At 61.8% G+C, this 56,475-nt stretch carries 52 protein-coding genes (2 of these 52 cut by a window edge); 30 read left to right on the top strand and 22 right to left on the bottom strand.

Going from position 1 to position 56,475, the window contains the following annotated elements; genetic code table 11:
* A protein-coding gene (locus tag NXC14_RS29625; RefSeq protein ID WP_085781585.1) for a methionine ABC transporter permease crosses the window boundary here: on the top strand, positions 1 to 588 show its 3' portion. Its footprint begins 66 nt before the window's first position; the window shows 588 of its 654 coding nt (coding positions 67-654); its start codon lies beyond the left edge, outside the window; its stop codon occupies positions 586 to 588.
* A gap of 116 nt (positions 589 to 704) precedes the next feature.
* Positions 705 to 2,843: a methylmalonyl-CoA mutase gene (gene scpA, locus NXC14_RS29620; protein ID WP_085782048.1), complete on the top strand. Its 2,139-nt coding sequence runs from the start codon at positions 705 to 707 to the stop codon at positions 2,841 to 2,843.
* A gap of 45 nt (positions 2,844 to 2,888) precedes the next feature.
* On the opposite strand, the gene NXC14_RS29615 is transcribed toward scpA, so the two are convergent.
* Complete coding sequence (locus NXC14_RS29615) at positions 2,889 to 4,049, bottom strand: fumarylacetoacetate hydrolase family protein (protein WP_085781584.1); 1,161 nt, start codon at positions 4,047 to 4,049, stop codon at positions 2,889 to 2,891.
* A gap of 368 nt (positions 4,050 to 4,417) precedes the next feature.
* Between NXC14_RS29615 and NXC14_RS29610 the strand changes: the two genes are divergently transcribed.
* Together NXC14_RS29610 and NXC14_RS29605 are read left to right on the top strand one after the other, a co-directional pair.
* Positions 4,418 to 5,428, top strand: a complete 1,011-nt coding sequence (locus tag NXC14_RS29610) for a Gfo/Idh/MocA family oxidoreductase (RefSeq protein WP_085781583.1) — start codon at positions 4,418 to 4,420, stop codon at positions 5,426 to 5,428.
* A 10-nt stretch (positions 5,429 to 5,438) separates the two neighbouring features.
* Complete coding sequence (locus NXC14_RS29605; protein WP_085781582.1) at positions 5,439 to 6,533, top strand: Gfo/Idh/MocA family oxidoreductase; 1,095 nt, start codon at positions 5,439 to 5,441, stop codon at positions 6,531 to 6,533.
* A 4-nt stretch (positions 6,534 to 6,537) separates the two neighbouring features.
* Here the strand turns inward: NXC14_RS29605 and NXC14_RS29600 are convergent, their stop codons facing one another.
* Positions 6,538 to 7,047 carry a GNAT family N-acetyltransferase gene (locus NXC14_RS29600; RefSeq protein ID WP_085781581.1) on the bottom strand — a complete coding sequence of 170 codons (510 nt, stop codon included), beginning with the start codon at positions 7,045 to 7,047 and terminating at the stop codon, positions 6,538 to 6,540.
* A 141-nt stretch (positions 7,048 to 7,188) separates the two neighbouring features.
* On the opposite strand from NXC14_RS29600, the gene NXC14_RS29595 reads away from it, so the two are divergent.
* On the top strand, positions 7,189 to 7,581 hold the full coding sequence (locus NXC14_RS29595; protein ID WP_085781580.1) for a VOC family protein: 393 nt from the start codon (positions 7,189 to 7,191) through the stop codon (positions 7,579 to 7,581).
* Between the two features lie 47 nt (positions 7,582 to 7,628).
* Here the strand turns inward: NXC14_RS29595 and NXC14_RS29590 are convergent, their stop codons facing one another.
* Positions 7,629 to 8,549 carry a helix-turn-helix domain-containing protein gene (locus tag NXC14_RS29590; RefSeq protein ID WP_085781579.1) on the bottom strand — a complete coding sequence of 307 codons (921 nt, stop codon included), beginning with the start codon at positions 8,547 to 8,549 and terminating at the stop codon, positions 7,629 to 7,631.
* 86 nt (positions 8,550 to 8,635) lie between these two features.
* Between NXC14_RS29590 and NXC14_RS29585 the strand changes: the two genes are divergently transcribed.
* From NXC14_RS29585 to NXC14_RS29565, 5 genes are all read left to right on the top strand, one after another.
* Positions 8,636 to 9,910, top strand: coding sequence for an extracellular solute-binding protein (locus NXC14_RS29585; protein ID WP_085781578.1), 1,275 nt, complete (start codon positions 8,636 to 8,638; stop codon positions 9,908 to 9,910).
* An 86-nt stretch (positions 9,911 to 9,996) separates the two neighbouring features.
* Complete coding sequence (locus NXC14_RS29580; protein WP_085781577.1) at positions 9,997 to 10,857, top strand: sugar ABC transporter permease; 861 nt, start codon at positions 9,997 to 9,999, stop codon at positions 10,855 to 10,857.
* Positions 10,854 to 11,690: a carbohydrate ABC transporter permease gene (locus tag NXC14_RS29575; protein ID WP_085781576.1), complete on the top strand. Its 837-nt coding sequence runs from the start codon at positions 10,854 to 10,856 to the stop codon at positions 11,688 to 11,690. The genes NXC14_RS29580 and NXC14_RS29575 overlap by 4 nt, the downstream gene beginning before the upstream one ends.
* 25 nt (positions 11,691 to 11,715) lie before the next feature.
* The gene (ugpC, locus tag NXC14_RS29570; protein WP_085781575.1) at positions 11,716 to 12,798 is read left to right on the top strand and encodes a sn-glycerol-3-phosphate ABC transporter ATP-binding protein UgpC; all 1,083 of its coding nucleotides are present in this window, start codon (positions 11,716 to 11,718) and stop codon (positions 12,796 to 12,798) included.
* Between the two features lie 36 nt (positions 12,799 to 12,834).
* Positions 12,835 to 14,838, top strand: coding sequence for an aldo/keto reductase (locus tag NXC14_RS29565; RefSeq protein WP_085781574.1), 2,004 nt, complete (start codon positions 12,835 to 12,837; stop codon positions 14,836 to 14,838).
* A gap of 45 nt (positions 14,839 to 14,883) precedes the next feature.
* On the opposite strand, the gene cydX is transcribed toward NXC14_RS29565, so the two are convergent.
* From cydX to NXC14_RS29530, 7 genes are all read right to left on the bottom strand, one after another.
* Positions 14,884 to 15,006, bottom strand: coding sequence for a cytochrome bd-I oxidase subunit CydX (gene cydX, locus NXC14_RS29560; protein WP_085781573.1), 123 nt, complete (start codon positions 15,004 to 15,006; stop codon positions 14,884 to 14,886).
* A 13-nt stretch (positions 15,007 to 15,019) separates the two neighbouring features.
* Positions 15,020 to 16,174: a cytochrome d ubiquinol oxidase subunit II gene (cydB, locus tag NXC14_RS29555; RefSeq protein ID WP_085781572.1), complete on the bottom strand. Its 1,155-nt coding sequence runs from the start codon at positions 16,172 to 16,174 to the stop codon at positions 15,020 to 15,022.
* Positions 16,175 to 16,180: 6 nt separating this feature from the next.
* The gene (locus tag NXC14_RS29550; RefSeq protein WP_085781571.1) at positions 16,181 to 17,761 is read right to left on the bottom strand and encodes a cytochrome ubiquinol oxidase subunit I; all 1,581 of its coding nucleotides are present in this window, start codon (positions 17,759 to 17,761) and stop codon (positions 16,181 to 16,183) included.
* 77 nt (positions 17,762 to 17,838) lie between these two features.
* On the bottom strand, positions 17,839 to 19,530 hold the full coding sequence (locus tag NXC14_RS29545; protein ID WP_085781570.1) for an ATP-binding cassette domain-containing protein: 1,692 nt from the start codon (positions 19,528 to 19,530) through the stop codon (positions 17,839 to 17,841).
* On the bottom strand, positions 19,527 to 21,254 hold the full coding sequence (gene cydD, locus NXC14_RS29540; protein WP_085781569.1) for a thiol reductant ABC exporter subunit CydD: 1,728 nt from the start codon (positions 21,252 to 21,254) through the stop codon (positions 19,527 to 19,529). The genes NXC14_RS29545 and cydD overlap by 4 nt, the downstream gene beginning before the upstream one ends.
* A gap of 4 nt (positions 21,255 to 21,258) precedes the next feature.
* The gene (locus NXC14_RS29535; protein ID WP_085781568.1) at positions 21,259 to 21,837 is read right to left on the bottom strand and encodes a GbsR/MarR family transcriptional regulator; all 579 of its coding nucleotides are present in this window, start codon (positions 21,835 to 21,837) and stop codon (positions 21,259 to 21,261) included.
* A gap of 288 nt (positions 21,838 to 22,125) precedes the next feature.
* Entirely contained in the window at positions 22,126 to 22,725 is a 600-nt protein-coding gene (locus NXC14_RS29530; RefSeq protein ID WP_085781567.1) for a HupE/UreJ family protein, read from the bottom strand.
* Positions 22,726 to 22,994: 269 nt separating this feature from the next.
* On the opposite strand from NXC14_RS29530, the gene NXC14_RS29525 reads away from it, so the two are divergent.
* Positions 22,995 to 24,026, top strand: coding sequence for a hydroxyacid dehydrogenase (locus NXC14_RS29525; RefSeq protein WP_085781566.1), 1,032 nt, complete (start codon positions 22,995 to 22,997; stop codon positions 24,024 to 24,026).
* A 54-nt stretch (positions 24,027 to 24,080) separates the two neighbouring features.
* Here the strand turns inward: NXC14_RS29525 and NXC14_RS29520 are convergent, their stop codons facing one another.
* Positions 24,081 to 25,094, bottom strand: a complete 1,014-nt coding sequence (locus NXC14_RS29520; RefSeq protein WP_085781565.1) for a Tim44 domain-containing protein — start codon at positions 25,092 to 25,094, stop codon at positions 24,081 to 24,083.
* A gap of 84 nt (positions 25,095 to 25,178) precedes the next feature.
* Positions 25,179 to 25,637, bottom strand: a complete 459-nt coding sequence (locus NXC14_RS29515; protein WP_085781564.1) for a YbaK/EbsC family protein — start codon at positions 25,635 to 25,637, stop codon at positions 25,179 to 25,181.
* 249 nt (positions 25,638 to 25,886) lie between these two features.
* On the opposite strand from NXC14_RS29515, the gene NXC14_RS29510 reads away from it, so the two are divergent.
* From NXC14_RS29510 to NXC14_RS29480, 7 genes are all read left to right on the top strand, one after another.
* A complete protein-coding gene (locus tag NXC14_RS29510) occupies positions 25,887 to 27,233 on the top strand; it encodes an extracellular solute-binding protein (protein ID WP_085781563.1) in 1,347 nt (448 codons plus the stop codon).
* Positions 27,234 to 27,297: 64 nt separating this feature from the next.
* Positions 27,298 to 28,599 (top strand): sugar ABC transporter permease, encoded by a 1,302-nt coding sequence (locus tag NXC14_RS29505; protein ID WP_085781562.1) that lies wholly within the window; start codon positions 27,298 to 27,300, stop codon positions 28,597 to 28,599.
* Positions 28,600 to 28,601: 2 nt separating this feature from the next.
* A complete protein-coding gene (locus NXC14_RS29500; protein ID WP_085781561.1) occupies positions 28,602 to 29,444 on the top strand; it encodes a carbohydrate ABC transporter permease in 843 nt (280 codons plus the stop codon).
* Positions 29,444 to 30,499, top strand: a complete 1,056-nt coding sequence (locus NXC14_RS29495) for an ABC transporter ATP-binding protein (protein WP_085781560.1) — start codon at positions 29,444 to 29,446, stop codon at positions 30,497 to 30,499. Before NXC14_RS29500 ends, NXC14_RS29495 begins: the two co-directional genes overlap by 1 nt.
* A complete protein-coding gene (locus NXC14_RS29490) occupies positions 30,499 to 31,269 on the top strand; it encodes a glycerophosphodiester phosphodiesterase (protein WP_085781559.1) in 771 nt (256 codons plus the stop codon). The genes NXC14_RS29495 and NXC14_RS29490 overlap by 1 nt, the downstream gene beginning before the upstream one ends.
* The gene (locus tag NXC14_RS29485) at positions 31,262 to 32,266 is read left to right on the top strand and encodes a LacI family DNA-binding transcriptional regulator (protein WP_085781558.1); all 1,005 of its coding nucleotides are present in this window, start codon (positions 31,262 to 31,264) and stop codon (positions 32,264 to 32,266) included. Before NXC14_RS29490 ends, NXC14_RS29485 begins: the two co-directional genes overlap by 8 nt.
* On the top strand, positions 32,266 to 33,087 hold the full coding sequence (locus tag NXC14_RS29480; RefSeq protein ID WP_085781557.1) for an inositol monophosphatase family protein: 822 nt from the start codon (positions 32,266 to 32,268) through the stop codon (positions 33,085 to 33,087). Before NXC14_RS29485 ends, NXC14_RS29480 begins: the two co-directional genes overlap by 1 nt.
* Here NXC14_RS29480 and NXC14_RS29475 read toward each other — a convergent pair.
* The 4 genes from NXC14_RS29475 to NXC14_RS29460 form a co-directional block, all read right to left on the bottom strand.
* Positions 33,084 to 33,953: a glycerophosphodiester phosphodiesterase family protein gene (locus NXC14_RS29475; protein WP_085781556.1), complete on the bottom strand. Its 870-nt coding sequence runs from the start codon at positions 33,951 to 33,953 to the stop codon at positions 33,084 to 33,086. The genes NXC14_RS29480 and NXC14_RS29475 overlap by 4 nt on opposite strands.
* A 226-nt stretch (positions 33,954 to 34,179) precedes the next feature.
* Entirely contained in the window at positions 34,180 to 35,577 is a 1,398-nt protein-coding gene (locus NXC14_RS29470; protein ID WP_085781555.1) for an LLM class flavin-dependent oxidoreductase, read from the bottom strand.
* An 18-nt stretch (positions 35,578 to 35,595) separates the two neighbouring features.
* Positions 35,596 to 36,645, bottom strand: coding sequence for an ABC transporter permease (locus NXC14_RS29465; RefSeq protein WP_085781554.1), 1,050 nt, complete (start codon positions 36,643 to 36,645; stop codon positions 35,596 to 35,598).
* Positions 36,642 to 38,126 carry a sugar ABC transporter ATP-binding protein gene (locus tag NXC14_RS29460; protein ID WP_085782047.1) on the bottom strand — a complete coding sequence of 495 codons (1,485 nt, stop codon included), beginning with the start codon at positions 38,124 to 38,126 and terminating at the stop codon, positions 36,642 to 36,644. The genes NXC14_RS29465 and NXC14_RS29460 overlap by 4 nt, the downstream gene beginning before the upstream one ends.
* A gap of 232 nt (positions 38,127 to 38,358) precedes the next feature.
* On the opposite strand from NXC14_RS29460, the gene NXC14_RS29455 reads away from it, so the two are divergent.
* Together NXC14_RS29455 and NXC14_RS29450 are read left to right on the top strand one after the other, a co-directional pair.
* The gene (locus NXC14_RS29455; protein WP_085781553.1) at positions 38,359 to 39,405 is read left to right on the top strand and encodes a substrate-binding domain-containing protein; all 1,047 of its coding nucleotides are present in this window, start codon (positions 38,359 to 38,361) and stop codon (positions 39,403 to 39,405) included.
* 78 nt (positions 39,406 to 39,483) lie between these two features.
* Positions 39,484 to 40,692 (top strand): acyl-CoA dehydrogenase family protein, encoded by a 1,209-nt coding sequence (locus NXC14_RS29450; protein ID WP_085781552.1) that lies wholly within the window; start codon positions 39,484 to 39,486, stop codon positions 40,690 to 40,692.
* Positions 40,693 to 40,763: 71 nt separating this feature from the next.
* Here the strand turns inward: NXC14_RS29450 and NXC14_RS29445 are convergent, their stop codons facing one another.
* Positions 40,764 to 41,981: an SfnB family sulfur acquisition oxidoreductase gene (locus NXC14_RS29445; protein WP_085781551.1), complete on the bottom strand. Its 1,218-nt coding sequence runs from the start codon at positions 41,979 to 41,981 to the stop codon at positions 40,764 to 40,766.
* 282 nt (positions 41,982 to 42,263) lie between these two features.
* On the opposite strand from NXC14_RS29445, the gene NXC14_RS29440 reads away from it, so the two are divergent.
* Positions 42,264 to 43,598 carry an LLM class flavin-dependent oxidoreductase gene (locus tag NXC14_RS29440; protein ID WP_085781550.1) on the top strand — a complete coding sequence of 445 codons (1,335 nt, stop codon included), beginning with the start codon at positions 42,264 to 42,266 and terminating at the stop codon, positions 43,596 to 43,598.
* A gap of 18 nt (positions 43,599 to 43,616) precedes the next feature.
* On the opposite strand, the gene NXC14_RS29435 is transcribed toward NXC14_RS29440, so the two are convergent.
* The 3 genes from NXC14_RS29435 to NXC14_RS29425 are packed head-to-tail and all read right to left on the bottom strand — an operon-like array spanning position 43,617 to position 45,430.
* Positions 43,617 to 44,048 carry a type II toxin-antitoxin system VapC family toxin gene (locus tag NXC14_RS29435; protein WP_085781549.1) on the bottom strand — a complete coding sequence of 144 codons (432 nt, stop codon included), beginning with the start codon at positions 44,046 to 44,048 and terminating at the stop codon, positions 43,617 to 43,619.
* A complete protein-coding gene (locus NXC14_RS29430; protein WP_198175596.1) occupies positions 44,048 to 44,299 on the bottom strand; it encodes a type II toxin-antitoxin system Phd/YefM family antitoxin in 252 nt (83 codons plus the stop codon). Before NXC14_RS29430 ends, NXC14_RS29435 begins: the two co-directional genes overlap by 1 nt.
* 45 nt (positions 44,300 to 44,344) lie before the next feature.
* Positions 44,345 to 45,430, bottom strand: coding sequence for a substrate-binding domain-containing protein (locus NXC14_RS29425; RefSeq protein WP_085781547.1), 1,086 nt, complete (start codon positions 45,428 to 45,430; stop codon positions 44,345 to 44,347).
* 109 nt (positions 45,431 to 45,539) lie between these two features.
* Here NXC14_RS29425 and NXC14_RS29420 point away from each other — a divergent pair, with 109 nt between their 5' ends.
* The 9 genes from NXC14_RS29420 (at position 45,540) to NXC14_RS29380 (ending at position 54,259) form a co-directional block, all read left to right on the top strand.
* Positions 45,540 to 46,574, top strand: a complete 1,035-nt coding sequence (locus tag NXC14_RS29420; RefSeq protein ID WP_085781546.1) for a Gfo/Idh/MocA family oxidoreductase — start codon at positions 45,540 to 45,542, stop codon at positions 46,572 to 46,574.
* A gap of 11 nt (positions 46,575 to 46,585) precedes the next feature.
* Positions 46,586 to 47,485 (top strand): sugar phosphate isomerase/epimerase, encoded by a 900-nt coding sequence (locus tag NXC14_RS29415; protein WP_085781545.1) that lies wholly within the window; start codon positions 46,586 to 46,588, stop codon positions 47,483 to 47,485.
* A gap of 104 nt (positions 47,486 to 47,589) precedes the next feature.
* Positions 47,590 to 48,852, top strand: a complete 1,263-nt coding sequence (locus NXC14_RS29410; RefSeq protein WP_085781544.1) for an extracellular solute-binding protein — start codon at positions 47,590 to 47,592, stop codon at positions 48,850 to 48,852.
* A 66-nt stretch (positions 48,853 to 48,918) separates the two neighbouring features.
* Positions 48,919 to 49,827 carry a sugar ABC transporter permease gene (locus NXC14_RS29405; RefSeq protein WP_085781543.1) on the top strand — a complete coding sequence of 303 codons (909 nt, stop codon included), beginning with the start codon at positions 48,919 to 48,921 and terminating at the stop codon, positions 49,825 to 49,827.
* A gap of 3 nt (positions 49,828 to 49,830) precedes the next feature.
* Positions 49,831 to 50,718 (top strand): carbohydrate ABC transporter permease, encoded by an 888-nt coding sequence (locus NXC14_RS29400; protein WP_085781542.1) that lies wholly within the window; start codon positions 49,831 to 49,833, stop codon positions 50,716 to 50,718.
* Positions 50,719 to 50,779: 61 nt separating this feature from the next.
* Positions 50,780 to 51,856 carry an ABC transporter ATP-binding protein gene (locus NXC14_RS29395; RefSeq protein ID WP_085781541.1) on the top strand — a complete coding sequence of 359 codons (1,077 nt, stop codon included), beginning with the start codon at positions 50,780 to 50,782 and terminating at the stop codon, positions 51,854 to 51,856.
* Positions 51,857 to 51,962: 106 nt separating this feature from the next.
* Positions 51,963 to 52,796 (top strand): inositol monophosphatase family protein, encoded by an 834-nt coding sequence (locus NXC14_RS29390; protein WP_085781540.1) that lies wholly within the window; start codon positions 51,963 to 51,965, stop codon positions 52,794 to 52,796.
* 80 nt (positions 52,797 to 52,876) lie between these two features.
* Positions 52,877 to 53,386, top strand: a complete 510-nt coding sequence (msrA, locus tag NXC14_RS29385; protein WP_085781539.1) for a peptide-methionine (S)-S-oxide reductase MsrA — start codon at positions 52,877 to 52,879, stop codon at positions 53,384 to 53,386.
* Positions 53,387 to 53,467: 81 nt separating this feature from the next.
* Positions 53,468 to 54,259 carry a class I SAM-dependent methyltransferase gene (locus NXC14_RS29380; RefSeq protein ID WP_085781538.1) on the top strand — a complete coding sequence of 264 codons (792 nt, stop codon included), beginning with the start codon at positions 53,468 to 53,470 and terminating at the stop codon, positions 54,257 to 54,259.
* On the opposite strand, the gene NXC14_RS29375 is transcribed toward NXC14_RS29380, so the two are convergent.
* Both NXC14_RS29375 and NXC14_RS29370 read right to left on the bottom strand, forming a co-directional pair.
* On the bottom strand, positions 54,253 to 55,542 hold the full coding sequence (locus NXC14_RS29375) for an amidohydrolase family protein (protein ID WP_085781537.1): 1,290 nt from the start codon (positions 55,540 to 55,542) through the stop codon (positions 54,253 to 54,255). The two genes, NXC14_RS29380 and NXC14_RS29375, sit on opposite strands and share 7 nt — an antisense overlap.
* 25 nt (positions 55,543 to 55,567) lie before the next feature.
* Positions 55,568 to 56,475, bottom strand: the 3' portion of a protein-coding gene (locus NXC14_RS29370; protein ID WP_085781536.1) for an ABC transporter permease. It continues 37 nt past the right edge of the window; the window shows 908 of its 945 coding nt (coding positions 38-945); the start codon falls outside the window, past its right edge — the gene reads right to left on this strand; its stop codon occupies positions 55,568 to 55,570.

Here is a 56,475-nt window from a genome sequence, read left to right as displayed (position 1 = left end):
TCGGGGGTGATTTCGCTCGTCGCAGGTCTGCCGCTCGGCCTTGCCCTCGTCGTCACGGCGCGCGGCGGCATCGCCGAAAATCTCTGGATCAACCGCGTGCTCGGTGCCGCCATCAACGGCTTCCGCTCGGTGCCATTCATCATCCTGCTGGTGGCGCTGATCCCGCTGACGCGGCTGATCGTCGGCACCGCGCTCGGCACCGGGGCGGCCATCGTGCCGCTCGCCATCGCCGCGACACCCTACTATGCGCGCATCGCAGAGGTGTCGTTGCGAGAGGTCGACCGCGGGCTGATCGATGCCGTGCGCGCCATGGGCGGCAATCGCTGGACCATCATTCGCGAGGTGCTGGTTCCTGAAGCGCTGCCGGGCATCGTCGCCGGCTTCACCGTCACCCTGGTGACGCTGATCGGCGCCTCGGCCATGGCGGGCGCGATCGGCGCCGGCGGCCTCGGCGACCTTGCCATTCGCTATGGCTATCAGCGCTTCGAAACCAATGTCATGATCGCAGTGGTCGCCGTCCTCGTCATACTCGTCTGCGGCATCCAGTGGCTCGGCGACCGACTAATCGCCAAGCTCGACCACAGATAGGTCATAGTCGGAGGCTTGCGGCGGGTGAATGGCGTGCTGTGTTAATTGTCCTAAGGCTGTATCGCGTGATCCACCTGTGAAGTGATAAGGTGGCGACGAAGCAGCCGGAGGAACGCATGACGAAGAAGACGCTGTCGGATTGGGCGGAGCTTGCGCAGAAGGAGCTGCGCGCCTCACCCGAAACCCTGACCTGGCGCACGCCGGAAGGCATCGCTGTCAAGCCGCTCTATACCGCTGAGGACCTCGAAGGCGCCGCGCATCTCGGCTCGCTGCCCGGTTTTGCGCCCTTTACCCGCGGACCGCGCGCGACGATGTATGCCGGCCGGCCATGGACCATTCGCCAATATGCCGGCTTCTCCACAGCAGAGGAATCGAACGCCTTTTATCGCCGCAATCTCGCTGCCGGCCAGAAGGGCCTGTCGGTCGCCTTCGATCTTGCCACCCATCGCGGTTATGACAGCGACCACCCTCGCGTCGAGGGCGATGTCGGCAAGGCGGGCGTCGCGATCGACAGCGTAGAGGACATGAAAATCCTGTTCGACGGCATTCCGCTTGGTGACATGTCGGTCTCAATGACCATGAACGGCGCCGTCATTCCGATCCTCGCTTCCTTCATCGTCGCCGGCGAAGAGCAGGGCGTGCCGAGGGCCGAGCTGTCGGGAACCATTCAGAACGACATCCTCAAGGAGTTCATGGTCCGCAACACCTATATCTATCCGCCAGAACCTTCGATGCGGATCGTTGCCGACATAATCGACTATACGGCAAGGGAGATGCCGAAATTCAACTCGATCTCGATCTCCGGCTATCACATGCAGGAGGCCGGCGCGACGCTGGTCCAGGAGCTTGCCTTCACGCTGGCCGACGGCCGCGAATATGTCAGGGCGGCAATTGCCAAGGGTCTCAACGTCGATGATTTCGCCGGAAGACTCTCCTTCTTCTTTGCGATCGGCATGAACTTCTTCATGGAGGCGGCGAAGCTGCGCGCCGCCCGGCTGCTCTGGACCCGCATCATGGAGGAGTTCCGGCCGAAGAAGGCATCCTCGCTGATGCTTCGCACCCATTGCCAGACCTCCGGCGTTTCATTGCAGGAGCAGGATCCCTACAACAACATCATCCGCACTGCCTTCGAGGCGATGTCGGCCGTGCTCGGCGGCACGCAGTCGCTGCACACCAACTCCTTCGACGAGGCGATTGCGCTGCCGACGGAATTCTCCGCCCGCATCGCCCGCAACACCCAGCTAATCCTCCAGCATGAAACCGGAGTGACCAAGGTGGTCGATCCGCTGGCGGGCTCCTATTATGTCGAGAGCCTGACGAAGGAACTCGCCGACAAGGCCTGGGCTCTAATCGAGGAGGTGGAAGCGCTTGGCGGCATGACGAAGGCTGTCAACGACGGTTTGCCGAAGCGGCTGATCGAGGAAGCGGCGGCGCGCCGCCAGGCCGCCGTCGACAAGGGCGAGGAGGTCATCGTCGGGGTTAACCGCTACAGGCTCGACAACGAACAGCCGATCGACATTTTGGAGATCGACAACAGCAAAGTGCGCAACGCGCAGATCCGCCGCATCGAGGAGACGAAGCGGCGGCGCGATAGCAGTGCCGTGCGCGAAACGCTGGCCGCTCTGGCAGAAACCGCACGCAGCGGCAAGGGCAATCTGCTGGCGGCCGCCATCGAGGCGGCGCGGGCCCGCGCCACTGTCGGCGAGATATCGGATGCGATGCGCGCTGCCTTTGGTGATCATGCCGCGACACCTGATGTCATCAGGGGAGTCTATGGCGAAGCCTATGACAATGAGCCGGAACTTGCCGTCCTGAGGGAGCGTATGGCAGGGGTGACGGAAGCGATGGGGTACCGGCCGAAAATCATGGTCGCCAAGCTTGGTCAGGACGGGCACGACCGGGGCGCTAAAGTGATCGCCTCGGCCTTCGGCGACATCGGCTTCGACGTGCTCGCCGGTCCGCTGTTTCAGACGCCTGACGAGGCTGTCGAGTTGGCGCTTGATCGAAAGGTCAATGTCGTCGGCGTCTCGTCGCTCGCCGCAGGCCACAGGACGCTGCTGCCGCAGTTGGTCGAGAGGCTCAGGGAAAAGGGTGGCGACGATGTCATCGTCGTCTGCGGCGGCGTCATCCCACGACAGGACTATGAATTCCTTCATGAACACGGCGTTGCGGCCGTGTTCGGCCCGGGCACGAACGTTCTGGAAGCGGCAAACTCCGTTCTCGACCTGCTAGAGGGCAAACGGCGAAACCAGTAGTTCATAAAATCTGCGCAGCCGGAGGCAAACCGCTGCGCACTTTGCTTAGAGCAACCCGCGCGTCGCAAGGTTGCGCATCAGTGCCGATATGCCGAAGGTCCACGGCGGGCATTCGGTGGAGAGGCGCACGGTATTGACGAGCGTGCCGAGCCCGGCCGAGGAAATCTCGACGACATCGCCGATCTTGTGCGTAAAGCCTTGCTTCGGCGCATCACGGTCCTGCGTTGGCGCAAACAGCGTTCCGAGAAAGAGCATGAAACCATCGGGGTATTGATGATGAGGGCCAAGCGTCTGTTTGACGAGATCGGTCGGGTCGCGGCTGATCTGTGACATCGAGCTTTTCCCATGCATCACGAAGCCGTCCTGACCCGTTACCTTCAGATCGAGTTCGGCCTTGCGCACGTCATCCAGTCCATACCCGTCATCAAACAGACGGACGAAAGGTCCGATCGAGCAGGAGGCGTTGTTGTCCTTGGCCTTGCCGAGCAGGAGCGCCGAGCGCCCTTCGACATCGCGAAGGTTGACGTCATTGCCGAGCGTCGCACCCTTGATTTCACCGCGGCTGTTGACCGCGAGCACGATTTCCGGCTCCGGATTGTTCCATGTCGAGATCGGATGCAGGCCGACATCGGCACCCCAGCCGACCGAAGAGAGCACCGGCGCCTTGGTGAAGACCTCGGCATCGGGGCCGATGCCGACCTCAAGATATTGCGACCACATGCCCTCGTCGATCAGCGCTTGCTTGACCTTGGCGGCCTCGGGCGAGCCGGCCTTGAGGTTGGTGAGACTGCCGCCGATCAGCGCGCTAACGCGCTCACGGATCGAGGCGGCACGATCGGGATTGCCGGCCGCCTTCTCCTCGATGACGCGTTCGATCATCGACTGGGCAAATGTGACGCCGCAGGCCTTGACCGCCTGCAGGTCGGCGGGCGCTAAGAGGTAGGGTCGTCCGGCATCCGGCTTTCCGGTGCTGTTGGCGGCAATCTCCTCCAGAGGACCGATCTCCTTGCCACTTGCGGCTCGGACGAAGCCCGCGGCATTCTGGCTCTCGACCAGGGCGCTCAGCGTCGGCGCCTCGTGCGAGGTGATGTCGATGAGCATTCCGTCACGAAGCGTCACGATGCTCGGGCCGGCAACTTCGGGATTCCAGACGCGCCCGACAAAAATTCCGCCGGAAGCGGCAGCATCGAGAAGGGGATGAGACATGGTGATCCTCCGTTACAGGCAGCGGCGAGCGCTCTTGAAACAATTCCGAGATTGTTGCCGCCCTCCAGCCCGGCGGCCGGCGAAATCGATCACATTCGGCCGAGCGGAGCAAGATAGGCGGGGGAAAAAGACTTTTGCCGGATCGGATTGAAAAGCGGATCTGCTGCCTGCATCAAGTCGAATGAAGGTCACAAATAACTATTTAGATACATAATAAGCTTTATTTTTCAGATGGTTGAATACGAACACTGGCGATTTCACCCCCCAGCTTGCCTTGACAGGAGCCTGCTTTCGTTATCTGTTTTGGCCGATATGGAGGATGCCGGCACCAGCCGGCCGCACGAAAATCCCGGGAGGATATTGCAGCGATGTTGAGATTTGCCGTCGTCGGAATCGACCATGGGCATACGTTCGATCACGTGAAGGGACTGCTCGCCGCAGGCGGCGAGTTCGTTGGCTATTGCCCGCAGACCTCCGTGCCGGCATTGCGGGAAGCCTTCGAGAAGACCTATCCCGATGCGCCGCAGATCGACCGGGAGAAACTGTTCGACGATCCCTCGATTGATGTCATCTGCATTTCCGCCATTCCGCGTGACCGGGCCGGACTCGCCATCCGCGCGATGAAAGCGGGCAAGGACGTGATGACCGACAAGCCGGGTGTGACGACCTTTGCCCAGCTCGAGGAGGTTAAGCGCACCGTTGCCGAGACCGGCAAGATCTTCTCCATCTGCTTTTCCGAGCGCCATTGTGTGCGCTCCGCCGTCAAGGCCGGCAAGCTGGTTAAGGAAGGTGCGATCGGCAAGGTCATTCAGACGCTCGGCGTCGGTCCGCACCGGCTGCAGCTGCCGACCCGACCCGATTGGTTCTTCGATCCGGAATATTTCGGCGGCATCATCGTCGACATCGCCTCGCACCAGGTCGATCAGTTCCTGTTCTATACCGGCTCGACCTCGGGCGAAGTCATCGCCAGCTCGATCGGTAATTTCGGCATGCCCGATAAACCCGCCTTCCAGGATTTCGGGGAGGTGCTGCTGCGCTCCGACAAGGCGGCCGGCTATGTCCGCGTCGACTGGTTCACCCCGGAGGCGCTCCCGACCTGGGGCGACGGCCGCCTCACCATCCTCGGTACGGAGGGTTATATCGAGCTGCGCAAATATATCGATATTGCCGGTAGGCCGGGCAAGGATCACCTCTTCCTCGTCAATGGCAAGGAAATGACCCATATCGATTGCAGCAGTGAGAAGCTCGATTATTTCGACGCGTTCACCGCCGATGTCGCAAACCGCACGCAAACGGCGATGACGCAGGATCACGTTTTCGAAGTCTGCCGGCTTTCGCTCGAAGCCCAGACGAAAGCCGCGCGCATCGGCGCTCGCTGAGGAGGATATCATGGCCAGAAAATTACGCGTCGGCGTTATCGGCGCGGGTATTGCCGCGCGGCACCTGACGGGCTTCGGCTGGAACAAAGATCTTTTCGAGGTTCCCGTCCTTTGCTCGCTGGACGAGGATCGCGGCCGGGCGCTGTGCGACGAATTCGCCATTGCGGAATATACGCAGGATGCGGATTCGCTGTTTGCCCGGAACGATCTCGACATCATCGACATTTCGACGCCACCGAGCTCGCATTTCGAACTCTGCCGCAAGGGAATCGAATCCGGCAAGCATGTGATTTGCGAGAAGCCGCTCTTCGGCTCGATTGCCGAAGTCGATGAGATGGGCCGCATCCTCGCCCGCTTCCCGGGCAGGAAGCTGATGCCGATCTTTCAGTATCGCTACGGCTCCGGCCTGCAGAAGCTGAAACTGCTGATCGAGCAGGGCCTTGCCGGCAAGCCGTTCCTGACGACGATCGAGACCCATTGGTGGCGCGGGCCGGATTATTACGCCGTGCCGTGGCGCGGCAAATGGGCGAGCGAACTCGGCGGCGGCCTTCTCGGCCACGCGATCCATGCCCATGACATGCTGAATTATGTGCACGGTCCCTGCGCCGAAGTATTTTCCTATGGGGCGACGCTGGTCAATCCGATCGAGGTCGAGGATACGGCCGCCCTCTCGGTGAGAATGCAGAATGGCTCGCTGGCGACGCTGTCGATGACGCTCGGCTCGCGCAAGGAAATCTCACGGCTGCGTTTCTGCTTCAGCGATCTCGTCGCCGAGAGCATCCTCGAACCCTATACGATGGGCCGCGATCCCTGGGTCTTTACCGCCGGAACCGAAGAGCACCAGGCGCGGGTCGATGCGGCGCTCGCCGCCTATGTGCCGGGCGAGGATGGTTATACCCGCCAGTTCGAGCTTTTCCACAGGGCGATCGTCGAGGACACGGAACCGCCGGTGACGTTGCAGGATGCCCGCAATTCGCTGGAGCTGGTGACGGCCGCTTATTTCTCCCAGCGCACCGGCCGGCCGACGCCGATGCCGATTGCCGCCGATCATCCGCTCTATCGCTCCTGGCTCCCGGAAGAACAGCGTAGGTCCGACGGCCTCTGAACGATTACGCGGTGGATGCCGGGCGGCGCTTGGCATCCACCCTGAAACGCTTCTTGATCCGATCGACCGGCGTTCCGTCCAAAAGCGGGACCTGAATGAGCCGGTCATAAGGCTCAAAGCCCATCTTTGTGTAATAGGCAAGACCTCCGACATTGTCGGCACGAATGGTCGCATTGATGAATTCAAGCCCGAGTTCCTCGGCTGCTGCCAGCGTCGCCGGAAAAAGGGCGCTGCCGACGCCGGAAATTTTGGGGTTCATGCGGGCAAATGTCGCGATATCGGCATAACCTCTCGGTGGATCGCCATAGAGACTCAACGACTGGAAGCCGGCAAGCGACCGATCATGCTCCGCGACATGACAGATAAGGGGGAACTCGCCGTCGATGAACCAATCCGCGAATTCCGCAGCCGTCAACGGCGTCTCGAGTGCGGTTGTTCCGCCGGCCAGAATGAGTTTGTTCAGGAGACTGCACAGTTCCTCCGAGTCGGCGGATACCGCCCTTCGAATATGCATATGGTTCTGACCCGTTTTTACTCCCACCGTACAGGTGACGTCCACAGAGCACAACCGACTGCCTCGTCGACTGCCGTCAACGCCCTTCGATCCTCCTTGAAAGCCTTGGACCTTTTGCAATCCTAACCGAGAGAAGCACCCATGCTGAAATCCTTCGAACATGTCGGCATGACGGTCAGTGACATGGACCGCTCCGTCGATTTTTACTGCAGTCTGCTCGGCCTGCGCCTGCATCTGCGCAAGAGGATGGCCGATGGCGCCGAGATCGCCTTTCTCGATGCCGGCGGCGGCATGCTGGAAATTTTCGCGCCGGCAGAAGGCGCGGCGAGGGCGGTCGACGTGCCGGACGGTGCGGCCGGCCTGCGCCACCTGACCTTCCTGTTCGAAAATGTCGAGGGGACCTTCGCTCGTCTGGAAAAGGCCGGCGTCGCGATCAAGGAGCGGCCGCGTCTGGCAATCAACACCGAGGTTCTGCACAAAGTCGCCTTCGTTCGTGATCCCGATGGCATCCAGATAGAGCTCGCCGAGAGGTAGCTCAGCGTTTGGAGCCGCCGATTACGGTCACCGAGGCGAAACATGCGTTAGTTGCGGAAGGCGCCGGCGGGCATCGTCGTCACCAGGCGGATGTCGCGACGGAAATCGGACGGCGACATGCCTGCGATGTGGCGGAAGGATTTGTTGAAGGCGCTGATCGAGCCGAAACCGCTGTCCATCGCCACCTGCAGAACATTGGCGCCTTCGCTCATCAGCATTGCCTGGGCGCGAGAGAGCCTGAGCAGCGTCACATATTTGCTGAGCGTCATGCCTGTCGATCGCTTGAAAAGATTCATGGCATATTTCGGATGCAGATCCGCGGCGCGAGCGATATCGACCGAATCGATGTCCTGGAGGAAATTGGCGGCGATGAAATCGCACATGCGCGCGACGCTTCGCGAGGAGTTGGGATGCAGCTGATCGCCTTCCAGGCTGGCGGTCGTCTTCGATGTCGTCATCGAATAGGGTTCGAATGCGATACGCTCGATGCGCAGCAGCAATTCGTCGACAGCGTGCTGGGCCTTGGCGGAATCACCGGAATTGGCATAGCGAAACCAGCGAGCGAAGTTTTCGTTATCAGCAGCGTCCGTTGCCGAGGTCAGCAACGTCTCACCTTTCATAAGACGACTGGAAATGCTGATCGGCAGGCGCAGCCGGAAGAAATAGACAAGCGGCAGGTGAGCACCGGCATAGAGCGAATCATCTGACGATTCGTCCATCTGATGCGGCTGCCCACCCCAAAACAGGCACATATCACCGGCGTTCAGCCGAAACGCGTGATCGTTCATGCGGTAATGCACACTTCCGCGCATGACATAGTTGATCTCGACCTGCGCGTGCCAGTGCGGCATGGCCATGACAGGCGGGTGCGCGTGAAACATCTGCAGTGCCGTCGGCGAACCCTCGATGCTGCTGGCGCCGGGCTGATAGATTGCGCGCGTGCCGACCTTACTTTCCGCCAAATCCATATTCCCTTTTTAGGAGACAGCCGCTCCCTTGCGGATAGTCTAACCGCGTTCGTGAAAGATCGGCAATTGAAAAGGGAGGATTTTCAATGCGCTTCAAACTTCTCGCTGCGACCGCAGCTGTCGCACTGCTTGCTTCCGGCTCGGCCTTCGCTGAGTCGGCCAATCTCACAATCTGGAGCTGGAATGTCGCCGCATCGGCGTTGAAATCCACGCTTCCCGGCTTCAACAAACAATTTCCCGATATCAAGGTCACCGTCGAAGATCTTGGCAACAGCCAGGTTTTCGACAAGACGCTCGCAGCCTGCGCTGCCGGCGGCGACGGCTTGCCCGACATTGTCAGCATCGAAAATTTCGAGGCTGAAATCTTCTGGAGCCGTTTTCCGGATTGCTTCGCCAATCTGAAGGAGCTCGGCTACACGGCCGATATCCAGGCGAAGTTCCCCGACTTCAAGCGCACCGAACTTGAGGTCGGCGATGTCGCCTATGCCATGCCGTGGGATTCCGGTCCCGTCGCCGTCTTCTACCGCCGCGACATGTACGAAAAGGCCGGCGTCGATCCGAGCACGATCAGCACCTGGGACGATTTCATCGCCGCCGGCAAGAAGATTTCTGCCGCCAATCCCGGCGTCGTCATGGCACAGGCCGATTTCAACGGCGACAGCGAATGGTTCCGCATGATCGCCAATGAACAGGGCTGCGGTTATTTCTCGACCGACGGCCAGAACATCACCATCAACCAGCCGGCCTGCGTCGCCGCGCTGCAGAAGGTGAAGGAGATGAAGGATGCAGGCACGCTGACCGCAGCCAACTGGGACGAGAAGATTCAGGCCAACACTGCCGGCAAGGCCGCAAGCCAGCTCTATGGCGGCTGGTATGAAGGCACGGTGCGCTCGACCTCACCCGATCTCAAGGGCAAGTGGGGCGTCTACAGAATGCCGAGCCTAACGGCCGACGGCCCGCATGCCGCCAATCTCGGCGGCTCGTCGCTCGCCATTTCAGCGACCTCCGCCAACAAGGAAGCCGCCTGGACGTTCGTCAACTACGCCCTCGGGACGAATGAAGGCCAGGTCACCATGCTGAAGGAATTCGGTCTGGTCCCGTCGCTGCTGTCTGCCGAGAAGGATCCTTTCGTCAACGAGCCGCAGCCCTATTGGGGCGGCCAGAAGGTCTGGGCCGACATTCTCGCGACCCTGCCGAAGATCGTGCCGAGCCGCGGCACCGCCTTCCAAAGTGATGCCGAAGGCATCTTCAAGGCAACGCAGGCGAAATTCTTCGCCGGCGGCTATCCCGATGCGAAGGCGGCTCTCGACGATGCCGCCAAGCAGATCGCTTCCGCAACCGGACTTCCGATCGCGCAATGAATGACGATGCCGGGCGCTTCCGCGCCCGGCATTTCACCCGCCTGCAGCGCGGCCCGTCATTCATTCGTTCGTGAGGAGGAGGCTCGATGCCGTTCAGAACCCGGAGCGCCTATGCGTTCCTCGCCCCCTATCTGCTTGTTTTCGCCACCTTCTGGGTCTGGCCGATCATCGACTCGTTCCTGATTTCCTTTCAGAACACGCGCATCAATCCGTGGAAATACAGTTTCCAGGCCAATTGGGGCCGGCTCTTCTACGACCCTGCCTTCTATAACGCTCTCTACAACACGCTGATCATCCTGGTGATCCAGGTGCCTGTGATGATCGCGCTGGCGACCGTCATGGCCGTGCTGCTCAATTCGCCGCTTCTGAAAGCGCGCCCGCTTTTCCGTTTCGCCTTCTTTGCCCCCGTTGTCGTCGGCGAGGTCGCCTACGCAGCCGTGTTCCGGCTGATGTTCAGCCTTGATTTCGGCATCATCAACAAGATGATTTCGGCGGTCGGCTTCAGCCCGATCTCCTGGTTCGACAACGCCAATGCCGCGATGGCGGTGATCATCCTCGCCGTCACTTGGCGCTGGGCCGGCTATAACGCCATCATCATCCTGGCCGGCCTGCAGGCCATCCCCGACGATGTCTATGAGGCCGCGACGCTCGACCGGGTGAGCAAGACACAGCAATTCTTCCACATCACCCTGCCGCTCTTGAAGCCGATCATCCTCTTCTGCGTCGTGCTCTCGGTGATCGGCACGATGCAGCTCTTTACCGAACCCTTCCTCATCACCAATCGCGGTGGTCCGGGCGGCGGCACCGAGACACTCGGCCTCTTCCTCTACCGCCAGGGTTTCACCTCGCTGAACTTCGGTTATGCCTCGGCGATCGCCTATACGATGGCAGCTCTCGCCGTGGTGATCTCCTTTTTCAATCTCTGGATCGGGAGGGACCCGAAATGAGATCCAAGTCGCAATCCCTTCTCGTCCGTCAGATCGCGCTGCACGCTGCGCTGGCGCCGCTGGCGCTGATCTGGCTGTTTCCGCTGTGGATGATGTTCGTCTTCTCGACAATGCCCGACAACGGCATCTTCAATCCCGAGATCGTGCTGTGGCCTTCGACCAATTTCGTCGAGAATTTCAAAAATCTGCAGGCAGATACCGATTTCATCGGCGCAATGGTAATCTCTATCGGCGTGGCGCTTATCTATACCGTGCTTTCGGTGATGCTGACCTCGATGGCCGGCTGGGCGCTCGCGCGTTATCGTTTTGTCGGCCGGTCCGTTGTCATCGCCATCATCCTCGGCACGATCACGCTGCCCTTCTCCGTGGTGGTCATACCGCAATTCATCATGGTGGCGCGCGAGTTCAAGCTGGCAAACACCTGGGTGGCACTGATCGTGCCGCCGCTTTTCAATTCGCTCGGCGTCTTATTCATGCGACAGTCCTTCTCGATGATGCCGGGCGAGCTCTTCGATGCGGCCCGCGTCGAGGGCGTCAAGGAATGGCAGATCTTCCTGCGCATCGCCCTTCCGCTGGCGCGCCCGACCATGGCGGCATTGGCGATCATTCTCTTCCTGCATTCGTGGAACAATTACCTCTGGCCGCTGCTCATCAATTCCAGACCGGGGATGATGACGGCGCCGGTGGCATTGGGAACGCTGATCGGCCTCACCAAAGTGTCCTGGGGTGGCATCATGGCCGGCGCGGTGCTGCTGACTGCGCCGATCCTCGTCGTCTTCGTGGCGCTCCAGCGCCATTTCATCGCCGGCATCGCGGCCGGCGCAATCAAGTAATCGGGCAAGTAATCGGGGAAGCCGAATGGCAGAGCTTTCACTTACCAACATCGTCAAACGCTTCGGCGGCTTTGAGATCATCCATGGCGCCAATCTGGAGGTGAAGGACGGCGAATTCGTCGTCTTCGTCGGCCCTTCCGGCTGCGGCAAGTCCACGCTGCTGCGGATGATCGCCGGCCTTGAGGATATTACATCGGGCGAGCTTCGGATCGGTGGCAAGCTCGTCAATGACGTCGAGCCGGCAGATCGCGGCATCGCCATGGTCTTCCAGTCCTATGCGCTCTATCCGCATCTGACGGTCGAGGAGAACTTGAGTTTTGGTTTGCGCATGAACGGCAACCCGAAGGCCGATACCGAGCGGCGCGTGAGCCATGTCGCCGATATCCTGCAGATCACCGAACTGATGAAACGGCGGCCGAAGCAGCTTTCCGGCGGCCAACGCCAGCGCGTTGCCATCGGCCGTGCCATCGTTCGAGAGCCCGAAGTCTTCCTGTTCGACGAACCGCTATCGAACCTCGATGCCGAACTGCGCGTGCAGATGCGCGTCGAGATATCAAGGCTGCACAAACAGCTCGGCACGACGATGATCTATGTCACCCACGACCAGACCGAGGCGATGACGCTTGCCGACCGCATCGTCGTGCTGCGCGGCGGCAATATCGAGCAGATCGGCGCACCGCTCGACCTCTATGACGACCCGGCCAACCAGTTCGTCGCTGGCTTCGTCGGCTCGCCGAAGATGAATTTCCTGAAAGCCGCGGTCGTCGAGGCGCAGCCGGGCCGGGCGGTTATCGCGCTGGAGAGCAATCCGGAGACGCGCCTGCCGCTGTGCATCGCCGATCCCATCGAAACCGGCTCGAAAGTGACCCTCGGCATCCGGCCCGAACATTTCGTCGATGGGGGTGCTGGCGATACCGATCTTACCGTTGCCATCGATGTCGCCGAACACCTCGGCAATACCAGCTACATCTATGCCGCCGTCGGCGACGAACAACTGATCATTGAGCGGCCTGAATCGCGCACCTCAGGTAATCGAGAGACGCTGACCGTCGGCCTTCCCGCCAACCGCACATTCCTTTTCGACGGCGCCGGCAAACGGCTCCGCTGAACCAATCCCAAGGCAGAAAGACGAAAGAGGATTTCCATGACTTCCGATCAACCGATCCGCTGGGGCATCATCGGCCCCGGCACCATCGCTCGCACCTTTGCCGATGGCGTTGCCCATTCGCGCACCGGCAAACTGGTCGCAATTGCCACCCGCAATCCTTCCAAGCCAGGACTTGCCGAAAACTTCCCAGGCGCCCGCATCGTCGATGGTTACGAGGCGCTGCTTTCCGACCCCGAGGTCGATGCCGTCTATATTTCCGTGCCCCATACCGGCCATGCCGAATGGGCGATCAAGGCGGCGCGCGCCGGCAAGCACATCCTTGTGGAAAAGCCGATCGCGCTTTCGGCCTATGATGCCGAAGCCGTTTACTACGAAGCCAAGAAAGCCGGGGTCTTTGCGGGCGAAGCTTTCATGTACCGGGTGCATCCGCAGACGGAAAAGCTGGTTCAGCTCATCAAGAGCGGCGTCATCGGCACAATCCGCATCATCCGCTCGAGCTTCGGCTTCAACATGGGCAGCTATAAGCCGGAGCATCGGCTTTTCGCCAATGATACTGCCGGCGGCGGCATTCTCGACGTCGGCGGCTATCCTGTTTCCATGGCACGATTGATCGCCGGCGCCGCGGAGGGCAAGGCCTTCCTCGAACCGGAAAAGGTGTCGGGCGTCGCCCATCTTGGAGAGAGCGGCGTCGACGAATGGGCGTCGGCCGTGCTCAAGTTCCCGAACGAGATCATCGCCGAAGTCTCCTGCTCGATCATGGCGCAGCAGGACAATGTGCTGCGCATCATCGGCTCCGAGGGCCGGATCGAGGTCGCTGACTTCTGGTTCGCCTCCGGCCACAAGGGCGGCGTCGGCAAGATTGAAGTCTTCAAGGGCGGCAGCCGAGAAACGATCGAAGTCCGGGAAGAGCGCTGGCTCTATTCCTTCGAGGCGGATGCCGCGGGCGATGCGATCCGGGCCGGCAGGACCGAGTTCAGCACTCCCGGCATGAGCTGGACCGATTCGATCGCAAACCTGCGCGTGCTCGACCAGTGGCGCGCCTCGGTCGGTCTTGAATACGGCGTCGAGAAGGCTGCAAACCGAACAGCCAACATTGCAGGCGGCACTGTCAAGCGGGGCAACAGCATCCCGCAGCGCCAGATTCCGGGCATCTCGAAGCCCGCTTCGGTCGTGACTCTCGGCTTCGAGTTCTTCCCGAACTTCGCCGCCGCCTCGCTGACGCTCGATGCTTTCTACGAGGCGGGCGGCAACGCCTTCGACACGGCCTTTGTCTATGGCGCCGGCAAAACGGAGGCAATCTTCGGCGACTGGCACACCAGCCGCAAGGTGCCGCGCGAGGAGATCGTGCTGATCGGCAAGGGCGCGCACTCGCCGCTCTGCTACCCGGACATGATCGCAAAGCAGCTCGACCAGTCGCTCGCCCGGCTGAAGACCGACTATGTCGACATCTATTTCATGCATCGCGACAACACCGATATACCCGTCGGCGAGTTCGTGGATGCCATGGATGCCGAGGTCAAACGCGGCCGTATCCGCGGCATCTTCGGCGGTTCGAACTGGACGCGGGCGCGTTTCGACGAGGCGATCGCCTACGCCGACAAGACCGGCAAGGCGGCGCCGGCAGCGCTTTCCAACAATTTCTCGCTCGCCGAGATGCTCGATCCGATCTGGGCCGGCTGCGTCGCCGCCTCCGACGACGATTGGAAGACGTGGCTGAACGAGAAGCAGATTCCGAATTTCGCCTGGTCCAGCCAGGGCCGCGGCTTCTTTACCGACCGCGCCGGCCGCGACAAGAAGGATGATGAGGAGATCGTTCGCGTCTGGTATTCGGAGCGCAATTTCGGACGCCGCGACCGCGCCATCGAGCTCGCCAACAAGCTCGGCCGCAGCCCGATCCATATCGCGCTCGCCTATGTCATCGCCCAGCCTTTCCCGGTCATTCCATTGATCGGGCCGCGCACGATTGCCGAATTGGAGGACAGCCTCTCGGCGCTCGACATCAAGCTGACGCCCGATCAGGTGAAGTGGCTGGAAGGCTGATGAACGAGGGGAGGGGCGCGGCTTCGGACCGCGCCCCTTTCATGTCTACTTCTGCGCCTCTGACGCCTTCTTTCTGGCGGCATCGTCCATCAGCTCGTACCACATGGCGTTGAGGACGGCGAAGGCGGCTGCCAGCGGCAGGCCAAGGATCCATGCGAAATACCACATCGTTTCGTCTCCCTCAGTAAGCGTGACTGTTCTTGTCGGTGACGGACTTCTCGTCGACCTTGCCCCACAAAACCTTGTAGACCCAGGCGGTGTAGGCAAAGATGATCGGCAGGAAAATTACCGACACGACGAGCATGATGAACAGCGTCATATGGCTGGAGGATGCATCCCAGACCGTCAGGCTCGATCGCGGATCGAGCGAGGAGGGCAGGATGAACGGGAACATCGAGAGACCGACCGTCGAAATGATGCCAAAGATCGCGACTTTGCTGAAGAGCAGCGTCATCACCTCGCGCCTTGCCCGCATGGCGATGAAGGCCAATGCCGCACCGGCAAAGCCGAGGACGGGTGCCAGGATCATCCAGGAATGGGCGGTGTAATTGGCAAGCCAGGCGCTCTTTTCGATCACCACCGTTTTCAGCAGCGGATTGGAAGGTCCGATCGGGCTGATATCGCTGGTGATACGGTAGCCGCCGACACCGAACCACAGGAAGAGGCCCCCGAGGGCAAACAGCAAGATCGCGGCAAGGGCGGCGATGCTGCCATAACTCCTCGCCCGTTCCGCAACCGGCCCGCGCGCCTTCAGCACCAGCCAGGCCGCGCCATGCATGGTCAGCATGGCGACGGAGAGCAGGCCGCAGAGCAACGCATAGGGGTTGAGCAAGGCAAAGAACGAGCCTTCGTAGAAAATCCGCATATCGTCGGCGAAGCGGAAGGGCACGCCCTGCAGCACATTGCCGACGGCGACGCCGAAGATCAGCGCCGGCACGAAGCCGCCGATGAAGAGCGCCCAGTCCCAGCCGTTGCGCCAGCGCGAACTGTCCCGCTTTGACCGATATTTGAAACCCACCGGACGAAGAATGAGCGCTAGGAGGATCGCAAACATCGCGAGATAAAAGCCCGAGAAGGAGACTGCATAAAGCGGCGGCCATGCGGCGAAGATGGCGCCGCCACCGAGGATCAGCCAGACCTGGTTGCCTTCCCAGGTGGCGCCGATCGTGTTGATCGCCACGCGCCGTTCCGTATCGGTCCTGGCGACGAAAGGCAGCAGCGTGCCGACGCCAAGGTCGAAGCCACCTGTCGTCGCAAAGGCGATCAGCAGCACGCCGAGCAGCAGCCACCAGATGACGCGCAGGGTTTCATAATCGATGAGTTCGTGAAGGATCATAGCAGGTCACTCCGCGGCCGGGACGAGGGTTTCGGAAATCAGGACGGCTTCCGGCTCGTCGTCCGGCTCCGGTCCCTGGCGGATCGCCTTGATCATCAGCCTCATCTCGATGACGATCAGCACCGTGTAAAGCGCGGCAAAACCGATGATCGTCAAAAGCACGGTGCCTGCGCCGAGGCTGGAGACGGCCGCCGCCGTCGGCAGCACGCCTTCGATCACCCAGGGCTGGCGGCCAAATTCGGCAACCACCCAGCCAAGCTCGATGGCGACCCAGGGGAGGGGAATCGCTAGAACGGCAATCCTCAGAAGCAGCGGATACTTGTCGAGATGGCGCCGCGCCGACAGCCAGAAAAAGGTTGATGTCAGCAGGATGAAGAAGATGCCGAGGCCGACCATGATGCGGAAGGACCAGAAGAGCGTCGGCACGTGCGGGATGGTATCGCGCGCCGCCTGAGCGATTTGCGCGTCGGTCGCCTGACGCGGATCGTCGACATAGCGCTTCAGAAGAAGGGCGTAACCGAGATCGTGGCCGAGATCCTCGAAGGAAGTGCGGACTTCCTGCGCCACCTGATCCTGTGCGGGTGCGGCGCGGATCTGCATCAGCGCGTCGTAAGCCTTGATGCCGTCGCGGATGCGGGTTTCGGCCTGCTGTTCGAGCTTGTCGATACCGGGAATCTCTGTTGTCAGCGACCGCGTGCCGATCAGACCCATGACCCAGGGGATATGCGCGGCGAAATGTGTTTCACGTGCTTCCTGATCCGGGAAACCGAAGGCGGTGAAGGCGGCCGGAGCCGGCTCGGTCTTCCACATGCCTTCGATGGCGGCAAGCTTCATCTTCTGGTTCTCGGTCGCGAGATAACCGCTCTCGTCGCCAAGCACGACCACCGACAGCGCCGAGGCAAGGCCGAAGGATGCCGCCACCGTCATCGAGCGCTTGGCCAGTTCGATGTGCCGGCCCTTGATCACATACCAGGCCGAGACGCCGAGCACGAAGATCGAAGCGCAGACGTAACCCGCCGACACCGTATGGACGAATTTCGCCTGGGCGACCGGGTTGAAGACGACGTCGAAGAAGCTTGTTATCTCCATACGCATCGTCTGCGGATTGAGCGCCGATCCCACCGGGTTCTGCATCCAGCCGTTGGCGATGAGGATCCAAAGTGCGGAAAAGTTAGAGCCGAGCGCCACCGCCCACGTAGCGACGAGGTGGCCGACCTTCGACAGCTTGTCCCAGCCGAAGAAGAACAGTCCGACGAAGGTCGCCTCGAGGAAGAAGGCCATCAGGCCCTCGATCGCCAGCGGCGCGCCGAAGATGTCGCCGACATAGTAACTGTAATAGCTCCAGTTCATGCCGAACTGGAATTCCATGACGATACCGGTGGCCACGCCGAGCACGAAATTGATGCCGAACAGCGTCCCCCAGAATTTCGTCATCTGCCGCCAGATCTGGCGGCCAGTCATGACATAGACGGTTTCCATGATCGCCAGCAGCACGGAAAGGCCGAGCGTCAGCGGCACGAACAGGAAGTGGTAAAGCGCCGTCAGCGCGAATTGGAAGCGCGATAGCGCGACGATATCTAATTCCATTGTCTTTCTCCCACGGTCCCACGGGGTACGGAGCGTTCCTCAGCGCCGGCTGGCGCCTGAGGGCATGCGGGTCTGGCTCAATCCGGCCGAAGCCGGTCGAGCGCCTTTTCGAACGCCGCCTCTCCGCGGCGCGAAATCTCTGAAATGCGGCCGCCTTCGATGACGGCGATGCAGTCTGCAATCGCGGCCTCGCGGCGGATATGGGTCGCGATGACAAGCGAGCGGCCCGCTGCCATCGCCGACAGGCGCTGGAGCACATCGCGGGCGGTGGCGCCGTCGAGGCCTTCGGTCGGCTCGTCTAGCAGCCAGAGCGGCGTATCGCGCAGGAAAAGCCGGGCAAGCGCCAGCCGGCGCGATTGGCCGCCGGAAAGGCCGAGGCCGCCTTCGCCGAGCCGCGTCTCAAGCCCTTGCGGCATGGCATCGACATCGGCCAGCAGGCCGGCGGCGGCGAGCGCATCGTGCAGATGGGCCCTGCTCGCATCCGGATCGGCAAGAAGCAGATTGCCGCGCAGACTATCCTCGAAGAGTTCCGTCCGTTGCGTCAGCAGGGTCGCCGTCACTGCGGCGACGGTTCCCGACCTCGCCTGCAATTCGCCGGAAAGCAGAGCCAGCAGGCTTGATTTGCCCGCGCCGCTCGCGCCGATGACTGCCAGCCGTTCGCCCTGCCGTAGCGCAAGCTTGATGCTCTCAAGAGCAGGCACCGCGGAATTTTCATGGAAGGCGGACGCGCCAGCAAGTGCAAAGGCATATCCGGGCATCGGTAGCGCCAATGGCTCCGTTGCCGCCGCGGCGGCAAGCCTTGGCGAGATGCGTCTCGCTGCCAGCAGCGTCCGGCCGAGTTCCAGGGCGCCGCGACGCAGCGCCGCGAAGGGTTCGACGGCCGCCAAGGCGACGAGCAGGCCGAGGGCCGCGACAGGCGCGGTGATCGCCTTCGTCTCTCCAAGCGCCGCCACGGCAAGCAACGAAGCCGTCAGCAGCAAGGCCGAGACGAGGCCGAAGCCGAAGGCCAGACCGGTTTCGACGCGATTCAGCCCGTCATCGGCATGAGCGGCATAGCTGTCGGCAGCAGCAATCGCGCTCCTCTGGGCCTCAAGCCGGCCGGCCATCAGCAGGTCGGTCTGGCCGGCGACGAGATCGATCGTCCGAGAGCGCAGGGCCTCGATGCCATGGGCGCGCCGGCGGGCATGCTTGCGCGCCGCGCGGCCGCCGATCCATGGCAGGCCGAGGCCGGCGCCGGCGAGAAAGAGGCCGAAGGATAGGCCGAACAAGGGATGCATCAGCCCCAGCACCACGCTCGCAGCCAGTGCTGCGCCGATTGCGACGGCGGCCGGCACGAGAATGCGGAGATAGAGGGAATCGAGCGCATCGATATCGGCCGTCAGCCGGAAGAGCAACCGCGCGGGGCAGCGCAAGAGAGCCCGGGCGGCACCCGGTTCGGCAAAGCCGCGAAACAGCCTCTCGCGGAGCGCGGCGAGCACACCGAGCGTCGCCTCATGGGTGGCAAGTCTTTCACCGTAGCGAGCCGCTGTCCTGATGATGGCGAGCAGGCGGATGGCGGCAGCCGGCGCAAAGACGTCGAAGGTCATGGCAGCCACGGCCGAAAGGCCGGCAAGCGAGGTGGCTGTGATGAACCAACCGGACAGGCCCAGCAGTGCAATGCCCGCCGTCACCGTCGCTGCCGAAAGCGCAGCACCGAGCAGCAGCGCGCGCCGGCGCTCGGCAAAGAACAGAATGAGGATCGGTCTGATGTCTGCAACAAGGAAACTCATTCGGCGGCCTCCCTCATGACGAAATCGGTGTCGATGCGGACAGTTCGATGCATGCGAGCAGCAAGCTGCGGATCGTGTGTCGCAACGACGAGGGTACGGCCCCGTGCGAGCGCAAGCAGGCTCTCTGCCACATCAGCCGCGGTGGCGGCGTCGAGATGGGCGGTCGGCTCGTCGGCCAGAATGATCTCCAGATGCGGATTGCAGGCCGCGCGCGCGATCGCAAGCCGCAGCGCCTCGCCGCCGGAAAGCCCGATCCCGCCTTCTCCGAGCGGCCGGCTGCCATAGGCGTCGGCCACCTTTCCGAGGCTGACGGCATCGAGCGCGTCCGCCACATTGCCGCGTGAGATGCCGGGCCTTCCGAGCGCAATATTGGCCGCGACGGTGCCGGCAAAGATATGCGGCTTCTGGCCGATCCATGCCATCGCACCCCTCAGGATGGCGGCAGTTTCATCCCGAAGTTCGATGCCGCCGACGACGATGCGGCCGCCACATGGCGCCAGCCCTGATATCAGCGAAAGAAGCGTCGACTTGCCGCAACCGCTGGCGCCGAGCAGCGCCAGATGTTCACCGGCAGCGATTTTTAGGTTGAAGCCGTCGAGGACAAGCGGCTCGTCGGCGCCGTAACGGAAGGCAAGATTTTCGAGGTAGATGTCAGGAGCCTTGCCGCCAGCGGTTAACACTGCCTCAGCCGCCCCGGCGATCGGCAAAGCATCGGCGGCAAGCCCATCCAGGGCCTTCAGCGCCGATTCACCGGCCGCCCGGTCATGCCAAACGGCCGAGAGTTCACGCAGCGGCTCGAAGAAGGCGGGCGCGAGCAGCAGGATGAACAAGCCGTCCTCCAGATCGAGCCGGCCTGACCAGGTTCCGAAGCGGATTTCGCCGAGCAGGCTGAAGCCGACATAGACGGCTATCATCGCCACGCCGAGGGCGGCGAAAAGCTCGAGCACCGCCGAGGACAGAAAGGCGACCTTCAGCACGGACATGGTGCGCGCGCGCAGCAATTCCGCCTCGTGACGCAGCCGCCCGGCCGTTGCATCGACTGCGTCGAGCGCGCGGATCGTCGTCAGTCCGCGCAGCCGATCGAGCAGGAAGCAGTTGAGACCGCCGGTTGCGACAAGCTGTCTTTCGCTTGCCGCCTGGGCGCGCCAACCGATCAGCGCCATGAAGATGGGGATCAGCGGCGCGGCAAGCAGCAGGACCAGAGCGGCGACCCAGGAGACCGGCATGATAAAGACAAGGATGACGAACGGCACAAGGCTCGCCTTGATGCGTGCCGGCTGGAAGCGCGCGAGATAGAGCACGATGAGTTCGGCCTGTTCGCCGATGACGCTTGCGGCTTTGCCTGATGCCGGCCGGCCGCGGTCGGTCGGCGACGATTGGGAAAGGGCAGCGACAGCGAGTTGGCGCTTGCGAGTGAGTTCCGTGCGTGCGGCCCGGAAGGCCAGACGGCCGCCAGCCGCCTCCAGACAGCTTTTTATCAATCCAAGGGCGAGGATGCCGAAGGCCAGCCAAAGCACGTTGTGCAGCCCGCCGCCATCGGCAATACGATCGACCGACACGGCCAGCAATCCCGCCTGCGGGATCCAGAAGGCGGCGGCCAGCGCCTGCAGCATCGCCGCATTGCGCAACTGGCCTTTTCCCGCGTCGGAGTGCGACGATAGCGGCTCGCAATTGCGCGGCCGGATTTCCACTTCGTTTGTCGCGTCGAAGAAAGCAGTGCCCATGGCGCTAACTCTTGTTCGCAGGATTCGGCCGGCGGGCTCGGCCGAGCGAGACGACCCGGTCCTTGGCCTCCAGAAGCTTTGTCACTTTCGCGCCAAGCGAGAGTAACGTTGCGAGCCTTTCCGTTTCAAGTTGTTTCACATCTTCATACCAATGGGTCAGTTGTTCGATCAGCGTGTGCATCTCGCCCATGCGCTCCTGGGCATAGCGCTCGGCTTCGCTGGCAGGGCGCTGCATCAGGATCTCGCGCAGAACCGACAGCGTCGGATCGACTTCCCGCTTCTTTCGCTCCTCGGCGAGCGTCCGCAATATCTGCCAGACATCATCCGGCGTGGTGAAGAAATCGCGGCGGTCATCCGGCTTGTGCTTGAGCAGGACGAGGTTCCAGGCCTGCAATTCACGCAGGCTCATCGACACGTTGGACCGCGAGATGCCGAGAGAATCGGCGATCTCTTCCGCGCAAAGCGGTGCAGGGGAGACGAAGAGCAGGGCGTAGATCTGGCCGACTGTGCGGTTGATCCCCCAGCGCGAGCCCATTTCGCCGAAATGGAGAACAAAGGACTGGACAAGAGGCGGAAGATTCATGGTCGTTTCCGTGTCGTCTGTGATTTCAGAAATTTCTGAAACTACTATACAGACTTTCGGACCCGGCCGACAATCTGCAAGACGGCCCTGCGTCAATTTGGATGCCCGTCGGTTCGTTGATCATGCACCATATATAGCCTGCCCCGGCGCCGATGGATTTGACTTAAATCAAGTCTGTAGCAATTTGCGAGGCGACGAAAAAACGCCCGGCAAGGTGTTGCCGGGCGTTTGGTGACTGCGATATCAGGTGCGGCCGCCCCTGCGGGGCCGGCTGGGATGGCGTCAGGCTCAGATCAAGCCGGACAGGAGGCCGACGCCGGCGAGGGCAGCAATGCTGCCGGCCGTGCGCGTCACCAACACGCCTTGACGTTTGCCGGCGTGCCCGACGGCGTAGCCAAGCGCGAGGCCAGCGGCGTGCAACAGTGCCGTGGCGACCATGAAACCGGCGGCATAGGCGCCGCCCGCAGCATTTTCCGGCATTTCAGCGCCGTGCGCATGACCATGGAAAATGGCGAAAAGGCCGATGATACCGGCCGCTGCGGCGAGCGGCGCCTTGACATTGAACGCCACAACGGCGCCAAGCACGACGACTGAAAGCGCGATACCGGTTTCAACAAAGGGAACATTGATACCGGAGACGCCAAGGAGACCGCCGAGTGCCATCACCAGAACGAAGGTCGTCGGCACAAGCCATACGGCGCGGCCGCCGAGCTGAAAGGCGAAAATGCCGACCATCACCATGGCGAGGATATGATCGAGGCCGGATATCGGATGGGCAAAGCCATGGCTGAAACCCGCCGCTTCGCCGATCGCGGGATGGGCGGAGGCGACGGCAGGAAGCGCGATGCCGGCCAAAGCCAGCAAGCTGCTCTTGAATGCTGATTTCATTGCTCGATCCCCTCTTAAGTTTTCCGGTATGTGGCGGCGGCCAGCAAAGACGTGCGCGCAGGCTAGTTCAAGGAATTTATGTCGTCAACGAAAACTCTAAGGAATAGCAAGGCAATTCAATTGCTTATCTGATAGGCAAATGCCGCTTTCGACAGCGTCGCCGCTTCCACCCGATGTAGCGAAGCATCACGAACTGGAAAGCGTTTCGCACAGAAGCTATCAATCGAAGAGCCGAGGCGGCGCCTACCGCCGCGATGGAGGAGATGTCCATGACGAATGCCGAACGACCGCTGGCGATCAGCGCGCCCGAGCCGCGCACGCTCGACCTGATCTTCAGCGACAAGGCGCGCACCGAACTGCATGCGAAATACGAGATCGTCGAAGCCGATCCGGAGAATATCGCCGGTCTCGGCGACGAAATCCTCGGCCGGGCCCGCTACATCATCGGTCAGCCGCCGCTTTCGGCCGAAACGCTCGCCAGAATGCCGGCTCTGCGCTCGATCCTCAACGTCGAAAGCAATCTTCTGAACAACATGCCCTATGACCTGCTCTTCGAGCGCGGTATCCATGTCGTGACGACAGGCCAGGTCTTTGCCGAGCCGGTCGCCGAAATCGGGCTCGGCTTTGCGCTGGCACTGGCGCGCGGGATCATCGATGCTGACGTCGCCTTTCGCGAAGGCAGCGAGCTTTGGGGCGGGGAGGGCAATGCAGGTGCGCGGCTGATCGCCGGTTCCGAGATCGGCATCGTCGGCTTCGGCGATCTCGGCAAGGCGCTGCGCCGGGTCCTTTCCGGCTTCAGAGCGCGCATCAGGGTGTTCGATCCCTGGCTGCCGCGCTCGATCCTCGAGGAAAACGGCGTCGAACCTGCGAGCCTTGAAGATGTGCTGACGAAGAGCGATTTCGTCTTCGTCGTCGCGGCCGTCACCAGTGAAAACAAGGGTTTTCTTGGCGCTGACGCCTTTGCCAGCATGCGCAGGAGCGCCGCCTTGATCCTGCTCAGCCGCGCCGACGTCGTCGATTTTGATGCGCTGATGGCGGCCGTGGCGTCCGGCCATATCCTTGCGGCGAGCGACGTCTACCCCGAGGAGCCACTGCCGTCTGATCATCCGGTACGCAGCCTGAAAGGCTTCATCCGCTCGGCGCACCGGGCCGGAGCGCTCGACAGCGCCTTCAAGAAGATGGGCGACATGGTACTGGAAGACATGAACCTGATGGATCGCGGTCTGCCGCCGATGCGCTGCAAGCGGGCCGAACGCGAGACCGTCTCCCGCATGCGCTCCAAGCCGGTGGCAGTGAATTAGAAATGCCGCCCAAGCTGGTTGTCAGCTTGGTGGCATCCATAGCGGCTGGTTTTTTTAGGCGGCGCGCTGGCCGGTGCCCTGAATCGCAGCGAGCTTCCAATCCGCGCCCGGCTTGCGCACGAAGGTCCAGATTTCGATGCTTTCACTCGGACGGCGGTCGTCGCCGGAAACGACACGACCGCTGTCGCGTTCGACCATGGCATCGATGGAGGAATAACGCATGGCAAGCGTCGCATATTCCTGGCCGTTCTCGCGCCAGGCCTCGGCAATATCGCCCTGCAGCAGCCTGACGTCGGAGACACGATTGCGCACGCCGTTGGTGGCGTTTTCTCCCAGTTCCTCGGCCAGGTAGGACATGGCCTCGGGCGTCGTCAGCCGGCGCAACGTGCTGTAGTCTTCGGCGCCGTAAGCGGTCTGCACCTTAGTCAGCAACTCCTCGAACTGGTCGAGATCCGACTGGGTCAGCCCGATCTCGTCGCTCGGGTGATCGCGGCGCGACTGCCCGCCGTAACCGGCGCCCGAGCCGATCGCCGGAATCTGGAACGACGAATTGTTCGTGGGCGCCATGTTGAAGGACTGGCCGGCGGACCGGCTCTGGCCGCCGATGCCGTAAGAGGGCTGGCGGCGGTTGGCGAAATAGCGCATGGCGAACATGATGGCGCCGCCGATCAAGGCAATCTGCAGCAGCATGCCGAGGAAGCCGAAACCGCCGCCGAAACCATGGCCGAGCAGCATGCCGAGAAGGCCGCCGGCGATCAGGCCGCCGATCATCGAACGGCCGAAGCCATTGAAGAAACCCGGGCGCTGCTGGGCGTAGCCGGGCTGCTGCGTGCCATAGGGGGCGGTCGTTTGCGGGCGCGGCGTCATCGAGCGTTCAATGGGGGCAGCCGGGGCAGGCGCCGTGCGGGTAACCGGAGGCGCGCTGAAAGTACGGGTGCCACGGCTTCCGAACCCGCCGAAGCCGCCGGCGCGGCGCGCATCGGCATCGCTGATCGTGGCAAAAACGGTAGCGCTCGTCAGTACGGCAATGGCCGCCATCTTGGCAAAACGCGAAACGGTACTCGGCATTCCTGGTCTCCTGTCATGCACAATCACGGCATGTCGGGATAGAATATAGGTCGTCTTTCTTCTGTTTGAAGTTTTTCGGCCGCTTTATTGGCAGACGTCGACCCAGCTGGCGCCGGTCAGCTCGGCCAGCCTTCCTGTGGCGATGCGCACGGCCGAATTGGTCGAGCCGGCCGCCGGCACCACTTCATCGAAGCGTTTCAGCGAAATATCGCAATAAATAGGCAGCGGTGAGGGCAGGCCGAACGGGCAGACACCGCCGACGGGATGGCTGGTGACCGCCATGACCTCTTCGGCATCGAGCATGCGCCCCTTGGCCCCGAAAGTGTCCTTGAACTTGCGATTATCGAGCCGTGCCGTACCGCCGGCAACGACCAGCATCATCTGCTCGCCGACGCGCAGGCATATCGTCTTGGCGATTTGGGCGGGCTCAACGCCATGGGCTTCGGCGGCAAGCGCCACCGTCGAGGAGCTCTCGGCGGTTTCGATGATTTCGATGTCGGGTGCGTGGGTGCCGAAGAAGGCGCGGACGGATTCAAGGCTCATGGGTGGGATGCTAGACCAGGAAAGGCGCAATTTGAAGCATAAAAGATGCTCGCCGAACACCGCCGCTTGCAAGTGCCGCGGACATCGTCATAATAATTTTGCACACGTGCTCAATTTTGTCATTCGGCCGTTACAACAAGCCCATAGAGCGGGACTCGTCACGTTTTCGCGGGCTTTCGAAACGGTCGTCAACACCAGTGATGACCCGTCAAAGAGGCCTCACACTGCTCTTCTGGGGAGATGAAGAAGATGACCATTTTGCCGACGTTGAAATCCCTTACTATCGCGGCTGCCATCCTGGCCTCGACCTCCGTATTCGCACTTGCCAAGGACGTCACCATCAGCGTCTGGGCCGGCGGCACCGGCCCGAACGACGTCTATCGTCTCGATGCCATCGAGATCGCGGCTCAGCAGTTGCAGCGCGAAGCCGCGCTCAAGGGCGAAGATCTGAAAATCACCGTCGAGAAGAAGCCCTATAGCGCCTGGGAAGACTTCAAACAGGCCTTGACCCTTGCCGCAGAAGCAAAGACCGCCCCGAACATCGTCGTCAGCGGCCATGAGGACATCGCGCCTTGGTCGCAATCCGGCCTGATCGTTCCGATCGAGGATTATGTCGACCTCGATTCCTGGCCGCTCAACGGCATCTACGAAAATCTTCTGAAGATCGCCTCCTACAACGGCACCGTCTACGGCATCCCGCAGGATGCCGAATCCCGACCGATGTTCTTCTGGAAGCCTTACATGAAGGCGATCGGCTACAGCGACGCCGATCTCGACGCCCTGCCTCAGAACGTGCAGGACGGCAAGTATACGATGAAGAACCTGCTCGAAGACGCCAAGAAGATGCAGGACAAAGGCCTCGTCCAGCCCGGCTACGGCTTTTATCCGCGCACCAGCAACGGTCCGGATTACTGGCAGTTCTACACCAGCTTCGGCGGCACGATGGAAGAAGGTGGCAAGCTCGTTTTCGACAAGGCCGCGATGACACGCACTTATCAGTTCTTTGCCGACGCCGTTAAAGCAGGCGTCACCAAGAAGAACCACATCGGCATGCCGGGCGACCAGTGGTGGAAGGAAGTCGCCACCGGCAAGGCCGGCATCTGGGACGGCGGCACCTGGCACTATGCCCGTCTCGTCAACCAGGAAGGCCTCAAGGATTTCTTCGGAAACGTGATCTTCACGCTGATACCGGCTGGCGAAGGTGGCAAGGCCAATACGCTGACGCATCCGCTCGTCTATCTCCTGACCGCAGGTCACAGCCAGGATGATACGGAGATCGCTGCCCAGCTGGTCAAGATCGCCTCTGAGCCCCGCACCAATGCGTTGCATGCGGTCAAATCGGCCCATCTCGGCATTTCCGAGGCGGAGTCCCAGGTCGATTTCTATTCCGCCGACCGCTGGACCCGCGAAGCCACCGAACGCCTGCTGCCGCATGCCAACGCGATGCCGAACAATTCCGATTTCGGCACCTATTGGAACATCATGTGGAAGAACCTCGAAGCTTCCTGGACCGGCGCCAAGGCAGTCGACGCCGCAGTCGGCGACGCCGAAAGCGAGCTGAAAAGCACGCTCGGCGACAAGATCGTCATCCGCTAAGATCGAAGCGTCCCTCCGGGCGGCGGCGACCCGCCGCCCGATCGATCCCTTCGAGGAGGCTTCCATGAAATCGTCCAGAACGCTCGGCCTGGTGATGATCGCGCCTGCGGCGATTATGATCGTGCTTTTCTTCCTGATGCCGGTCGTTCTGACGGCAGTCTTTTCTATGACGAACATGACCACGGCGACCGGCATTTCAGGAGGTGTCTATCAGATCGCACCCAATTCGTTGATCACGCTGAAATCGGTAATGCCGGAGATCGCGGCCGAGTTGGCCGAGCCGCGCTACACGATCGACGAAGCCGGCCTCAAGGCCGTGGAGAGCCTCGGCCTTGCGCCTGCGATCGCGGCTGAGTTGCGCGCCAAGCACGCCGGCGAGGTCTTTGCGACGCGGCGCGAGGCCGAACGTATGATCAAGGATCTTGCCGAACGACCTTCGACGCGCGAGGTCAAACAGATCTCCGAACAGTTCAACCGCTCCGTCCTCAATACGCGCTTCGACAGCAAGGAACAGCTGTTTTCGTCGCTGGACGGACTGGGGTTCAAGCTGACGCCGGAGCAGAAGGAAACCGTCGCCAAGACCACCTATACCGGCTGGACCTGGACGACCGACAATTTCTCACGCATGACCAGATCGCCCGACATGGCGCGTGTGCTTTTCAATACCGTGCTCTATGTCGCGCTAGTATTGATGCTCTTCAACGTCGGTTATGCTCTGCTGCTTGCCATCTGGACGCATTACATGCCTGCGACGCCGGCCTCGATCTTTCGCGGCATCTGGCTCCTGCCGCGCATCACGCCCGTCGTCATCTACGTCATGTTGTGGAAGTGGCTCGCCTGGGACAGCGGCTTCATCTCCATCCTGATGGGCAAGTTCGGCTACCCCCCGAAGAACTATCTGCTCGATACCGCCTATAATGCCTGGTTTTTCGTCGTGCTGATCAACGGCTTCATCGGCGCCTCGATGGGCATGCTGGTGTTCTCGTCGGCGATGCAGGCCATCCCGAAGAGCCAGTTCTATGCGAGCGAGGTCGACGGCGCCTCACGCTGGCAGCAGATCCGCTACATCATCCTGCCCCAGATGCGCTGGCCGATCCTCTTCGTCACCTGCTATCAGACGCTGTCGCTGCTCGCCTCCTTCAATGAAATCCTGCTCGCCACCAATGGCGGGCCGGGCAACGCGACCGAGGTCTGGGCGCTCTCCGCCTATCACACCGCGCTCAGGAATTATGCCGGCAATCTCGAATACGGGCTGGGAGCCGCCATGGCGCTGGTGCTCGTCGTCATTGGCGTGATGCTGTCGCTCCTCTATCTGCGAGTCTTCAACTACCGCACGCTTGTCGCCAAGCCCCTGATCGAGGATTGATCATGGCCGAACGATCCCAACCCTCGGCAAATTACAGCAGCTGGCCCGTCATGGCGGCGCTTACCATCGTCAGCCTGCCGCTGCTGTTGATGTATGTCTATCTCTTCCTCGACACCGTGACGATAAAGCAGCAGGACGCCTTGCTGCCGTCGGGCCTGACGCTCGATCACTGGCGTTTCCTGTGGCAGACGACGCCGGGCAAAGCCAACATCTGGCAGGTGACAGTGAATACGCTGCTCTTTGCAGCCAGCACCACCAGCGTCGTGCTCATCGTCTCGTCGATGGCCGGTTACGTGCTCTCGCGCCTGAACGTGCCGGCGCGTGGCTTCTTCCTTGCCGGCGTCATGGTGCTGCATGCCTTCCCGTCCGTGACGCTGATCATCGCCATCTTCATCGTGCTGCAGATGATAGGCCTCTATAACTCGCTGATCGGCGTCATCCTGGTGAAGGCGGCGATCGACCTGCCGCTCGGCATCTGGCTGATGAAAGGCTTCTACGACACCGTACCCTGGGAAATCGAAATGGCCGGCGTCGTCGACGGCGCATCGCGTTTCAGGGTTTGGCGCAGCCTGGTGCTGCCGCAGGTCAAGCCCGGCATCATGGCGCTGGGCCTGTTCTCCTTCCTGTCCGGCTGGGGCGAGTTCATCCTGCCGCAGGTGCTGGCGCCGGGCAACCAGGTGCAGGTGCTGTCGGTCTATCTCGCTGGCTTCCTTGCCGACGACAACAATTACGATTTCAACATGTTCAAGGCGGTCGGCCTCTTCTACCTCATTCCGGTGCTGATCGCTTATGCGCTCTTCAACAAATACCTCATGAACATCTACGGCGGCGGGAGCAAAGGCTGATGCGCATCCTCCTCGACAATTTCTCGAAGAGCTTCGGCTCCACCAAGGTCATCGAGAACATGCAGCTCGAGGTCGCCGGCGGCGAGATGCTGGCGCTGCTTGGCCCGTCCGGCTGCGGCAAGTCGACGACGCTTTTTGCAGTCTGCGGCATCCACCGGCCGACCGGCGGACGCATCCTTTTCGGCGATCGGGATGTCACGGACCTGCCGAGCCAAGCCCGCAATGTCGGTGTCGTCTTCCAGTCCTATGCGCTCTACCCGCATATGACGGTTGCCGAGAACATTGGATTTCCTCTGAAGGTCAAGGGCGCGCCTGCCGCCGAGATCCGCAAAGAGGTCGATCGTATCGCAGCCCTGGTTCACATCGGCAATCTGATGAGCCGCCGGCCGGCCGAGCTTTCCGGCGGCCAGCAGCAGCGTGTGGCGCTGGCCCGGGCACTGATCCGCAAGCCCGACGTGCTGCTGCTCGACGAACCCCTCGCCAACCTCGACGCCAAGCTGCGCCTTGAAATGCGCTCGGAGATCCGACGCCTGCAGCGCGAGACCGGCATCACCGCCATCCTCGTCACCCATGACCAGGTGGAGGCGATGAGCATGTGCGACCGTATCGCTATCATGAAGGAGGGCGAGATCGTCCAGATCGCCACGCCGGCCGAGATGTACAACGATCCGAGGACCGCCTTCGTCGCCGGCTTTCTCGGCAATCCGCCGATCACCTTCCTGCGCGGCGTCATGGAAAACGGCGCTTTCGCAATTCCGGAAAGTGAGATCCGGGTGTCGTTGCCCGACGCGATCGGCGCCGCCGAAGGCAGCAAGCTGATGCTTGGCGTCCGGCCGGAGCATTTTACGCCGGCCGGCGACATCACCGTGACCGGCAAGATCACCTTCGCCGAAACGCAAGGGCGAGAAAATCTTTACGACGTGCGTCTTGCCGGCGGTCCGCTGCTACGCTCGATCCAGCCGGCGCGCAACGATATTCACGTCGGCGACGATGTCGCCTGGGGGATCGACAGCCGCGGCGTGTTCGTCTTCGACGAGAACGGAACGAGGCTCTGATGACCCGCGATTTTTCGACCTTCTTCGAACGTTATGGCTGGCCGACGGCCAAGGGCCGGCTTCCCTTCTGCATCGGCCATCGCGGCGCCAGCGGCCATGAACGCGAAAACACTATCGCCGCGTTCCGCCGCGCAGCCGAACTCGGCGCCGAGATGTGGGAGCTCGACACGCAGCTGACCGGCGACGGCGTGGTGGTCGTCTCGCATGACGACCATCTGGACCGGGTCTACGGCATCGACCGGCGCATCTCGGAAATGACGGCAGCGGAGCTTGCCGACCTTGACGGCGTCGACGTGCCGAGCTTTTCGCAGGTCGCCGCTCTCGCTCGAGAGACGGGGACCGGCCTCTATGTCGAGCTCAAGGCGCCGGGGACCGGCATCCGATGCTGGCAGCACCTTGTCGAAATGAACCAGCGCTTTGCCTGCCTTGGCTCCTTCGATACCGCTCAGGTGCGCGAACTCAGGGACGCTGCCTGCGATTTTCCGCTCTCGGTGCTGATCCGCGTCGGCCACGATCCGCATGCTCTCGGTGATGAGGCCGGCGCAGATATCCTCCATCTCTGCTGGGAAAGGGCAGGGGAGCGTCCGCAGGATCTGGTGACCGAGTCGCTGCTGCATCGTGCCTTCGAGGTGGGCCGCGAGATCGTGCTCTGGCACGAAGAGCGGCGGACCATTCTCGATGACCTCATGAAACTCCCGGTTCTCGGCATCTGCACCGATCTGCCCGATCTGATGCGGCCGCCGACGACGAAGGAGAAAGCACTTGGCTGACAAGGACAAGGGACCGCGCAAGGTAACCTCCTTCGACGTGGCGCGGGTGGCCGGCGTCTCGCGCGCCGCCGTGTCGCGCGCCTTCACGCCGGATGCCAGCGTTTCGCCGAAAACGCGCGAGAAGGTCTATCAGGCCGCCAAGGAACTCGGCTATCGAGTGAATTATCTTGCCCGAAGCCTCACCAACAAGCGTTCCGATCTCGTCGGTCTCGTCGCCGCGGGTTTCGACAACCCGTTCCGCACGCTGCAGATCGAGCATCTGTCCCGGGCGCTGCTCGCCCGTAACTTCCGCCCGATCCTGCTGCCAACCTCACAGGAGGCGGATACTTCAACGGTCATTGGCCAGTTGCTGCATTACGCCGTGTCAGGCGTCATCGTCACGTCGGACGCACCGCCGACCGAAATCTGCGAACAATGCGCGGCCGAAGGCGTGCCGATCGTCCTGATCAACAAGGGCAACGACATTCCTTTTGTCGACCGCATCATCTCCGACGACAGCATGGCGGGTCATCTGGCGGCCAGCCATCTGATCGATAGCGGCGTGCGTAAGCCCGCCGTGATGGCCGCCCCGGCCAGATCCTATACGGCGCGACGTCGCAGCGAGGCCTTCGTCGCCCGTTGCAAGCAGCTTGGCGTTGAGGGGCAGTTCCTGCAGGTCAAAATCAACGACTATCGGAGCGGTTATGACGCGGCAACCGACCTGGCTGCATCCGGCATCGATGGGCTGTTCTGCGCCAATGACTACATGGCCTGCGGGGTGATCGACCGCGTCATGCAGGGCAGGAGCCGCGACGAGACGCCGCCGCTCCGCATTATCGGCCATGACGACATCCCCCAGGCCGCGTGGACCGCCTACGACCTGACGACCATCCGCCAGCCATGCGACATCCAGGCAGAACAAACCGTCGACCTGCTGATCAGCCGGATGGCCGAACCGGAGCTGACGGCGCGTGTCGAGTCCACGCCGGTGACATTGATAAGAAGAAGGACCGCCTGATGAATGCCGCATTCGACGCCGCTGCCATCCGTGCACGGGCTGAGGCAGCCATTGCTGTTGCGCTCGAGGTTGGACGGGAGACAGCCAGGTTCCGGCGCGAGTCGGATCCCGGCACTCTCGCCGTTCAAAGCAAGGGATTGCAGGACTTCGTCACCATCGCCGACGGGAGAGCGGAGCAGGCGATCCGCCAGGGGCTCATCTCGCGCTTCCCGGACGATACCTTCATGGGAGAAGAGAGCGGCGGGCAATCGGAAGGAGCCGGCACCTGGGTCGTCGATCCGATCGACGGCACGACCAACTATATCAGGGGGTTCCGTTATTGGGGCGTTTCGATCGCCTTTGTCGTCGGCGACAAGATCGAGATCGGCGTCGTTTACGACGCTGCTGAGGATAAAGTCTTTCACGCTGTTCGCGGCGGCGGAGCCTTCAAGGATGGGCTGCCGATCCATGCGGCGACGACTGCCGATCCCGCCAGTGCGCTCATTATTCTCGGGCATTCGCGCAAAACGAGCTTCGACGAGTATCTCGCGCTCTCCAGGCGACTTCATGAGCGCGGCATGGATTATCGGCGCATGGGCGCAGCCGCCATTGACCTGGTGCGCGTCGCCGAGGGCGCCGCTGACCTCTGTTACGAACGTCACCTCAATGCCTGGGATATGCTCGCCGGTGCGCTGATCGCCGAAGAGGCCGGCGCCACGGTTGTGATGCCGCCGGTCGGCCGTCTACTTGCCGATGGCGGCCCTGTCGTCGCCCATGCGCCGGGGCTCGCAGGTGAATTTGCCTTCATCCTTGAGAGCGCGGGACTGACGCTCGCCAGTTAGCCGGGGATGCGACGGCGCCATGCGCGTTCCGTCGCCGGCGCTTCGTCGGTGGTGATCTGGTCCGGCTTCAGGGCCATCAGCGCCGAAAAGTTCCGCCATTCCGCATCGCTGAATCCAGCCTCCGGATCCTTCAAGGTGAAGGTCCATGCATCGACGCGTTTGCCTTCGTCCCGGCAGAGTCCGATCAGGTCGAAGCCATCCTCGGCGGCATCAAGGATCAGCTGCCAGTGGAGATAGACGGTGTCAGGTTCGGTCGGACCGCGAAGGTCGGCGCGCAGTTCCATTTCGGCCGCCCTCCAGCCGCTGGCCTGACGGATATCGTGAAGTTTCTCGGTCGGATCGATGCCGCGCAGCAGATGTGGAAGCTTTTCCTTGACCGCCACAATGAGGTCGAGACTGCCACCGCTGACGATCACCGAGGCGGTGATGTCACGGAAATGCACCGCAAGATGCTCGATGCCGCGGGTGCCGACAGCTTCGTAATCGTCCTTCATGTCGAATTGCAGCAATGCGGCCGGATGCGTTGACTGCATCATGTCGGCAAGATCCTCGCTAAGGATCAGCGGCCGGGCGCCGTCCTTCATCCTGACATCGCGGAGGTCGGCAACGTTCTTGGCAGCGATTGGTCCGCGGCCCGTCGTTTCACCTTCGAGCTCCCTGTCGTGCAGCACGGCGAAGCCGCCGTCGGCACGCACGCGCAGATCGAGTTCCATCGAGGCGCCTGCCGCAAAACCTTCCGCCATCACTTCGGCGGAGAACAGGGGATCGGCAACGCGCTTGCGCAGCCGGTGCCATTTCAGACGGGTGTGATGCCCCTCATGCGAAATCTCCAGGCCCTGCGAATCCGCCAATGTCGTCATCTGCATCCAGTCTCCGCGATGCCACTCTCCTGCCTTGCGAGCACGCGATTATCAAGAGCCAAATATTCAGCGGCCGAATGCTGCCACATCGCCTCTGAAGCGGCGGCGGCACCCGCGGATGACCCGCTTACCTGAGCGCTGTGGGGGTCGGCGTCGCATGGCTCGGTGACGGCCTCAATAAAATTCGAATGATCGGGGTTCGCGAGACATTTTTTCAGCAGCTATTATTTGTTCAACCGTTGGCGGCCAGGCGCGCCGGTTCGCTAAGCAGATTGCGGTAGGCCGCCCCCGGATGCGGCGCGACAAGCCGTGGGCCTGCTCCTCCAAGCTTTTCCCGCAGCGTTCCTTTGGCATATTCGGTCTTGTAGACGCCGCGCTTCTGCAATTCCGGCACCAGCAGGTCGACGGCATCCTCGAAACTCTCGGGCGTCACGGCATAGGCGAGGTTGAATCCGTCGACATCGGTATCGTCGATCCATTCCTGCATCAGATCAGCGACTGTCTGCGGCGAGCCGACGAAAACTGGACCGAAGCCGCCGACGCCGACCCAATCGGCCATTTCGCGTACCGTCCATTCCTTTGTGGGATCAATCGTGGTGAAGGTCTCGACGGCCGATTGCACCGCATTGGTATGACGATGCCGCAGCACCTCATCGGGTGCGAACTGACCGAAATCGATGCCCGTCCAGCCGGAGATCAGCGTCAATGCGCCCTCGAAGGAGGCGTATTTGCGGTATTCGTTGAACTTGCGCTGCGCCTCGGCATCCGTCTCGCCGAGCACCACAGTCTGCAGGTTGAAGGCAAGGATTTCGCGTGGGTTGCGGCCGACGCGCTCGGCTGCCTTGCGGACATTGGCGACATAGCGTTTCAACACGGCCTTTGACGGCGAGGCGACGAAGATGCATTCGGCGTGGGCGCCGGCGAAATCCTTGCCGCGGCTGGAGGCGCCGGCCTGGTAGAGTACCGGCGTGCGCTGCGGCGAGGGTTCGCTCAAATGGATGCCGGGCACGTTGAAATGCTTGCCGGAATGGTTGATCGGATGGACCTTGTCCGGATGGGTGAAGATACCGCTTTCCCGGTCGCGAACGACGGCACCGTCCTCCCAGCTGCCCTCCCACAGCTTGTAGCAGACCTCGAGATATTCCTCGGCGAGATCGTAACGATCGTCATGCTTCGTCTGCGCGGGCTGGCCGATATTCAGCGCGCCGCTGTTGAGATAGGAGGTGACGATGTTCCAGCCGACACGCCCCTTCGTCAGGTGGTCAAGCGTCGAGATGCGCCGGGCGAAAGTGTAGGGATGCTCGAAGGAGAGTGAGGCGGTCAGGCCGAAGCCGAGATGCTCGGTCTCGTGAGACATCGTCGGGATGAGCTGCAGCGGATCGTTGACCGGCACCTGCGCGGAATGGCGCAGTGCCGCATCGACATTGCCGTTCAGCACATCGTAGACGCCGAGCACGTCGGCGATGAACAGCCCGTCGAACTTGCCCCGCTCTAGCGTCTTTGCCAGATGCACCCAATAGTCGAGATCCTTGTAGGTCCAGGACTTGTCGCGCGGATGGCGCCAGAGCCCCGGCGACTGATGTCCGACGCAATTCATATCGAAGGCGTTCAGCCTGATTTGGCGGGTCATGTCTTTTCTTCCTTGAAATTAAGGATTGCTACGGCCGAGGCCGTAGGTCAGGGCCAAGGCCCCGACGAGCACGGCGCCCTTGACGAAATCCTGGGTGTAGTAGGGGGCGTTCAGCATGGTGAGACCGTTCAAGAGCACGCCGACGAAGACGGCGCCGGCGATGGTGCCGAGCACGTTCGGACGCCTGAGATTGAGGACGGCGAAACCGATCAGTGCGGCAGCGACCGAATCCATCAGCAGCGAGCCGCCGGAAGAGACGTCCCCGCGCCCGACACGGGCGGCGATGACGATGCCGCCGAGCGATGCCAGCGTGCCCGACAGGACATAGGCAAGGGTCTTCAGCTTGACGGTCGAGGCTCCCGCAAGCCGGGTGGCGACCTCATTGCCGCCGGTCGCAAACAGCAGCCGGCCTATGCGGGTGCGCTCGGTGAGGATGAAAAGGAGAACAGCGACGGCGGCCATCAGCACCACGGAAACGGGCAGGGTGCCGAGGATGCTGTAGCGGCCGATCAGCAGGAAGGCCGGGTCGTAGGCCCCGGTTGCCTTCGAGCCGTCGGGCAAGGTGAGACCCGCAGAAATCGACCGGCCTGCCGTCGGGATCAGCTGCAGGCCGGAGAGCAGGAACATCATCGCCAGTGTCGCCAGCAGGTCCGGCACCTTCAGGCGGACGATGAGGAAGGCGTTGACGAGACCGACCAGGGCGCCGAAGGCGAGGACCAGCGGCACCGTCGCATAAGCGTCGAAGCCCCACACGATCATCGCGTAACTCGCCGCCATGACGCTCGATGCGGCGACTGCGCCGATCGACAGATCGAAGCCGCCGACGGCGAGCGTGACGGTGACGCCGGCGCCAAGAATGGCGACCACGGAAACCGCCTGCAGAATGCTCATCAGATTGGCGATATTGATGAAGGCGGGCTCGGCGATGGTGAAGCCGACGACGAGGAGCGCAAGCAGGATGAAGACCGCGCCCGCACGCAGAAACGCGCCGAGGGCGGCCAGTGGATTGCGGTCGGCCCGCGGCACGGCGCCTGCCTGCGGCACGGTTTCTTCGTCGATCGTCGTCATACGGATATTCCCTGGATTTCAGGATGAGGGGCGGCATCGTCGGCCGCAGGTCTCAACACGTGGCGGTCGATGACGAGAATGCGGTCGGCCACCTCATAGGCCTCCTCCGGATCGGAGGTCGCAATCAGCGTCGCCCGGTCGGTGCGGGCGCGGATGGCCCGGATAATGTCGCGGCGGGCGCCGACATCGACGCCCTGGAAGGGTTCGTCGAGCAGCAGCAGCCGGCTTGGCTCCGCCTCCCATCGGGCGATCACCGCCTTCTGCTGGTTGCCGCCGGAGAGCGACCAGATCGATGCGAGCGGCCCGGCGGCCTTGATGCCCAGACGGGTGATCGCCTGTTCGGCCTGGCGGCGTTCACGCCCGCCGACAAGGAAACCGCTGGGATACCATTTTCCAAGATGCGGCAGGCTGATCGTCGCCGATAGTGAATGGCCAGGCCACGCCGGGGGCATGAGCGAAGAGCGATGCCGGTCTTCGGCCGCCATGGCGACACCCGCCGCGATTGCTTCGGCCGCACTCTTCGGCCGGTACGGCCGGCCGTCGAGAAACATCGCGCCACGCTGAAGCGCCGTCACGCCGAAGATCGCCCGGAGCAACCTGCTCTTGCCGGCGCCGAGCACGCCGGTGACCGCCACCACCTCGCCCTCATGCAGCGACAGGTCGAAGGTCGCGCCTTCCGGCAGCAGGCTGATATCGCGCATTTCGAAAATCGCCGGGCCGATCGCGGGCCGCGCATCAGGCCGCGCCGCTTCCAGCTTGCGGCCGATCATTGTCTCGATGGCACTCGAAAAATCGATCGGCCGCGAGAAGGTTCCGACGACCCGGCCGCCGCGCATGACGAGCGCACGGTCGGCGATCGCTTCGAGATCGGCTGTACGATGCGAGATATAGAGGATCGCTAGGCCCCGCTTGCGCAGCCTCAGCAAAATATCGAACAGCCGTCGGCTTTCCTCGCCGGAAAGGCTTGCCGTCGGCTCGTCGAGAATGAGGAGATCGGCGCGATTGGCAAGTGCGCGGGCGATTGCCACGAGTTGCCGGTCAGCGCTGGTAAGTTCCCCAAAATCACGGTCGAGCGGCAGGCTGAAGCCGGCGGCATCGAGCATCGCCTGTGCGGCGCGGCGGATGCCGGCGCGTGACACGAAGAAGGGTGTGCTGCAATCGGCGAAACGATTAAGCAGCAGCGCATCGGCAACGGTCAGTCCCGCCGCGCCGACAATATCTGTCGATTGGTGCACGGTGACGACACCGGCTTTCGCCGCTTCGGCCGGGCTGCGCGGCGCGAAAGGGTGGCCCTCGAGATGGATCGTGCCGCCATCAGCCGCGAGCACCCCGGAAAGGATCTTTACCAGTGTCGATTTGCCGGCGCCGTTTGCACCCATCAGCGCCACGATCTCGCCGCGCTCTATAGAAAGATCCGCGCCAGCCAGCGCCCGCGTCGACCCGAAACTGCGGGTGATGTTTCCAATGTGAAGAAGCGGCATCGACAAGATCCGGAACTGCATTCGAAGCGGAATTGTGCCCCGTTCGTGGGAGCGAATTCCAGGCACGCATTTCCCTGGTGAACTATGCCCGGGAAACAAAGAATCTCCCGCAGCCGGCAAAATCGGATCATTTAATCTACTAAAAGTATAGATATTATATCTAATAAATCGACGCGTCGCGAGGGCTGGAACCTGTCAGACGACGCCTCCGATTGTTAGAAGGAACGCGACGATGAAATCCCTCGCACGGCTCGCACTCTCCGCCGCCGTCATTCCGTTTATTCTCATTCAAGGCGCACACGCCGACGGCCTGTCCGGTGCTCCGGCACCCTTCGACAAGGGCGGCGTCAAGGTGGCGCTGATCAGCTATATCTCGGCGGGCGATTTCTTCCAGGCATATCAGGCCGGTGCTGAGGCCCAGGCCAAGGCTCTGGATATCGACCTGCGCGTCTTCCCCGGCCGGCAGGATGCCGCCGAGCAGCGAGAACAGATCCTGCAGGCGATCAATCTCGGCGTCTCCGGCATTGTCATCGACCACGGCCTGCCGGAATCGCTCGGCGACGTGGTCCAGCAGGCGCTCGACAAGGGCATCAAGGTCGTGGCCTTCGACGTCAACCTCAACAACCCGAAGATTCCGCAGGTCGAGCAGAGCGACCATGAACTCGCATCCCTCGCTCTCGAGCAGGTGGTAAAGGACAACGGCAAGGAATTCAAAGCGGGCTATGTCTATGTCGCCGGCTTTGCGCCCCTCGACCGCCGCAATGAAGTTTGGGACAAATTCAAGTCGGAGAATAAGGGCGTCGTAGAAAAGGCCCGCTTCGGCAATGTCAGCGACACGACGGCGACCTCGACCGCCGACCAGGCCAAGGCCGCGCTGGCCGCCAATCCGGATATATCTGTCGTCTTCGCGCCCTATGACGAATTCGCCCGCGGCGTAAAACTTGCCGCAAACGACCTTGGCATCGCCAAGAAACTCAAGATCTATTCGGCCGACGTTTCCACAGCCGATATCCAGGAGATCACCGAGGAGGGCAGCCCCTGGGTCGCAACGGTGGCGACCAATCCTGCCGTCGTCGGCGCCGTCTCCATCCGCGCTGCGGCGCTGGAAATCGCCGGACAGACGGTTCCCCATCAGATTACCGTCAAGCCGACCCTTCTGACGCAGGAAAGCCTGCGCGCCGCTGGCGTCAAGACGATCGAGGACCTGGCGGCCAAGATCCCGGCCTTCAGCACGAGCGATGCGGCGACCGCGAGCTGGATCCCGGACAAGCTGTTCTAAGGCTTTTCAGCGCGATCCTTCCGGCGGGAGCACTCGGCTCCCGCCGGATCATCTTTTTGGAGAATTGGAGCCCCGTCCATGAGCCAGTCCAATGTCGTCTTCGCGGTGAGCCGCAACCCGACGCGAGAAGACCTCTTTGCCCGTGCCGAGGAGATTTCGGCCGACCTTTCCCGCCGCGCCGCAGACCTCGATCGCGACGGTCGTCCGCCGCTCGCCGAGATCGTCAAGCTGAAGAATGCCGGGCTGCTGAATGCGCTGCATCCTACCGAGATCGGTGGCGGCGGCCTCGACTGGGTCGACAGTCTGAAGCTGGTGCGCATCCTCGCCCGGGGCGAGAGCTCGATCGGCCAACTGCTCGGCTACCATTATGTCAACAGCCAGTACATTTACTGGGCGCTCGATCCGGCGCGTGCCCATGCACTCGGCAGCGAAACCGTCGCCAGGAACCTCTACTGGGGCGCCGCCGTCAACCCGCGCGATCCCGGTCTGGTGCTTACCCGCCGCGGCAACGGCTACGTGCTGAACGGACGCAAGTCCTTCTCCACGGCGGCGCGCGTCTCCGACTACATCAACGCCAATGCGGCGCTCGACGACAAGATCGCCGGCTTTGCCGTGCCGACCAATCGGCCGGGCTATGTCGCCAATGACGACTGGGACAATATCGGCCAGCGTCTCTCCGATAGCGGCAGCGTCGAATTCCGTGACTTCCCCGTCTACGAGGAGGATTTCGTTGGCGCCCCCGCCGCACCTGATGCAACCGCGCCGGTGCTTTCAACCTTCAACACGCCCTTCATCCAGCTGGTTTTCGTCAACTTCTATCTCGGCACCGCCGAAGGCGCGCTGCAGGCGGCGGTGGATTATGTGCGCACCACCACCCGGCCGTGGATCACCTCGGGCGTAGAGCGGGCGGCCGACGATCCCTATATCCTCGAACGTGTCGGCGAATTCACCGCGGCGCTCAAGGCCTCGGCAGCGCTTGCCGACAGCGCGGCCGCTGCGGTGCAGGCTGGCCTTGCCCGTGGCCTGAAGGTGACTGAACGCGAGCGCGGCGAAGCGGCGGCCGAAGCCTATGCCGCCAAGGTTCACGCCACCCATGTCTCGCTCGACATCACCTCGCGCGTCTTCGAGCTGACCGGTGCACGCTCGACGGCCGACAAATACCGCTTCGACCGATTCTGGCGGAATGTCCGCACCCATACGCTGCACGATCCCGTCTTCTACAAGGCCAAGGAAGTCGGCGAATTCGTGCTGAACGATAAGATACCGGAGGTCAGCCTCTACAGCTGAGGCGACCACGCCCGCCAGAAAGCAAGCCCACCGCCGACGCACCGGCGGCGGGTTTTTTTGGGGGCTCGAATTCAGAGAGCGCCGTTCTTTGGCGGCCTGACGCCGTTCAGGTGATAGTTGCCGACGACATGGTACTTCCACCGCACGGGATCGTGCAGCGTATGGGTGCGGGCATTGCGCCAATGACGGTCGAGATTGAGGCCGATCTGCACCGACGAGGTGCCGGCAAGTTCGAAGAGCGTGTTGGAAGCCTCGAGCGCCACCTCGGTCGTCAGCACCTTGGCGGCGGCAACGGCAAGTGTCGCCTCGACCACCTTTTCCTCCGTCGTCTCGACCTGCGCGGCGTCAACCTTGTGACCGGCACGTTCCACCAGTGCCGTCGCCGCCTCCAGCCGGATGGCAATCTGCCCCACCTTGGCGATCGTATGGGGATCGTCTGAGGCGCGATCGAGGCCGCTATCCATCCAGGGGCGCGATTTCGTCCTGACGAAATCCAGTGTTGCGGCGAAGGCTGCCCGCGCGATGCCGAGATCCACACCCGCGTGGATGATCTGCCCCACCGAGCCGATCGTCGTCGGCCGCTCGAAGCCCCTGTGATGGAAAACCACGGAATCGGCGTTGACATAGACATTGTCGAGGATCGTCGTGCCGCTGCCGGTGGTGCGCTGGCCGAAGCCGTCCCAGTCGTCGACGATTTCAACGCCTTCGGTGCCCTTCGGCACGAAAGCCATGGTCAGCCGGTCTTCCGGATCAAGCGCGAAGACGGTGATCCAGTCGGCGAAGAGGACACCGGTCGAATAGAATTTGCGGCCATTGATCCGGTAGCCGGGCCCGTCGCGGGTGATGCGCGTGTTGTAGTGGCCGACGGTCTTGGTGCCGCGCTCGGAAAGCGCATTGCCGAAGCGATCACCGGCCAGTACGCGGCCGAAGAAATAGCGCTGCTGCTCCTCGCTGCCATCGGTTCGCAGCGCCTCGAGAATATAGAAATGATTCTGCGGGATCTGGCCGATCGAACCGTCGGCCTCCGACAGGATCGCAGTGATCTCGGCAAGCACGGCGTTGGAAACGTCGAGCCCGCCGAATTGCGCGGGCACGGTGATCGCGAGGAGTCCGGACTGGGCGAGGAGATCAAGCTCGGCGAAAGGCAGGATCCGGTCGGCGTCACGTTCGGCGGCGCGCGCCGCAAATAGCGCAGCCAGCTTCCGCGCGGTGGCGATCGCCTCCTCGTCGCTGCCGATACGTGCGGCCACTGGCCGAATCTGGTCTGCTTGCCTCAGCACGCTGTTCATCGATGCCTCCAATTCTGACGATGCTATCGGTGAAAGAAATCGGGCGCCGAGATAAGAGTACAAATTCTATAGATGTGATCGAAAATAAAAAGTGTTTGCTTATCAGCCTCCCGCCCGCGCCATTACGGTCTGGGAGGAAGGGTCGCGCTGCGGTGCCACTTGGAACGCCGGAAAAGTTTGCGGCTGAAAATGCCGCTTGCGGCCTCGATTTGATTTCATCGCATTCCTACGTATCCGAGATCCGGGGCAGGCGTCCGCCGTGCCCAATCCATGAGGAACATCATGACCCCACGGCAGTTGCGCCTCGGCGCTTTCATGCGTCCCGTCAGTCTGCACACAGGCGCATGGCGCTATCCCGGCTCCTATCCCGACGCCAACTTCAATTTCGCACACCTGAAATCCTTCGCGCAGGCGTTGGAACGGGCGAAGTTCGACGCCTTTTTCATGGCCGATCACCTCGCCGTGCTGAATATGCCGGTCGAGGCCCTGAGGCGCAGCCACACCGTGACCTCCTTCGAGCCGTTCACGCTGCTGTCTGCGCTGGCGGCGGTGACGGAGCGCATCGGCCTCGTCGCGACCGCTTCCACCACATTCGACGAGCCCTATCACATCGCCCGGCGATTTGCCTCGCTCGACCATATCAGCGGTGGCCGTGCCGGCTGGAACATCGTCACCACGTCCAATCCAGACGCCGCGCTCAATTTCGGCCTAGACGAGCACGTGGAGCATGGCGAGCGTTATCATCGTGCGCGCGAATTCTTTGATGTCGTGACCGGTCTTTGGGACAGCTTCGCCGATGATGCCTTCATCCGAGACCGGGAAAGCGGCCTGTTCTTCGATCCGGAAAAGATGCACGTGCTTAACCACAAGGGCGAAGAACTGAGCGTTCGCGGGCCGCTTAACATTGCCCGCCCGCCGCAAGGCTGGCCTGTCATCGTGCAGGCCGGCCAGTCCGATCCCGGCCGTCAGCTCGCAGCCGAGACCGCCGAAGTGGTTTTCTGTTCGCCGCGCGAACTGACCGCGGGCAAGGCGCTCTATGCCGATATCAAGGGGCGCATGCAAGCAATCGGCCGTGATCGCGACCATCTCAAGATCCTGCCGGCCGCCTTCGTCATCGTCGGTGACAGCATCGAGGAGGCCCGCGCCAAACGCGCCACCCTCGACAGCCTTGTGCATTACGACAGCGCCATCGCCTCGCTGTCGATCGCGCTCGGCCATGATGTTTCCGGCTTCGATCCCGACGCGCCGCTGCCGGCCGATATTCCCGACACCAATGCCAGCAAGACTGGCCGGGCACAGGTGCTGAAGCTCGCCGCCGAGGAGAAGCTGACCGTTCGCCAGCTGGCGCAGCGTTATGGCGGTTATGCCGGCCTTGCCTTCGTCGGCACGCCGGCAAGCATCGCGGACGAGATGGAACTATGGCTGGAGGAAGAAGGCTCGGACGGCTTCAACATCGTCTTCCCCTACCTGCCGCAGGGCCTCACCGACGTCACCGAAGGGCTGGTTCCCGAGTTGCAGCGCCGCGGCCTGTTCCGCAGCGAATACGAGGGCACCACACTGCGCGAGCATCTCGGATTGCCACGGCCGGAGAACCGGTTTTTCGCCGCAGGCGCATGAACAACGGCTCGCGAGTGCTCAACCCGGCGTGCCGGCAAAGCGCCAGGGATCGATGCATTCGACCCCGAGCGGGATGAAATGCACAACATTGCGCGTCACGAGTTTCAGCCCGTGCTCCAGCGCCGTGGCGGCGATCATCGCATCGGCGGAGGGACGCTTATCTGCGGTCGGCAGGAGACCGGCTCGGCTTGCCGTCGCGGTATCGAAGGGTAGGATGCGTCCGGCGAATTCCGCCAGCACGATCTCGTCCATCCAGCGGCGAAGATCCTCGGCGAAGCCGGGATCCCTTGTCCGCTCACGCTGGATGCCGAACTGGATTTCCATGATCGTGATCGCCGAGAGATAGGCTTCGGCAACGGAAAATTCCTTCATGAAGTCTTGGAATTCCTGCGCCTGCCGTTCGACCCTGCGCGCAGCGGAAATGATATTCGTATCGAGCAGGAATGCCATCAGAACTCGACGGTCCTGCCGTCGAAGCCAAGCCGCTCAGGCTCGAATTCTCGCTCATCCGCCCGAGGATCGCGCAATGCCGCAAAGAGCGTCTTCGGCGCTTTCCAATTCGCCTGGAATTCGGCGTAGCTGACAAGCACATAGGCTGCCTCGCCATGATCGGTGATCACGAGCGGCCGCTCATTCGCCTCTTTCTTCGCCTTGCTCGGATTCTGGTTGAAGGCGGCGCTGGTCATGAAGGACATTCTCATCGAAAGATCCATACTACATTTATGCTCAAATATACTACATCGTGTCTACTTTGCAAGACGATCAGGCTGGAGCCCGACCTCAAACGTGTCGCTCTCGCCCGGTACCAGTTCCAGCGGCCAGATGATGTTGCGGCCGCCATCCGGATAGGAGGCGCGATAGGCCGGCATGTTGGAGAGCAGCATCTGGCCGAGCGCGATGCCGAGATCGTAGAGCGACATGCGGAAGCAGCTGAGCGAGGGCTGCAGGAAGCGCGCGCGGGGGGCATCGCGGAAGCCGATCACCGCGAGATCGCGGCCGATCCGAATGCCCGACTCCATCAGCCGGCGGTAAAGGCCGAGCGCCATCAGCTCGTAGATCAGGATGACCGCGGTCGGCCGATCTTCAAGCTGCAGAAGTTCATGCGCTGCCTGATAGCCGCCTTGCTCGCTCGACTTGACACGAATGACGAGCGACGGATCGAAACGGATGCAGTGCCGTTCGAGCGCACGGCGATAGCTGTCGACAAAGAGGTAGCCGAGATTGGCCTCGGTCGACGGCGCCGTGATGGCGATCCGGCGATGGCCGTGGGCAACCAGCCGTTCGACAGCACGTTCGGCGACGCCCTCGAAATCGAGATCGACCCAGGGAAACTTGCCGGGCGAAAGGCTGCGGCCGACAGCAACGAAGGGAATCTTGGCGCGCGAGAGAAGATCGATACGCCGATCGATTCGCTGCGTGTTGGAGATGATCATCGCATCGACGACACGTCGCGCCACCATCCGCTTGAGATATTCGCGCGGGTCCTCATCGGCCGGGCAGGGGAGCATCAGGAGGTCGAGCTTATGGCGGGCAAAGCAATGCTGCAGCCCGCTGGTAACCCCAAGGAAAAAGTTGTCGGCATTTTCGACCACTTCCTGGCTGGATTCAATCATCAAGCCGATGACCTTCGTTTCTCCCTGTCGAAGGCTCCGTCCCGACTGATTGGCGACGTAGCCGAGGTGTTCGGCCGCCGCCAGCACGCGCCGGCGGGTTTCCTCGTTCACGTCAGGTTTGTTGTTCAGCGCGCGGGAGACCGTGCCGATCGAGATATTTAGGTGTTGGGCAAGCTGGCGGATGCCTCTCGCTGCTGGCGCTTTTCCTCTGCTCCGCATTTTCGCTTTTTGCCTCTATTGACAGCATAAAATGTTTTCGCCTACAGTCGTAAACGTTTACGGGATGCGTGTCACCAGGAGAGTTGGCGCCATTCCCTCGGAGGAAATCGTGAAATTCAGTGCCATTCTGTGCGGGTGCGGAGCTATGTCCAAAGGTTGGTTGCGCGCCATCGCGTCCGACCCTCACCTCGCCGAGTCCATCACCATCGTCGGCCTTGTCGACCTGAACCGGGTGACGGCGGAAAAGCTCGCGGCCGAGTTCGGCCTGGAAGCCGCTGTCATCGGCTCTGACCTGTCCGAAGTTATTGCTGTCACGAGGGCCGATCTCGTCTTCGACATCGTCATTCCGTCCGCCCGGTACGATGTCGTTTCGATCGCACTCAAGGCCGGCTGCCACGTACTCAGCGAAAAGCCGATGGCGGCCTCGCTGGCCGAAGGCGCTGCGCTGATCAATCTCGCCGCAGAGACCGGCCGTATCCATGCCGTTATCCAGAACCGACGCTTCATACCGGGGGTCAGGCGCCTGCGCCGTTTCGTGGACAGCGGTGCGATCGGCGAGCTTACCGCCATTCACTGCGACTTCTTCCTCGCGCCGCATTTCGGCGGCTTCCGCGAAGAGATGGACAATGTGCTGCTGCTCGACATGGCGATCCATACCTTCGATGCGGCGCGCTACGTCGCGGACAAGAAGCCGCTCGCCGTCTATTGCGTCGAGCGGAACCCGAAGGGTTCCTGGTATCGGCATGGCGCCTCGGCAAACGCAATCTTCGAATTTTCCGATGATATCGTTTTCACCTATCGCGGCTCCTGGTGCGCCGAGGGTGAGCGCACCAGTTGGGAAAGTCAGTGGCGTCTCGTCGGCTCGAAGGGAATGTTGACCTGGGACGGCGAAGAGAATTTCAAGGCCGCCGTCGCCGGCGAGGAGCCGGGTCTGTTGCGCGGCTTTGTTTCCGTAAACGTTCCCGGTCCGGAACATGACGAGGAAACCCACGGCCACGCCAGCGTCATTGCCGATTTCATCGCGGCGATCCGCACGGGCAATCAGCCCGAGACCGTCAATTCCGACAATATCAGAAGCCTTGCGATGGTCTTCGGCGCGATCGAAAGCGCCAGGACAGGCCGGCGCATTGAAATTACAGCATAGGATCAACTGACGTGAGCAATCCTGCAAAATCCATTCGCATCGGCACCATGGTCAGCGGCAACAAGGGCGACGCCGCCACACGCATCGGCCAGATTGCCGAGCTGGGCTTCGAGAGCTTCGAACCGTTCTTCTGGCAGACGACGAAGGGACAGAACCTCGCCGAGCTCGGCAAGCGCTGCCTCGATGCGATCGGCGACCGCGACATCACCATTTCGACGCTCGGCATGTTCGGCAACCCGCTGGAAGAGGACGCGATCGACCAGGAGACGTTGCAGGGCTGGAAGGACTGCATCGACAACGCCCATCATTTCGGCGCCACCTGCGTCGCCGGCTTCACCGGCCGCATTCGCGGCAAGCCGCTGACTGACAGTCTGCCGCGCTACAAAGAGATCTGGAGCGAACTCGCCAAACGCGCCGCCGACAAAGGCCTCAAGATCGCTTTCGAGAACTGCGCCATGGATGGCAATTGGGCGAGTGGCGACTGGAATATCGCCCACAACCCGGATGCCTGGGAATTGATCTTCAACGAGACGCCGGATGATCATATCGGGCTGGAATGGGAACCCTGCCATCAGATGGTCTATCTGATCGATCCCATGCCGCAGATCCGCAAATGGGCGCACAAGATTTTCCACGTCCACGGCAAGGACGCGACCATCCGCTGGGAGGTCATCAAGGAACACGGCATCTTCGGCAAGGAGAAGTTCGTCTACATGCGCACGCCGGGCTTTGGCGACAGCAACTGGACCGACATTATCTCCGAACTGCGCCTTGCCGGCTGGTCCGGCTCGATCGACATCGAGGGCTGGCACGACCCGGTCTATCGCGACGAACTTGAGATGACTGGCCAGGTTCACGGGCTCAACTATCTAAAGAAATGCCGGGGCGGAGATTTCATTGTTGATCCCTGATCAACCGCCTAAAATGGAGCGCCGCCGGGCTGGGAGGCCGGGCGGGGCGCCATGACTGACTAACTTGTCTTTTCGCGGCGCAGCCGCTTTTTTGGGAGGAAGGCATGAAAAGAATTGCAACACTTGCGCTAGCACTCGGCACGGCGATGCTGATGACATCGATCGGCCATGCCGAACAGAAGACCTTCAAGATCTGGTGGTTCGAGGAGCCGACCACGGCTCAGGGCATTGTCTGGAAGAAGGCGCTCGAGGAGTTCAAGGGGAAACATCCTGATATCACCGTCAGCTTTGAGCAGAAGACCTTTCAGCAGTTGCAGGCCTCAGGCGGCATGATCCTCAATTCCGACCAGGCTCCTGACGTGCTCGAGTACAACAAGGGCAATGCGACCGCTGGCTTGGTTGCAAGCCAGGGATTGCTGACCAATCTGGATGACTACGTGAAGAAGGAGGGCTGGGACAAGATCCTTAACGAGGGCGATTTTGTCCTAAGCCGTTATGACGAAAAGGGCATCTATGGCTCCGGCCCTGTTTGGGGCGTCTCTGTTTTCGGCGAATATGTTTCGTGCTTCTACAATATTGACATGTTCGAAAAGGCAGGCCTCAAGCCGCCGACGACGCTTGAAGAGTGGGTCGCTGACTTGGAAGCCTTCAAGCAGAAAGGTATCACGCCTCTCGCGCTCGGCGCCATCGACACCAGTGGCCAGCACTTGCTTGCCTCTCTCGCCTACACCAAGGCCGATGACGCCTGGATCCAGAATTATCAGGGTTTAAAGGCCCCTCTCGACGGCGCGCCTTACCTCTATGCGGCGCAGACATTGGTCGACTGGGTTAGCAAGGGCTACATCAGCAAGGACTCCACGGGCATGAAGGACCCGGACGCTGCTCTGCTGTTTACCTCCGGCAAGGCACCGATGTACGTCTCGGGCACGTGGAATCTCGGCACCTTTGCCTCGACGATCAAGGACTTCAAGTGGGGTCAGTTCGTGATTCCGACGCCGAAATATTCTGTCGGCTCGACAGGCAATCTCTGGGTGGTTCCCAAGAGCAGCAAAAATCCCGACCTCGCCGCCGAGTGGATCAGCCTGACCTTGTCGCCGAAGTACCAAGCTGAACTCGGCAATGCGGGCGGCGTCCCGATCGCCGCTGATCTTTCCGCCATCACCAATCCCATCGGCAAGAACGCCGCAGCGGTTTTCAAGCAGATCTCTGACAAAAACGGCCTCGGCTTCTATCCTGACTGGCCGGTCCCCGGCTACTACGACGTGCTCAATCAGAAAGACACCGGCCTCTTCCAGGGCAGTCTGACTGCGGAGCAGTTCGTCGAAGAGATCAAGCAGGTCTACGACGACGCGCAGGAGAACCAGTAGCGCGACCTTGAACGCTGGGCTGCGCTCCGGCGCAGCCCATTGTGGTAGGGCTGAAGGAAGAATGACATGGCCATATCCAGCCAGCGATCGAGCGACGGGTCACAAAGCTATAGCCTCTACCTCATCCCGGGGGTGATCGGCTTCATTCTGATCGTGCTCATACCGCAGCTTGCTAATATCGGGCTGAGCTTCACGGCATGGAAAGGCGTTGGCACGCCGCGACCGGTCGGCCTGCAGAATTATCATCGCCTGCTTGCGGACGATCAATTCTGGGGATCGATGTATCACACGCTGCTGTTCATCGTCTCGATGACCGTGATACCCGTGTGCATCGGCCTGGTCCTGGCCGCTCTGCTGTTCGACTATGTCAGGGACCAATTCGGGGAATGGGTCTCAAGCTTCTTCAGGGCCGGTTTTTACTTGCCGCAGATCCTGCCAGTAACGGTCGCGGGCGTGCTCTGGGGCTGGATTCTCAACCCCGTCGGTGTCATCAACATCACGCTAAAGGCCATCGGCCTTGATAATCTTGCCCAGAACTGGATCGGCGATGCGACATACGCGCTTGCTGCCGTCTCGCTCGTTATTGTCTGGATACAGGTCGGTTATTGCTTGGTGGTTTTCATGGCCGGTCTTTCGCGCATCGACCCGTCTCTCTACGAGGCTGCCGACCTCGACGGGGCAAATTGGTGGAGCCGGCTGGTGACACTCACGATCCCACTCCTGGCGCCGGAGATTTTCGTCGTCGTGCTGACCACGCTTATCGCAGCGCTGAAAGTCTTTGCGCCAATCTTTGTCATCACCGCCGGCGGCCCCGACAACTCGACCCTGGTGCCATCCTATCTGACCTACTACCACTTCTTCACAACCCAACGCGTCGGCTATGCCGCAGCTATCGCGGTCGTGCAGACGACTCTGACGATCGCTTTGGCTGTGATTTTCCTACGCTTCCAGAGCCGGCAGGAGTCGAAGGGGTAGATCATGGCTTACTCAGTTCTCAGCGATGGTAAGACCAAGGCAAAGGCGACGGCGGCAGCCGATGGCGCGCGACGCGATTCCATGCGGTGGGTGGTGCTGGCGATCCTTATTCTACTCCTCGCCTTTACGCTCTTTCCCTTTTTCCTTGCTCTGCTCAACGCCTTCAAGGCGAGCGCCGAATACGCAGTCGGCGGACCGCTTTCAATTCCCAGGTCGATCGATCTCACGGCGATCGAGAAATTCTGGACGGTGTCTGATTTCAGCCGCAAGCTGCTCAACAGTGTGGTGATCAGTCTCGCTGTTTCGGTATTAGGGGTATTGATAAGCCTGTTCAACGCCTATGCGATTGGAGTCGGCAAGGTGCCGGGGTCGCGCGTGATTTTGGTGGTCTTTCTTCTCGGCATTATGGTGCCGCAGGAGTCTATCATTTACCCGCTTTACTACATGGCGAAAGCTAGCGGCCTCTACGATACACAGCTTTCCGTGATCATCATTTTTGCGGTCCTGCAAAGCGCTTTTGGGACTTACCTGCTCTCGACCGTGCTGAGTACCTTTCCCAAGGAAATCCTTGAAGCGGCGGAGATGGATGGCTCGACCCACTGGAAGACGCTTTGGTTCGTAGTCGTCCCGGTGCTGAGACCTACGCTCATGGTCCTCGGAACCTTCTTTTTCATCTGGACCTGGAACGAATTCTTGATCCCGCTCGTCATGCTGGTGTCCAACAACAACCAGACGGTCTCGGTTGCAATGGGCCTTACCCGCGGACAGAACATGTCGGACCCGGTGCTGCAGGCCTCGGCCGCTTTCCTGGGTATAATACCGACCGTGATCTTCTTCTTGATCTTCCAGCGTACCCTAACACGCGGCATCGCCGCCGGAGCGGTCAAGTGACCACGTTTTTCACCCTTGACCATCTCATCGGTCCCGTTTGGGGGCCAGCAAGGTTTTCGGTATGAGCCAGGACATCCAAATCGAACTCTCGGGCGTCGAGAAGCACTACGGCGCTTTTCACGCCCTTAAGAACGTCAACCTTTCAATTCCCAAGGGCACGTTCGTGGCGCTGGTCGGCCCGTCCGGATGCGGTAAGTCCACGTTGCTCCGTTCGCTTGCCGGGCTGGAAAAAATTACCGGCGGTACGCTGAAGATTGCCGGCAAGGTGATGAACGACGTGCCGCCGCGGGCACGCGATATAGCCATGGTTTTTCAGAGTTACGCCCTCTATCCGCATATGACGGTAGAACAGAATCTGACCTATTCGCTGAAAATGCACGGCGTCCCTAAGGCCGAAGCAAAAAAGAAAGCCGAGGAAGTCGCTGTTATCACCGGTCTTTCCCGGCTGCTCGACCGTTATCCGCGCCAGCTCTCCGGGGGCCAACGGCAGCGCGTCGCCATGGGCCGCGCCATTATCCGCAATCCCCAGGCCTTCCTATTCGACGAGCCGCTTTCCAACCTTGATGCTGCGCTACGTGTCTCGATGCGCAAGGAAATCCGCGCCCTGCACGACCGGCTGGGCGCTACCTTCGTTTACGTCACGCACGACCAGGTCGAGGCGATGACGATGGCCGATCATGTGGTTGTCATGCGTGACGGCATCATCGAACAGCAGGGCGCGCCGCTTGACCTATACGACCGTCCGGCCAACCGCTTCGTCGCCGGCTTCATCGGCTCGCCGGCGATGAATTTCATTCCCGCCGTCGCTGCCGAAGACGGCAAGAGCCTTGTATTGGATTTCGGAGCGGTGAAGCAGAGGCTTGCGATAGCACGCGTGGTCGAACCTGGACGTAAGCTCGTCGCAGGCATCCGGCCGGAGCATATCGAGGTGGTCGCGCCCGGGCAGGGCAGCTTCGACGTGCCGATCGCCTTTGTCGAGTCGACAGGCTCCTCGACCTTCATCGTCGCAGCGACGCAGCCGGAACTGACGATCGTCGAGACGCGGCGCGACAAGGTCAGACCAGGAGAGATGATCGGACTATCGGTCGATCCGGCCCAAGTCCATCTCTTTGACGCATCGACCGAGCGCCTGATATAAGACCCGTCAGGCGCGGACAGCTTCAAAAAACCCTCACCGGTCTCTGCGAAGGGAGTGGCTCCGCACGATTCACTTCGTTCATATCTGCAGCATCCGGATTTTCTTCATGGCATCCTCCCCGACATCAGCGCGCCTATCCCCGAACGCGTCGCCCCGCCTCATCGTGCTTGCCGAAACGGTGTTGAAGGCGGGCGAGACGGCCCGAGCCTCCCTACGGCGGCGGACATCCGGGGAAATGCTGGCCAAGGCGCCCCGCGATTACCAGACCGAGATCGATGTCGCGGTCGAGCGTATCATCGTCGAGGAGCTTACGAAGGCCTTTCCCGATTATGCCATCCAGGGCGAGGAGGCTGTCGGCAACCGCACGGCCGGGCCGGAGACGCCGATCATCTACATCGACCCGATCGACGGCACGACCAATTACGCCTGGGGCCTCCCGCATTTCGGTATCACGATCTCGATCGCCGAAGGCAGCAGGCAGGTGGTCGGCGTCGTCTATGATGCCATGCAGGACGAGCTCTTCAGCGCCGAGATCGGCGGCGGCGCCTATCTCAATGGCGAGCGCATCCGTTGCGCCGATGTCGGCGACATCGAGAACGTGCTGATCGGCGCCGGCCTGCCCATCCCGGGCCAGGTCAAGGCGGTGGCGGAAGACAGCTATTTCGAAGCCATCAAGCGCCTTATGGCGAATACGGCAGGCGTGCGTCGCCTGGGCTCGGCAGCGCTGTCGATCGCCTATGTCGCCTGCGGCCGGCTGGACGGCTTCTTCGAGGACGGCCTCTCGATCCATGATTTCGGCGCTTCGGCGCTGATGGTCGAAGAGGCCGGCGGCATAGTCACGCGTTTTTCCGGCGCGACAGTCGACGGCGCTGGAGACATCCTAGCCGCCAGCAGGGCGCTGCATCCCTGGCTCAGGGAGGGTTTCCAGATTAGGACATAAGCCGCCGCGGCCGGCGGATTTCCATCTTATGGAAATCGGCGACGTGAGACACTATCTCATGGCAAACAAGGAGACCTCCAATGACCGAAGAACGTGCAGTGCTCGCCGGCGGTTGCTTCTGGGGCATGCAGGACCTCATCCGCCGCTACAAGGGCGTGATCTCGACCCGCGTCGGCTATACTGGCGGCGATGTGCCGAATGCCACCTACCGCAACCACGGTACCCATGCCGAGGCGATCGAGATCATCTTCGACCCCGCCCGGATCACCTACCGTGAAATCCTCGAATTCTTCTTCCAGATCCACGATCCGACCACACGCAACCGCCAGGGCAACGACGTCGGCACGAGCTATCGCTCAGCGATCTTCTATGTCAGCCCGGAGCAGGAGCGCGTCGCTAGGGACACGATCGCCGATGTCGATGCTTCGGGCCTGTGGCCCGGCAAGGTCGTCACCGAAGTTGTGCCGGCCGGCGATTTCTGGGAGGCCGAACCCGAGCACCAGGATTATCTGGAGCGGATCCCGAACGGCTATACCTGCCACTTCGTCCGGCCCGGCTGGAAACTGCCGGCCCGCCAGAAGATCGCCTGATACCGCTCATGGATGCCGGGAGGAACTCCGGCATTCTCATCAAACCGATGATCGAAGCTCACGCGAAGCAGAGTCAGTGTCATGGCGTTCGATCGTGCCGATTTTTACGATGCAGAATTGGCGCGCCATAACCGGCACCTTCGGGATGCTGCCGATGTCGGCGCGGATGACCGGGTGCTCGATATCGGCTGCGGTGCGGGGCAGACGACGCGTGAAGCCGCCCGCGCCGCGTCTCAAGGAGAAGCGGTCGGTGTGGATATTTCCGTAGAGATGCTCCAGATCGCAAGGCGACGGAGCGCTGCGGAGGGTTTGCGAAATGTGGTGTTCGAGCAGGCAGACGCGCAATTCCACGCCTTTCCGGCTGCCAGTTTCGACCTCTGCATCAGCCGGTTCGGCGTGATGTTTTTTGCCGATCCGGCAGCGGCCTTAGCCAACATCGGTCGGGCTATGCGTCCGGGCGCGCGCCTTGTGTGGATGGTGTGGCAGAGCGCGGAGCGAAACGAGTGGTCCGGCGCCATCCGCCGAGCCCTGGCGGCGCCGGCTGCGGTTTCTACGGATACTCCCGATCCCTTTTCGCTCAGTGATCCCGCTGTTGCGACCAACCTTATGCGCGCAGCAGGCTTTGCCTCGATTGACTTTATCGAGGTGCGAGAGCCGGTCTTCTATGGACCAGATGTCAATGCGGCGTCTGATGCGCTCGCCGGTCTTTATCTTGTGAAGGACGCGCTTGCGCATACCGGTGAACCGCCCGGCAAAGCGCTGCAGCGACTGCGCGATTTGCTGGAGGCGCATATGACGCCGGAGGGGGTGTTCTTCGACTCCCGCGCCTGGATCATCACAGCTCGCCGAGCAGGCGTCGATACGTCTCAATAGCGCGGTGCGTAATCCAGGCCGCCGTCGATCCGGGCCGGACGCCCATCCAGGAAAAGCTCGCCGATGCGCGGCGCCGAGCGGGCGATGACCTTGCCGCGGCGGATCACCGCCAGCCGGTTCGGCTTCAGCCGCAGCGCCTCCAGCGTGTCGCGCGCCTGGAGGATGACGAGGTCGGCGTTGCATCCCTTATCCAGGCCGTAGTCTGCAAGTCCCATCGTCTTCGCCGAGTTGACTGTCAGCGCGTCGAAGATCTTCTTCTTATCGTCGATGCCGGCCATCTGCGCGACATGGATCGCCATATGGCCGACCTCCAGCATGTCGCCCGATCCCATCGAATACCACGGATCCATGACGCAATCGTGCCCGAAGGAGACATTCAGCCCCGCATCCATCAATTCCCTCACGCGGGTCATGCCGCGGCGCTTGGGGTAAGTATCGTGCCGGCCCTGTAGCATGATGTTGATCAGTGGATTGGGGATGACGTTGATTTCAGCCTCCGCCATCAGCGGGATAAGCTTGGAGACATAATAATTGTCCATCGAGTGCATCGAGGTCAGATGCGAGCCTGCGACACGTCCCTGCAGGCCGAAGCGGATGGTCTCAGCCGCCAGCGTTTCGATATGGCGCGACAGCGGATCGTCGGTTTCATCGCAATGCATGTCGACCGGCAGGCCGCGATCGGCAGCGATGCGGCAGAGCGCCTCGACCGAGGCCGTCCCTTCGCCCATCGTCCGTTCGAAGTGCGGAATGCCGCCGACGATGTCGACGCCCATGTCGAGGGCGCGGTTGAGTGCGTCGATTGCACCCGGCGAACGGTAATAACCGTCCTGCGGAAAGGCGACCAGTTGCAGGTCGATATAGGGCGCGACCCTTTCGCGGACCTCGATCATCGCCTCGACGGTCACCAGCCTGGGATCGCTGGTATCGACATGGCTGCGGATGAAGAGCAGGCCTTGCGTCACCGCCAGATCGCAATAGCGCAGCGCACGATCGACCAGCTCTTCCCTCGTCACGATCGGGCGCAGCTCGCCCCACAGCGCGATACCTTCGAGCAAAGTGCCGGAGACGTTCATGCGCGGCAGGCCGAGCGACAGGGTAGCGTCCATATGAAAATGAGGATCGACGAAAGGCGGGCTGACCAGCCTGCCGGTGGCGTCGATTTCTTCGCCCGCTTGAGCTTGGAGATTACCCTCGACGGCAGCGATCCTGCCGCCCTCAATGCCGATGTCGATGCCGCTGCGGCCATCGGGAAGATTTGCGTTTCGGACGATCAGATCGAACATCGGAGCCTCGTTGGATGTGGTGGTTTTAGCGCTCGCCGCGGCGATAGGGCTGCATGAGCGCCTGCGGAACGCGGGCGCGGCGGGCCATCACGGCAAGCGCGGCAATGGAGAGGATATAGGGCGTCATCAGGAAGAGCTGATAAGGCACGAGCCCGCTCAGCACGGTCTGCAGCCGAAGCTGAAAGGCATCGAAGAAGGCAAAGAGCAGGGCGCCGAAAAGCGCGCGGCCCGGGCGCCAGGAGGCGAAGACAACGAGCGCGATGCAGATCCATCCGCGTCCCTGCACCATGGTCGGGAAGAAGCTGTTGAACGCCGACAAGGTCAGGAAAGCACCGCCCATTCCCATCAGTGCGCTGCCGATAATGACTGCGCCGTAACGCACCTTCATCGGGTTGACGCCCTGCGCTTCCGCCGCATGCGGGTTCTCGCCGGTCATGCGGATCGCAAGCCCGACGGGCGTGCGGAAGATGATGTAGGCCATCAAGAGGGCGATCAGCATCGCAAGATAGGTCGGCGCGGTTTGCGTGAAGAAGGCGGGGCCGATAAACGGTAGCGTCGAGAGGCCGGGAATGGCGATCGGCTGGAACGGCGCGATGGTCGGCGGAGTGTTGGCAAGCGGCACGATCAGCCGGAAGACATAATAGCTGAAACTTGACGCAAAGAGCGTGACGCCGAGGCCGGAGACATGCTGGGAGAGGCCGAGCGTCACTGTCAGCCCCGCATGCAGCAGGCCGAAGACGCCGCCGGCTATCGCGGCAATCAGCAGGCCGGTCCAGAGATCGGCGCCATGATAGACGGAAAGCCAGCCGATCATCGCCCCAAAGGTCATGATGCCTTCGATGCCGAGATTGAGCACGCCCGCCCGTTCGCACAGCAGGGCGCCGAGCGTGCCGAAGATCAGCGGCGTGGCGATCCGCAGGATCGCCGCCCAGA

The organism is Rhizobium sp. NXC14 (assembly GCF_002117485.1).
GTDB lineage: Bacteria > Pseudomonadota > Alphaproteobacteria > Rhizobiales > Rhizobiaceae > Rhizobium.
This window is presented reverse-complemented; position numbering and strand designations above follow the sequence as displayed.

Bases quoted from the DNA above. Each gene is read 5' to 3' on its own strand.
- NXC14_RS29580 (WP_085781577.1), top strand. From the start codon at position 9,997: ATGCCGTTCAGAACCCGGAGCGCCTATGCGTTCCTCGCCCCCTATCTG.
- NXC14_RS29515 (WP_085781564.1), bottom strand. From the start codon at position 25,637: ATGAGCCTTGAATCCGTCCGCGCCTTCTTCGGCACCCACGCACCCGAC.
- NXC14_RS29465 (WP_085781554.1), bottom strand. From the start codon at position 36,645: ATGACGACGATCGACGAAGAAACCGTGCCGCAGGCAGGCGCCGTGCCG.
- NXC14_RS29460 (WP_085782047.1), bottom strand. From the start codon at position 38,126: ATGCCGCTTCTTCACATTGGAAACATCACCCGCAGTTTCGGGTCGACG.
- NXC14_RS29530 (WP_085781567.1), bottom strand. From the start codon at position 22,725: ATGAAATCAGCATTCAAGAGCAGCTTGCTGGCTTTGGCCGGCATCGCG.
- NXC14_RS29595 (WP_085781580.1), top strand. From the start codon at position 7,189: ATGCTGAAATCCTTCGAACATGTCGGCATGACGGTCAGTGACATGGAC.
- scpA (WP_085782048.1), top strand. From the start codon at position 705: ATGACGAAGAAGACGCTGTCGGATTGGGCGGAGCTTGCGCAGAAGGAG.
- NXC14_RS29445 (WP_085781551.1), bottom strand. From the start codon at position 41,981: ATGAACAGCGTGCTGAGGCAAGCAGACCAGATTCGGCCAGTGGCCGCA.
- NXC14_RS29615 (WP_085781584.1), bottom strand. From the start codon at position 4,049: ATGTCTCATCCCCTTCTCGATGCTGCCGCTTCCGGCGGAATTTTTGTC.
- NXC14_RS29510 (WP_085781563.1), top strand. From the start codon at position 25,887: ATGACCATTTTGCCGACGTTGAAATCCCTTACTATCGCGGCTGCCATC.
- NXC14_RS29535 (WP_085781568.1), bottom strand. From the start codon at position 21,837: ATGAATCTTCCGCCTCTTGTCCAGTCCTTTGTTCTCCATTTCGGCGAA.
- cydD (WP_085781569.1), bottom strand. From the start codon at position 21,254: ATGGGCACTGCTTTCTTCGACGCGACAAACGAAGTGGAAATCCGGCCG.
- NXC14_RS29405 (WP_085781543.1), top strand. From the start codon at position 48,919: ATGGCCATATCCAGCCAGCGATCGAGCGACGGGTCACAAAGCTATAGC.
- cydB (WP_085781572.1), bottom strand. From the start codon at position 16,174: ATGATCCTTCACGAACTCATCGATTATGAAACCCTGCGCGTCATCTGG.
- NXC14_RS29375 (WP_085781537.1), bottom strand. From the start codon at position 55,542: ATGTTCGATCTGATCGTCCGAAACGCAAATCTTCCCGATGGCCGCAGC.
- NXC14_RS29565 (WP_085781574.1), top strand. From the start codon at position 12,835: ATGACTTCCGATCAACCGATCCGCTGGGGCATCATCGGCCCCGGCACC.
- NXC14_RS29450 (WP_085781552.1), top strand. From the start codon at position 39,484: ATGAGCCAGTCCAATGTCGTCTTCGCGGTGAGCCGCAACCCGACGCGA.
- NXC14_RS29470 (WP_085781555.1), bottom strand. From the start codon at position 35,577: ATGACCCGCCAAATCAGGCTGAACGCCTTCGATATGAATTGCGTCGGA.
- NXC14_RS29380 (WP_085781538.1), top strand. From the start codon at position 53,468: ATGGCGTTCGATCGTGCCGATTTTTACGATGCAGAATTGGCGCGCCAT.
- NXC14_RS29495 (WP_085781560.1), top strand. From the start codon at position 29,444: ATGCGCATCCTCCTCGACAATTTCTCGAAGAGCTTCGGCTCCACCAAG.
- NXC14_RS29520 (WP_085781565.1), bottom strand. From the start codon at position 25,094: ATGCCGAGTACCGTTTCGCGTTTTGCCAAGATGGCGGCCATTGCCGTA.
- NXC14_RS29475 (WP_085781556.1), bottom strand. From the start codon at position 33,953: ATGCAGATGACGACATTGGCGGATTCGCAGGGCCTGGAGATTTCGCAT.
- NXC14_RS29395 (WP_085781541.1), top strand. From the start codon at position 50,780: ATGAGCCAGGACATCCAAATCGAACTCTCGGGCGTCGAGAAGCACTAC.
- NXC14_RS29590 (WP_085781579.1), bottom strand. From the start codon at position 8,549: ATGGATTTGGCGGAAAGTAAGGTCGGCACGCGCGCAATCTATCAGCCC.
- NXC14_RS29500 (WP_085781561.1), top strand. From the start codon at position 28,602: ATGGCCGAACGATCCCAACCCTCGGCAAATTACAGCAGCTGGCCCGTC.
- NXC14_RS29430 (WP_198175596.1), bottom strand. From the start codon at position 44,299: ATGAGAATGTCCTTCATGACCAGCGCCGCCTTCAACCAGAATCCGAGC.
- NXC14_RS29440 (WP_085781550.1), top strand. From the start codon at position 42,264: ATGACCCCACGGCAGTTGCGCCTCGGCGCTTTCATGCGTCCCGTCAGT.
- NXC14_RS29550 (WP_085781571.1), bottom strand. From the start codon at position 17,761: ATGGAATTAGATATCGTCGCGCTATCGCGCTTCCAATTCGCGCTGACG.
- NXC14_RS29605 (WP_085781582.1), top strand. From the start codon at position 5,439: ATGGCCAGAAAATTACGCGTCGGCGTTATCGGCGCGGGTATTGCCGCG.
- msrA (WP_085781539.1), top strand. From the start codon at position 52,877: ATGACCGAAGAACGTGCAGTGCTCGCCGGCGGTTGCTTCTGGGGCATG.
- NXC14_RS29575 (WP_085781576.1), top strand. From the start codon at position 10,854: ATGAGATCCAAGTCGCAATCCCTTCTCGTCCGTCAGATCGCGCTGCAC.
- NXC14_RS29400 (WP_085781542.1), top strand. From the start codon at position 49,831: ATGGCTTACTCAGTTCTCAGCGATGGTAAGACCAAGGCAAAGGCGACG.
- NXC14_RS29600 (WP_085781581.1), bottom strand. From the start codon at position 7,047: ATGCATATTCGAAGGGCGGTATCCGCCGACTCGGAGGAACTGTGCAGT.
- cydX (WP_085781573.1), bottom strand. From the start codon at position 15,006: ATGTGGTATTTCGCATGGATCCTTGGCCTGCCGCTGGCAGCCGCCTTC.
- NXC14_RS29505 (WP_085781562.1), top strand. From the start codon at position 27,298: ATGAAATCGTCCAGAACGCTCGGCCTGGTGATGATCGCGCCTGCGGCG.
- NXC14_RS29410 (WP_085781544.1), top strand. From the start codon at position 47,590: ATGAAAAGAATTGCAACACTTGCGCTAGCACTCGGCACGGCGATGCTG.
- NXC14_RS29425 (WP_085781547.1), bottom strand. From the start codon at position 45,430: ATGCGGAGCAGAGGAAAAGCGCCAGCAGCGAGAGGCATCCGCCAGCTT.
- NXC14_RS29390 (WP_085781540.1), top strand. From the start codon at position 51,963: ATGGCATCCTCCCCGACATCAGCGCGCCTATCCCCGAACGCGTCGCCC.
- NXC14_RS29610 (WP_085781583.1), top strand. From the start codon at position 4,418: ATGTTGAGATTTGCCGTCGTCGGAATCGACCATGGGCATACGTTCGAT.
- NXC14_RS29545 (WP_085781570.1), bottom strand. From the start codon at position 19,530: ATGAGTTTCCTTGTTGCAGACATCAGACCGATCCTCATTCTGTTCTTT.
- NXC14_RS29435 (WP_085781549.1), bottom strand. From the start codon at position 44,048: ATGGCATTCCTGCTCGATACGAATATCATTTCCGCTGCGCGCAGGGTC.
- NXC14_RS29455 (WP_085781553.1), top strand. From the start codon at position 38,359: ATGAAATCCCTCGCACGGCTCGCACTCTCCGCCGCCGTCATTCCGTTT.
- NXC14_RS29480 (WP_085781557.1), top strand. From the start codon at position 32,266: ATGAATGCCGCATTCGACGCCGCTGCCATCCGTGCACGGGCTGAGGCA.
- NXC14_RS29490 (WP_085781559.1), top strand. From the start codon at position 30,499: ATGACCCGCGATTTTTCGACCTTCTTCGAACGTTATGGCTGGCCGACG.
- NXC14_RS29585 (WP_085781578.1), top strand. From the start codon at position 8,636: ATGCGCTTCAAACTTCTCGCTGCGACCGCAGCTGTCGCACTGCTTGCT.
- ugpC (WP_085781575.1), top strand. From the start codon at position 11,716: ATGGCAGAGCTTTCACTTACCAACATCGTCAAACGCTTCGGCGGCTTT.
- NXC14_RS29525 (WP_085781566.1), top strand. From the start codon at position 22,995: ATGACGAATGCCGAACGACCGCTGGCGATCAGCGCGCCCGAGCCGCGC.